Source organism: Erwinia aphidicola (genome assembly GCF_014773485.1).
Classification (GTDB): Bacteria; Pseudomonadota; Gammaproteobacteria; order Enterobacterales; family Enterobacteriaceae; genus Erwinia; species Erwinia aphidicola.
The window spans coordinates 115344-172239 of record NZ_JACXBP010000007.1; the positions used below are offsets into that span (position 1 = coordinate 115344).

Genomic DNA, 56896 nt, shown 5'->3' on the forward strand with positions numbered 1-56896 from the left:
GCGCCTGCACACCCGGGGTTTGCAGCATCTCGCGGGCAATAGCAATGGCCTGAAACTCCAGATGGCCGCCGCCAATGGTCAGCCAGGAGTTATGCTGGCTGACGATCATCTTGCTGCCGCGATCGCGCGGCACTGAGCCTTTATCATCGAGCACCGTCAGCAGCACGCAGGCCTCAGCGCGCGCGCGCAGATTCGCCAGAATAGTGATCCAGTCATCGCTACGCATTATCCCCTCCCGCACGCATTTTTTCCGCCCCCCAGAACACTCGCTCCGGGGTAGCCGGGGCATCCAGCAGCGGATGCTGGCGATAGCCGCCTACGCTGGCAACCGCGTCCTGCAGCGCGCACCACACCGCAATACCCAGCATAAACGGCGGCTCGCCGACCGCTTTGGAATGGAACACGGTCTCTTTTGGATTTTTGCGATTTTCGACCAGCGTCACGCGCAGGTCGTGCGGCACATCGCCAATCGCCGGGATTTTGTAACTGGCCGGGCCATCGGTCATCAGCCGCCCTTCGGCATTCCACACCAGTTCCTCGGTGGTCAGCCAGCCCATGCCCTGCACAAAACCGCCTTCAACCTGGCCGATATCAATCGCCGGGTTAAGCGAAGCGCCCACATCGTGCAGGATATCGGCACGCAGCAGGCGGTATTCGCCGGTCAGGGTATCCACCATCACTTCCGCGCAGGCCGCGCCGTAAGCGTAGTAATAGAATGGTTGCCCGCGTCCCGCCAGGCGATCGTAGTGGATGCCCGGCACGCGGTAATAGCCGGCGGCGGAGAGCGGCACCTGATTGAGCCACGCCTGCTGCGCCACTTCGGCGAAGGTAAAATGCTTGTCGCCAACTTTGACGATGCCGTTGCTGAAGCGCACCTGCTCCTCAGAGCAGTGATGTACTTTGCACAGCATGGCGATCAGCCGGTCGCGCAGGATCTCCGCCGCATTCTGCGCCGCCTTACCGTTGAGATCGGTGCCGCTGGAGGCCGCCGTCGGTGAAGTATTGGGTACTTTGCCGGTATCGGTCGCAGTGATCTGGATGCGATCGACGTCGATCTGCAGCACTTCAGCGACGATCTGCGCCACTTTGGTGTTTAGCCCCTGGCCCATCTCGGTGCCGCCGTGATTCAGCTGGACCGTGCCGTCGGTGTAGATCAGGATCAGCGCCCCGGCCTGGTTCAGGAAGCTGGAGGTAAACGAGATGCCGAACTTAACCGGCGTCAGCGCCAGGCCGCGCTTCATTACGCTGTTAGCGGCATTAAACGCCGAGATTTCGGCACGGCGGGCGGCGTAGCCTGCACTCTCTTCCAGCTGGGCGGTCATCTCCTCCAGCAGGTTATCTTCCACCGTCTGATAATAGTGGGTGACGTTGCGCGTCTCTTTGCCGTAGTAGTTACGCTTGCGCACTTCCAGCGGGTCGAGGCCCAGCTCGCGGGCGATATGGTCCATAATCTGCTCAATGGCGACCATGCCCTGCGGCCCGCCAAAGCCGCGATAGGCGGTATTGGACGCGGTATTGGTGCGACAGCGATAGCCGGTAATCAGAGCATCGCCAAGGTAATAGGCATTGTCAGCGTGGAACATCGCACGATCGACGATAGAACCCGAGAGATCGAGCGAATAGCCGCAGTTGCCCGCCAGATCAATTTTTACCCCGCAGAAGCGCCCTTCATCATCCACCCCGACGTCATAGCGCACAAAGAACGGATGGCGTTTGCCGGTGGTGCGCATATCGTCGCGGCGCGACAGGCGCATTTTTACCGGCCTGCCGCTTTTACCTGCCGCTACCGCGCACAGGCAGGCAACGCCCGCGGCCTGCGTCTCTTTACCGCCGAAGCCGCCGCCCATACGGCGCATGTCGATGGTCACTTTATTCATCGTCACGCCCATTACCGAGGCCACCAGCTTCTGCACTTCGGTCGGGTTCTGGGTTGATGAGTAAACCTGCAGCGCACGATCTTCGCCGGGCACCACCAGCGCCACCTGAGTTTCCAGATAGAAGTGCTCCTGACCGCCGATGTGAAATTCGCCCTGCAGGCGGTGGGCCGCACGCGCCAGCGCCGCTTGCGCATCGCCGCGCTGGTGGATGTGCGGCTGCTGGACAAAGCTTTGCTGCTCCAGCGCCTGCTTCACGTCCAGCAGCGGGGTGAGCGGCTGGTACTCTATTTTTGCCAGCATCGCCGCCTGACGCGCCGCCTGCTCGCTTTCGGCCGCCACCACCAGCACCATCTGCCCGGCATACTCCACCACGTCCTGCGCCAGCAGCGGGTCGCCAGGCTCCAGCGGCCCGATATCCACATCACCCGGCACGTCGCGCCAGGTCAGCACGCTCACTACCCCGGGCACCGCGTAGCAGGCTGCGACATCAATGCTGATAATGCGCGCATGGGCATGTTCGCTGAGGCGTGGGCAGAGATGCAGCATCCCAGGCAGCTCGAGGCGATCGTCAATATATTGCGCTGCGCCGCTAACGTGCAGCGCCGCGCTCTCATGCTTGTTGCTCTTGCCAACGCCGTTCTGAATGCCCTGCTTAAACTGGTGGGCAATCACCTCTTCACTGACCTGCGGGCGATTATGAGACATAGCGGGCAACCTCCGTAATGGTCAGTTCACCGTTGAGATCGGCGTAGTAGCGGCGCAGCAGATTTTTCGCCAGCTGCAGGCGATAAGCCGCGCTGGCGCGGAAGTCGCTCAGCGGCTGGAACTCCTGCTCCAGGGCTTTGCAGGCTTGTTCGATGGCGCAGAGCGTCAGCGGCTGGCCAAGCAGCAGCTGTTCACAGCGCAAAGCGCGCTGCGGGATCGCCGCCATGCCGCCAAAGGCAATGCGCACGTGCGACACGCAGTTTTGCGCATCGGTTTGCAGCGTGAAAGCGGCAAATACGGCGGAGATATCATCCTCCAGCCGTTTGGAGACCTTCCAGGCGCGGAAATTTCGTCCTGTCGCCGTTTTGGCTATCACGATAGCGCGGATAAACTCGCCAGCGCGCAGCGCGGTTTTACGGTAGCCGAGGAAGAACTCACTGATTGCCAGGCGGCGCACTTCATCACCGCGCTGCAGCAGCAGCTCCGCGTCCAGCGCCAGCAGCATCGGCGGCGTATCGCCAATCGGCGAAGCGTTAGCGATGTTGCCGCCCAGCGTGCCCTGATGGCGGATCTGCAGTGAGGCAAAGCGCTCCAGCAGCTGGCTGAACGCCGGGATTTCCGCGCTCAGTAGCTGCCAGCAGTGATGTAAAGAGGCCCCGGCCCCCAGCACAATCTCCTCGCTGCCAATTTCACACTGTTTCAGTTCATCGACGTGGCCGAGAGCAATCATCAGCGGTAGCGCCTGATGCTGCTGCGTCACCTGCAACGCCAGGTCGGTGCCGCCCGCCAGCAGCCGCGCCTGCGGATTGGCCAACAGCGCCGCGCTGAGCTGACCGAGAGTTTTTGGCAGCAGGCAATGGTTGCCCTGCCGCGCGATCTCCTGCATCTCGCTGTTTTGCAGCGCCAGCAGACGTTCTACCGTCGCGGCTTCCTGCTGCTGAAAACTGTCGCTGACCGGCGTGGCACAGGCCTGCTGCGCCGCCGCAACAATTGGCCGATAGCCGGTACAGCGGCACAGGTTGCCCGCCAGCGCCTGCTCAATCTGCTGATGGTTTGCGCTGCCCTGCTTTTGCAGCGTGAACAGCGACATCACAAAGCCCGGCGTACAGAAGCCGCACTGCGACGCGTGGCAGTCAACCATCGCCTGCTGCACCGGGTGTAACCCCTCCGGCTGGCGCAGATCTTCAACGCTAATCAGCTGTTTGCCCTGCAGGCTGCTGACAAACGTCAGGCAGCTGTTGACCGTTTCATAGTGCATTTTCCCGTTTTCTACGCGGCCAAGCGTGACGGTGCAGGCGCCGCAATCGCCGGAGGCGCAGCCCTCTTTCGTGCCGCAGCGCCGCTGGTTCTGGCGCAGATAGTTGAGCACCGTCAGATTCGGGTCGATCTCCTGCTCGCTTACCAGGCGCTGATTGAGTAAGAACTGGATCATGCTGCACGCTCCATTTTATCGCTCTGCCAGACGCAGCGCCCGTTGACCCAGGTGGCGGCGATATTGCGGTCGTCACCCAGCGTCATCAGCACGAACAGTTTTTCCCAGATATCGCGGCTGTTGGCGTGGCGCATCTGCTGCAGCGGGGAAACAGCCGGATCGAGCACCACAAAATCGGCCTCTTTGCCCGGCATGAAATTGCCAATCTTCTGGTCGAGATCCAGCGCTTTCGCGCCGCCCAGCGTGGCGTGGTAAAAAGCTTCACAGGCTGAGAGCCTGTAGCGCTGCAGCTGGCCAACCTTGTAAGCCTCGCCCAGCGTTTGCAGCATATTAAAGGTGGTGCCCGCGCCGACGTCGGTGCCAATACCCATCTTTACCCCTTTATGCCAGCAGGTTTGCAGATTAAACAGCCCGCTGCCGAGGAACAGATTAGAGGTCGGGCAGAATGCCACCGCGGAATCCGTGGCGTGCAGGCAGTCCCACTCGCCATCGTCAAGATGCAGGCAGTGGGCAAACAGGCTGCGCTTGCCGGTTAGCTGGTACTGGTGATAAACGTCAAGATAGCCGTTGTGATGCGGGAACAGCGCCTTCACCCATTCGACCTCCTGCGGGTTCTCGCTCAGGTGAGTATGCAGCCAAATATCCGGATATTCGGCGCGCAGCTGCTGTACCTTGCTCAGTAACTGCGGGGAGGAGGTCGGGGCAAAGCGCGGGGTCAGCGCGTAGCTCAGGCGGCCGTGATTGTGCCAGCGTTCGATCAGCGCTTTGGTCTGCTGGTAGCTCTGCTGCGGGGTTTCGGTCAGGCTCTCCGGCGCGTTGCGGTCCATCATCACCTTGCCGGCAATCAGCCGCATCTCCAGCGCCGCAGCCGCGGTAAACAGTGCATCGACCGATTCAGGATGCACGGTGCCAAATACCAGCGCGGTGGTGGTGCCGTTGCTCAGCAGCTGCTGGAGAAAAAATGCCGACATGCGCGCCGAGTGCTGCGGGCAGTGATATTGGCTTTCCACCGGGAAGGTGTACTGATTGAGCCACTCCAGCAGCTGCTCACCAAACGCGCCGATCATTTCGGTTTGCGGGTAGTGAATATGGGTGTCGACAAAGCCAGGCACGATCAGGCGGCCGCGATAGTCGAGTGCCCCATTCCCCGGCTGCAGCAGGTGCTGCCCCTGCTGCCACTCATACAGGCCGACGATTTCGCCCGCGTTCAGCAGCAGCAGTCCATCTTCAATATGGCGTGCGGCGTCTGGCAGCTGCTGAGGGTTTTCCACCGTGCGGGTGATATCAAAAAAGCTGGCGCGTATCGCCTGGGTATAGGTCACTGACATAACATTTCCTTTATTGAGGCGGCCTCACCCTGTTCAGTATTTACCAGCAGTGAGGTTTTTACCCGTAATCAAATAACTTTCTTATCAGTGTAGTTTTGCAATTGTTGTGCCAGCCGGGAAAAATAAATTCCCCTTAAATTACAGGCAGTTAAAATTATCCTTAATAAACTCTGTTATTCAGGCTTAATAAACGATTGCGCAATCGGTTGCTAATAATGCAACCGATTGCTAATGGGCAACAGTGCGCTTAATGATTGGGATGACATTTTATTTGGCCGGGCCTGCGCCCTTTTTTGGCGCATTTCTGCCTTGAGGTGCACCAGCAGTGTGCAGCTTTTGGTATTAACCCATAACAAAACGCTCCTTTATCGGCGGCGCGGCATAATGTTAAGGTAAGAAAAATCCAAAATGTGTTGAGGAACAGTGAGATGATCGTATTTGTTACCGGTGCGACCGCCGGTTTTGGTCAGAGTATTACCCGCCGCTTTGTCGCTCAGGGACATAAAGTCATTGCCACCGGCCGCCGCCAGGAGCGCCTGGATGCGTTACAGCAGGAGCTGGGCGACAGCGTCTATACGCTGGTTCTCGACGTGCGCGACCGCGCCGGCATTGACGCGGCGGTGAATAGCCTGCCGGCGGAATGGCGCAACATTGACGTGCTGGTGAATAATGCCGGCCTGGCGCTGGGCATTGAACCGGCACAGCGTGCCAGCCTGGAAGACTGGGAAGATATGATCGACACCAATAACAAGGGCCTGGTGTATATGACGCGCGCCATTCTGCCCGCCATGGTGGAGCGCAACGTCGGCCATATCATTAATATCGGTTCGATTGCCGGCAGCTGGCCGTACCCGGGCGGTAACGTCTACGGCGCGACCAAAGCGTTTGTACGTCAGTTCAGCTTTAACCTGCGTACCGACCTGCACGGCACCGCGCTGCGCGTTACCGATATCGAACCGGGCCTGGTCGGCGGCACCGAGTTCTCCAATGTGCGCTTTAAGGGCGATGATGCCAAAGCGGGTAGCGTGTATGACGGCACCGAACCGTTGACGCCGGAAGATGTGACCGAAGCGGTCTGGTGGGTGGCTACCCTGCCGAAACACGTCAATATCAACGCGCTGGAGATGATGCCAGTCGGCCAAAGTCAGGCTGGCCTGCGCGTGCACAAAGGGTAATTAACCTGCGGCGGGCGACTCAGGCCCGCCCCCATCCGGCAACGATAATCAACACTCCGCAGAACGCCACCAGCGCCCCAACCCAGTCGAAAGTGCTAAGCCGAACACCCTCAATAAAGCGCAACCACAGCAGCGCCGTGACCACATACACGCCCCCATAGGCGGCGTAGACGCGCCCACTGGCGGCCGGGTGCAGCGTCAACAGCCAGACAAACAGCATCAGGCTGACTGCTGCCGGCAGCAGCAGCCATGGCGAACCGTTCTTTTTCAGCCACAGATACGGCAGGAAACAGCCGACGATTTCGGCCAGTGCGGTGGCAAAGAAAAGTAAAATGGTGGTCAGCAAAGGTAAATTCTCACTCAAAGTTCAACGGCGCAACCGCGTGACTGGTCGCTGCCTGAAAGCTGGTGATATACTAACAAACATCGTCCGCGCAGTCGCGACAGCGGGCTGCCCACTGAAAGGAAACTATGATGAAAACAGTACAACACCGTCTGAAGCAGGCGACACTGCCGCTATTAATGCTGGCAGCCCTGTTCTCCGTCCAGCACAGCGCGCAGGCACGCACCGACCGCCTGGTGATTGAGGATGGCGATAACTCACTGACTAAAGAAGAAGCGCGCCAGCAGAAAGAGCAGTGGGATGACACCCGCAATCTGCGCCATAAGGTTAATTCCCGCACCGAGAAAGAGTTCGACCGCGTTGACCGCGCTTTTGATACCAGCGAAGCCTGTGAAAAAAGCCTCAATCTGAATGCCTACTGGGAGCCGAAAACCCTGCGCTGCCTCGACCGTCGCACCGGTCGTCCGGTCACGCCTTAACCACTCCGGCACTGTTATTACTGCTAATTTAAGGATGATAAGATGAAGAGTTTCAAGTGGATATTAACCGCCCTCGTCGTTGCCACTCCTCTGGCCGTTCAGGCATCTTGCGAAACGGTCAAGGCCGATATTAACCAGAAAATCATCAACAACGGGGTTCCGGCCTCCGGCTTTACGCTGGATATCGTGCCGAATGACCAGGCCGATCAGGCGGGTGGTCAGGTCGTAGGTCATTGCGAAAACGACACGCAGAAGATTGTTTACAAGCGCAGTGGCAATAACGATGACAGCAGCGTCCCTACTGCTGCCGGTACCTCGCAGGATACTTCCGCGCAGTAACATTCCGCTGGCCAGGCATGCCTGGCCCCTACCAAACGTTATAATATTTACCCCATCTGCAGGGTCAGGCATGCCTGGCCCGCCTCAACAATTATAAAGTTATAATATATTCGTCATTTGTAGGGGTCAGGCATGCCTGACCCGCCTCAAAAAATTAATGCGGTTTCAGCGCCGGGATCATCCGTGACACCAGCAGGCTCATCACCGCCACCCCCAGCGATACTGCAAATACCCAATGCAGCGACAGCGCGATTTCACTCAGCATATGCTGCAGGCTGTCCGCCTCGATCGCCGCGCGCTGGCTATGGGACATCACCTGCTGTACCGGGTCGTTGCTATGCGGCAGGCGCAGCAGCAGATTATAATTCAGCACCGCTCCCATCACCGCCGTTCCCAGCGCCGAGCCGAGCATGCGGCTAAACATGATTGACGCGGTACAGATGCCGCGAATGGCGAAGTCGGCGGTATTTTGCACCGCAATCAGGAAGGTGGTGCTGGTCATGCCCATCCCGGTGCCAATCACAAAGGCGAAAAAGCCGGCGTGCCACACCGGGCTTTCACGATGCAGGGTGAGCAGCAGCGCGGTGCCGGCAATTAACAGCAGCGAGCCGAGCAGCGCGGTAAAGCGGTACGAGGTGCGCTGCATCAGGCGCCCGCTCAGCGTACTGGCAAGCGGCCAGCCGATTGACATCATCGCCAGCGCACTGCCCGCCTGCAGCGGCGTGCCGCCGTTAACCCCCTGGATCCAGGTGGGCAGAAAGGCGCTGATGCCCATCATCGCCGCACCGATCAGCAGATTTCCGGCATTACCTGCCAGCAGCGTGCGGCTACGCCAGATGGCCATCGGGAACAGCGGTTGGTTGGCGTTACGCTCGTGGTGCAGCAAGGCGTAGCCGGCGATGCATGCCACAATGACCAGCCCGGCGACCAATGGCAGCCCCAGTGATTCCGCCTGCAGTAACGCCACCAGCAGCGCGCTGACCGTCAGCATCAGCAAGGCGCTGCCCGTCAGGTTCAGGCGGTGCGGACTTTTCTCCTTCGATTCCGGGAAGAAGCGCGCCAGCAGCAGCATCGAAATAATGCCGATCGGCACATTGACCCAGAAAATCAGCGCCCAGTTAAAGTGCTGCACCAGCCACGCCCCGGTTAACGGACCAACGATCGCCGCCACGCCCCAGACGCTGGACAGCCAGCCCTGGATCCCCGCCCGCTCTTTCGGCGGATAGACATCGGCAATAATCGTGGAGGTGAGCGGCATAATGGCCCCGGCCCCCAGCCCCTGTAGTGCGCGGAACAGGATCAGCCAGCCCATATTGGTGGCGAAGCCGCACAGCACCGAACCGCATAAAAACAGGCCTGTACCAATAAAGAACATGCGCTTTCTGCCCCATAAATCTGCCAGCCGCCCGTAAATCGGCACGCTGACTGCCTGGGTGAGCAGATAGATAGAGAACACCCAGCCAAACTGTGAGAAACCTCCCAGCTCGGCGATAATCGTGGGCATAGCTGTAGCAACAATGGTGACCTCGATCGCCGCCATAAACATCGCCAGCATCGAGGCGATCAGGATCCAGTGGCGCTGCGCCACTGGATTAGCAATATTTTCCGACATAGTTTCCCCGTCCTTCGTTCATCCCTTTAGTGTGGAGCATTTTAGAGCAAACAGTTTCCGAAATGTGCTTATCTGTATAAGTGACATTGTCACCTGTTGACGATAAATTTTTTTCATTGATGGCTTTTCCAGCGCTGGCAAAGGCTTAAGCGTGTTTAGCTTAAAACTATCCCCCTGATTTTCGGCCTAAAATTTGGCACTTCTCCCGCTTCGCTGCTATAGATTTTTAGGCGAACTTACCGGGTAAAACGCTAGTAACACATTTAATCATCACTTTTAGTGCTTATCTGCATCCAGGGAGAACCATGATATGCAAAATTCCACGCTGTTGCAGCGTGCCTTACTGGCGGTGCTGTTTATCGCCGCTATCGTTGGCCTGCTGGTCTGGGGGCTTGGCGTAGAGACTATTCAGGCTCGCCGCGTTGATCTGATTTACCTCGGTCAGCAACATATGAAGCTGGTGTTCTGGTCACTGCTGTTTGCGCTGCTGATTGGTATTCCGAGCGGCATTCTTCTTAGCCGCCCTTTTGCCCGCCGCTGGGCGGAATACGTGATGCAGATCTTTAACGTCGGCAATACCCTGCCGCCGCTGGCGGTACTGGCGCTGGCGATGGTGGTGATCGGCATTGGCGATCGCCCGGCGATTATCGCACTGTTTCTGGCGTCGCTGCTGCCGATTGTGCGCAACACCTACGCCGGCCTGTGCTCGGTGCCCGCTTCACTGCTGGAGGCCGCTGACGGCATTGGCATGACGAAAGGCCAGCGCCTGTACCAGGTTGAGCTGCCCAATGCGTGGCCGGTGATGCTGTCCGGCATTCGCGTGGCGACGGCAATTAACGTCGGCACCGCCCCGCTGGCGTTTCTGATTGGTGCCAGCAGCTACGGCGAGCTGATTTTCCCGGGGATTTACCTGAATGATTTCCCTACGCTGATCCTTGGCGCTGCCGCCACGGCACTGTTTGCGTTGATCCTGGATATGCTGCTGGCCGGTCTTGGCCGCCTGCTCAGCCCGCATACTGCGGCATAACAATAATAAGGAGCTGATAATGGCTGATTTCCTGTTTACCCGCTGGCTGCGCCACGGCGCACTGGCGCTGACCGCCTCGCTGGCGCTGAGCGGCGCGGCTGCGGCGGCACCGCTGGTGATGACCACTAAGAGCTTTACCGAACAGCATATTCTGTCGGCGCTGACCACCCAGTACCTGCGCAAGCAGGGCTTTGAAGTGGAACCCAAAACCAACATTGCCACCACCATCGCCCGTAACGCAATGATCAACAAGCAGGTCGATATGACCTGGGAATATACCGGTACCTCGCTGATTATTTTTAACCATATTTCAAAACCTATGCCGCCTGATGAAGCGTATCAGACGGTGAAAAAGCTGGACGCCAGGCTGGGTCTGGTGTGGCTCAACCCCGCGCCGATGAACAACACCTACGCCTTCGCCATGAAGCGCGAACGCGCCGACGCCGAGCATATTGATACGATGTCACAAATGGTGGCAAAGCTGGAGCAGGTGCGCAAAAACGACCCCGACCATAACTGGATGCTGGGCCTTGATCTTGAGTTTGCCGGGCGCTCCGATGGCCTGAAGCCGTTACAGAAAGCCTACAGCATGGAGCTGGACCGCCCGCAGATCCGCCAGATGGACCCGGGGCTGGTTTACAACGCCATTCGTGATGGCTTTGTTGATGCCGGTCTGGTGTACACCACTGACGGGCGCGTAAAAGGCTTCGATTTGAAAGTGCTGAAGGATGATAAAGGCTTCTTCCCAAGCTATGCGGTAACGCCGGTGGTGACCGAGCAGGCGCTGAAAGATCATCCGGGGCTGGATACGGCGTTGAATAAGCTGTCGCCGCTGATCACCGATGAGGCAATAACCGAAATGAATAAACGCGTGGATATTGACCATCAATCGCCGCAGCAGGTGGCCCGCGATTTCCTGAAATCTCACGGCATGCTCTGAGGAGACAGTTATGGATACCCTTCACTACATTATTGATAACTGGGGCTACCTCGCTTCCCTCACCTTCCAGCATTTATGGCTGGTGGCGCTGGCGGTGGGCTTCGCCATTGTGATTGGCGTGCCGCTCGGCATTCTGATTGTGCGTTTTAAGTGGCTGGCAACGCCGATATTAGGGCTGGCAACTATCGTGCTGACCATTCCGTCGATTGCGCTGTTTGGCCTGATGATCCCGCTGTTTTCGATGATCGGTCAGGGCATCGGCGTACTGCCCGCCGTGACTGCGGTGTTCCTTTACTCGCTGCTGCCGATTGTGCGCAACACGCACACCGCGCTGGAAAACCTGCCGGATGGGCTGCGTGAAGCCGGGCGCGGTATCGGCATGACGTTCTGGCAGCGCCTGCGCTGGGTGGAGATCCCGATGGCGCTGCCGGTCATCTTCGGCGGTATCCGCACGGCGGTGGTGATGAACGTTGGCGTGATGGCGATTGCCGCGATTATCGGCGCGGGCGGCCTTGGCCTGCTGTTGCTGGACGGCATCAGCGGCAGTGATATCCGTATGCTGATTGCTGGCGCATTAATGATCTGTTTACTGGCTATTATTCTTGACTGGCTGCTGCACCGCCTGCAGCTGGCGCTGACACCTAAGGGGATTCGATAATGATAAAACTGGAAAACCTCACCAAAACCTTTAAGCAGAAAAACGGTAACAGCTTTAACGCCGTTGATAATGTCAGCCTGAACGTGCCGGAAGGCGAAATGTGCGTCCTGCTCGGCCCTTCCGGCTGCGGCAAAACCACCACGCTGAAGATGATTAACCGCCTGATCCCTTCCAGCAGCGGCAAAATTCTGATTAACGGCGAGGATACCAGCGGCTTAGACACCGTGACGCTGCGCCGCAATATTGGCTATGTGATCCAGCAGATCGGGCTGTTCCCGAATATGACTATCGAAGAGAACATTACCGTGGTGCCGCGTATGCTGGGCTGGGAAAAGCAGCGCTGCAAAGAGCGCGCTCGCGAGCTGATGAGCATGATGGCGCTGGATGCCAACAAGTTTCTTCACCGCTATCCGCGCGAGATGTCCGGCGGCCAGCAGCAGCGCATTGGGGTAATCCGCGCGCTGGCGGCGGACCCACCGGTGCTGCTGATGGATGAGCCGTTCGGTGCGGTCGACCCGATTAACCGCGAAGTGATCCAGAATGAGTTCCTCGAGATGCAGCGCCAGCTGAAGAAAACCGTGATGTTGGTCAGCCACGATATCGATGAGGCGCTGAAGCTCGGTGACCGTATTGCCGTGTTCGGCCAGGGAAAAATCGTGCAGTGCGCCAGCCCGGATGAGCTGCTGGCAAAACCGGCTAACGAGTTTATCGGGTCGTTTGTTGGCCAGGACCGCACGCTGAAGCGGCTGCTGCTGGTGCAGGCGGGCGATGTTACCGATCGGCAGCCTACGCTTACCGTGCAAAAATCCACGCCGCTGGCAGAAGCGTTCGGCATGATGGATGACAACGATTTACGTTCAATCACCGTGGTGGATAACGACGGCAAACCGCTGGGCTTTGTGAAACGTCGCGAGGCGCGCGCTGCCAGCGGCGTCTGTGCCGATATGCTGCACAAGTTTACCGTCACCGGCAAGGCGGAAGAGAACCTGCGCGTGGTGCTGTCAAAGCTGTACGAGCACAATCTGGTCTGGATGCCGATCGTCGATGAAGACGGCCGCTACAGCGGGGAGATTTCGCAGGATTATATTGCGGATTACCTCAGTTCAGGCCGTACCCGCCGCGTACTGAACGTTAGCTAATCATCTGGGTAGGGGTCAGGCATGCCTGACCCCAAAAGATTCGGAGCCGATCAGGCATGCCCGCCCCCCAGGATTCGGAATGGGGCAGGCATGCCTGCCCCCTACGATGTTGCTGCCTAATCTTCTACAGCTTTAGCGCGCTTAAATCGAGATAGTGCGCCAGCTCGCGCGTTTCGGCTCGCGGCAGATACGGCAGCTCCCCCAGCAGCGGCGCCGGGATCTTATCCCTCAGCACGTCGATAATTTGCGCATAGTGCGCCAGCCCCGGATTTATCCGGTTGGCAACCCAGCCCAGCAGCGGCAATCCATCATTCACTACCGCCTGCGCCGTCAGCAGCGCATGGCTGATGCAGCCCAGCTTGATCCCCACCACCAGTACCACCGGCAGCTGTTCCTGCACCGCCCATTCCGATAACGGACGCAAATCGTTCATCAGGCTGCGCCAGCCGCCCGTCCCTTCCACCACGGTGTAATCCGCCTGCCCGTCCAGTGCCCTCAGCCCATGGCTGAGCGTGGCGTAATCAATCGGCGTGCGGCTGGTGCTGATTTCATCTTCCAGCAAGGTGACCGGGTTAATCGCCTGGTACGGCAGTAGAATCGATGATGAAGCCTGCAGAACCAGCGCATCTTTATTGCGCGGCCCCTCTTCCGTCTGCTGGCTGCTTTTAGCCACAGGTTTATAGCCTACGGCCTGTTTACCCTGCGCTGCCAGCTTCTGTAGCAGCGCGCGGGACACCACCGTTTTGCCGACTTCTGTATCGGTTCCGGTAACAAATAGACGTTTCAACATGAATGGCTCCGGCAGGCCCTGTCTGTCCAGGGTAATCATTTTCGTACTTTACAAGTGAGCGAAAATTGTAGGGCAGTACAGCCCGCCGGAGATTGCGTTAGCGCAAGATTTAGTGGATTTATCAGCCCTGTAGCAGCTTGATTAATAACGAACCGTTATACAGCGCATCTTTGACCAGCGCGGCGCCCGGCATGGTGCCGAGATTAACAAACTCGGTTGGCTCAACCTGTAAGTCAGCGCTGTAGCGGGGTAGCGCCTGCTGGCGAATGCAGGTGGCGATAGCGGGGAACAGCACGCTCTGGGCACGATTAAGCGGGGAACCGATAAGAATTTTTTGAGGATGGAACAGATTAACCATAATGGCCACAATGCGCCCCACGCTGCTACCGACCCCGGCGATGACATCGCAGGCCAGCTGATCGCCAGCCAGCGCCGCGTCGCACAGCGCATCAATCGTCAGAGGCTGATTATGCAGCGTTGAGCTCATCGACGCCTGCATGCGCTGCGCGGCCAGCTCCAGCATGCTGTCGATACTGGCCACGGTTTCCAGGCAGCCGTGATTGCCGCAGTAGCAGCGCTTGCCCCACGGATCGACCTGCGTGTGGCCAATTTCCACCAGCGTACTGCTGCCACCGTGCAGCAACCGGCCACCGGTAATCACACCGGCGCCAACATGATGGTCAATCACCACCTGCAGGACATCGCTGGCATCGCGCGAGGCGCCAAACAGCGACTCCGCCATGGTCCAGGCGCAGATGTCGTGCTGGATATAGACCGGCAGCCCGGTGCGCTTCGCCAGTTCTGGCCCCAGCGGCATATCATCAACCTGATAAAACGGCATGCGGTGCACAATGCCGGACTGGCTGTTCATAATTCCGGGCAGCGTAATGGCGATAGCGGTAAGGCGTTCCAGCTTGTGCTGGTGATCGATAAAGAACCGATCGATGAGCTGGATGATGCGCATCAGCAGCGGCTGGTCAGCCTCGGCAGGCAGCGGAAACTGCTGCTCCACCACCATTTTGCTGCTGAGATCGCGCAGCGCGAGCGTGATTTCGCCGTTGCCAATGCGGGCAGAGAGATAGTGCCAGGCCTGGGTGTCCAGCACCAGGCCAACCGCCGGACGGCCACGGCTGCCCGGCTCCTGAAACTCGGTTTCCTGTACCAGATGAGCTTCCAGCATTTCGCGCACAATTTTGGTAATACTGGCCGGGGCCAGCTGAGCTTTTTTGGACAGCTCAATCCGCGAGATGGGCCCAAACCTGTCGATCAGTCGGTACACCGCTCCGGCATTAGTCTGTTTTATCTGATCGATATGACCAGGCTGACTATCCGCAATCACACCCCACTCCTGATTATTACCTGCCCGTCACAGCCGAAATGCGACCGAAAGAAGCACTTATTTTCACGCTTCAAAATAAAGCCATCTGTGCATGGTGAAACACTTATCAGATGGCGTCAAATATTTGATTCGATATGTGATTTACAGCACATAAACCAGCGCCATGCGCTCATGTTTTCTGCGAAAAAGAGCCTTCCTGGCGCAGGAGCAGTGACATCATCGCTGCCGTCACCGCCGGAATTTCCCGCTGTTTCGACCACACCAACCACACTTCAGACTGCGCGTCCTGCTCCTCCAGTGGGATCCACACCACATCGCTTAGCCGCACGCGGTGAAACGAGGCGGGTAAAATAGAGACGCCCAGCCCGCTAGAGACCAGTCCGATGATCGTCATGGCTTCCCCCACCTCCTGGGCAATGTTTGGCTGGATCTGATAGCGGCGCAGCAGCTCCAGCACCTCGCTATAGAGTGCCGTGCCGACGCTGGGGTCAAAAAAGACAAACGCTTCCTGCGCCAGATCGCTAAGCGCAATTTTCTGCCGTGTTGCCAGACGGTGAGCGCGGTGAACCAGCGCGTACATCGGCTCACGCAGCAACAGCTGATGGTTGAGATTGTCCGGCAGATCGGTATTGCGCATCACGCCCAGATCCAGCCGTCCGTCGCTGAGCGGCGCCAGCTGCTGGCGGGTGTTGATCTCCTGCATCTGCACGTGCACGGCGGGAAAGCGCTGGCGGAAGTTGAACAGCGCATCGGAAACGGCGGTAATAAACGGCGCGGAGGAGGTAAAACCAATGCGTAGTTCGCCTTCATCCCCGCGATGCAGCCTGGCGGCTTTTTCCGCGGCCTTGGTCACGTTGAGCATAATCTGGCGCGCATCGAGCAGAAACTGCTGCCCGGCGGCGGTCAGCTGCACGCTGCGATTGGTGCGCGCCAACAGGCGCGCACCAATCTCCTGCTCCAGCAGTTGGATCTGCTGGCTCAGCGGCGGCTGCGAGATATTCAGGCGCGTGGCTGCGCGGCCAAAGTGCAGCTCTTCAGCAACGGCAATAAAGTAGCGCAGATGACGGAGTTCGATATTCATACTTTAAACATATCATTTTATATTATTAATATATTAGACATCATAATCCGCATTTCTTACCCTTGACAACGTGATACCTCAAATTGACTACTCAAAATAAAAAAAAGGAATAGAAGTGAACCGCTCATCCTCTGCCGTTGCGGCGCCAGACCGCGCTGAACGAGCCTCCTCCCCCGCTGATGTCCAGGGCAAAGCCAGCAAAGAGCTGTATATCAAACGCGGTACGCCGCAGTTTATGCGCGTGACGCTGGCGCTGTTCTCTGCCGGTTTGGCAACTTTTGCTCTGCTGTACTGCGTGCAGCCAATCCTGCCCGTTCTGTCGCAGGAGTTTGGTGTTTCTCCTGCGGCCAGCAGTATCTCCCTGTCGATCTCCACCGGGCTGCTGGCGCTCGGCCTGCTGATTACCGGCCCGCTGTCTGATGCGATTGGCCGCAAGCCGGTGATGGTTACCGCCCTGATGCTGGCGGCGATCTGTACGCTGCTTTCCGCCACCATGACCAGCTGGCACGGTATTTTGCTGATGCGGGCGCTAATTGGCCTGTCGCTGAGCGGTGTGGCAGCGGTCGGAATGACCTACCTCAGCGAGGAGATCCATCCGAGCATGGTGGCGTTCTCCATGGGGTTGTATATCAGCGGTAACTCCATCGGTGGGATGAGCGGTCGCCTGCTGAGCGGGGTGATTACCGACTTCAGCAGCTGGCGTGTGGCGGTAATGGTTATCGGCTGTTTTGCCCTGGCTTCGGCGCTGATGTTCTGGAAGATCCTGCCGGCCTCGCGCCATTTCCGCCCGGCCTCGCTTAAGCCGCGCAGCCTGCTGATCAACTTCCGCCTGCACTGGCGAGATAGCGGCCTGCCGCTGCTGTTCGCCGAAGGTTTCCTGCTGATGGGGGCGTTCGTTACTCTGTTTAACTATATTGGCTACCGCCTGCTCTCTGCACCTTTTTCGCTCAGTCAGGCGGTTGTCGGGCTGCTGTCGGTGGTCTACCTGACCGGGTCGTGGAGTTCGCCGAAGGCGGGTGCAATGACGGCAAAGTATGGTCGCGCCCCGGTGCTGCTCTTCTCCACCGCCATTATGCTGATCGGGTTACTGATTACCCTGACCAACAATATCTGGCTGATTCTGGCCGGGATGATGCTCTTCACCGCCGGATTCTTTGCTGCACACTCGGTAGCCAGCGGCTGGATTGGACCACGCGCCCGCCGCGCTAAGGGTCAGGCTTCTTCGCTGTATTTGTTCAGTTATTACCTTGGCTCCAGCGTAGCGGGTACGCTCGGCGGCGTGTTCTGGCATAACTTCGGCTGGCACGGGATTACCGCATTTATCGCTGCGCTGCTGGTGATGGCGCTACTGGTAGGAACACGGCTGCACGGTAAGCGGCTGTAGCGGTTTGATGGCGGGCGAGGCATGCCATCGCCCCTACGACAACATCTGACGGGCGAGGCACGCCATCGCCCCTAATCGCCATGACCGTAGGGGTCGGGCATGCCCGACCCTACAGACGACATTGGCACCTTTGCCGATGTTCATCTCCGTTATTGTCTGTTATATTCCAAAGGTATGTTGTAACTAATAGAGAGAGTTATGAGCCGTTATGATGCCGTTGATAGGCTACACCGCTGTGTCGCGCAGCTGGAGCAGGAGCTGGATACCTTGCAGCATCAACTGCTGGATTTGCGCCTGCTGGCGGCCAGGGTTTTTGAACTGCCCGCCGTGGAAAAAGGCAAGGAGCACGATCCGCTGACTGAGATTGCGGTGGAGCAGCTGGTCGGTCAGCCCGCCCTGCAGCGGGCCCTCAGCCACTTCTGCCGCCTGTTTATGCAGCATCAGTCAGAAAAAATAAGCACCAAGGCCGCGGTACGCCTGCCGGGCGCAATCTGCGTGGAAACGGACGCTGAGCAGAGTGCCCTGTTACAACAGCAGGTCGCCACTATCAATCAGCTCAAACAGCAGCTGGAGCAGATTATCACCGTAGAGTCGGGCCTGCCGCCCGAGGAGCGCTTCGAGTTTGTGCATACCCACCTGCGCGGCCTGATCACGCTGAATGCCTACCGTTCGATCGCCCTGCTCGACGCGCCGGATTCAGTGCGCTTTGGCTGGGCAAATAAGCACATTATCAAGAACGTCAGCCGTGAAGAGATGCTTGAGAAGCTGAATAAAAGCCTGCAGGCCGGGCGCGCGGTGGCCCCGTGGACGCGTGAGCAGTGGGCAGAACGCGTGGCGGATGAGATTGAAGCGATTAAGTCGCTGCCGGCTCATGCCGCGCTGAAGATTAAACGCCCGGTGAAAGTGCAGCCCATTGCGCGCGTGTGGGATAGCCAACAGCAGAAGCAGACGCAGCTGGCCTGCCCTTCGCCGCTGCTGGTGATGTGCCCGGATGCGAACAGCGTGCCGAAGCTGGGTGAGCTGCTGAATTATGATGCCGGGAAAGTCACGCATCGCTATAAGCCGGAGGCGCAACCGCTGTATCTGCTGATCCCGCGGCTGCATTTGTACAGCGATCGGTTAGTTTGAATGACGATTGCTGCGGGCCGACCGGAAAAAAGGTCGGCCCCTACAAAACCGGATTCTTACTGGCGAGCATGAGTCTGCTGCGGGCCGACCGGAAAAAAAGGTCGGCCCCTACAAAAACCTGATTCCTACTGGCGAGCATGAGTCTGCTGCGGGCCGACCGGAAAAAAGGTCGGCTCCTACAAATACCTGATTCTTATTGGCGTGCATGAATTTGCTGCGGGCGTTACACCTTCATGCTGCCGACCATCTCTTCCGGGCGCACCCAGGCGTCGAACTCCTCTTCGGTCAGGTAACCCAGCTTCAGCGCTGAGCCTTTCAGCGTCAGCCCCTGTTTATGCGCTTTTTTCGCAATTTCTGCCGCTTTATCGTAGCCGATATGGGTATTGAGCGCGGTCACCAGCATCAGCGACTCGTTCAGCAGCTGGGTGATGCGGTCACGATTTGGCTCGATGCCCACGGCGCAGTGGTGGTTAAAGCTGTCCATTCCGTCGGCCAGCAGGCGCACCGACTGCAGGAAGTTGTGGATCACCATCGGGCGATAAACGTTCAGCTCGAAGTTACCGGACGCGCCGCCCATATTCACCGCCACATCATTGCCCATCACCTGGCAGCACAGCATGGTCATCGCTTCACACTGCGTCGGGTTGACCTTACCCGGCATGATTGAACTGCCCGGCTCGTTTTCCGGGATGGAAAGTTCGCCGATGCCGCAGCGCGGGCCGGACGACAGCCAGCGCACGTCGTTGGCAATTTTCATCAGCGAAGCCGCCAGCCCCTTTAGCGAACCGTGCGCGTGCACCAGCGCATCGCAGGTCGCCAGCGCTTCAAATTTATTCGGTGCGGTGACAAACGGCTGCTGAGTCAACTCCGCCAGCTCTTTGGCCACGCGTACCGCGTATTCCGGGTGGGTGTTCAGCCCGGTGCCCACCGCCGTGCCGCCCAGCGCCAGCTCCGCCACATGCGGAATGCTCTGTTCAATATGCTTGAGGTTGTGGCTCAGCATCGCCACCCAGCCGGAGATCTCTTGGCCGAGCGTCAGCGGCGTCGCATCCTGTAAATGGGTACGGCCAATTTTGACGATGTCTTTAAACGCTTCTGCCTTCTCGCTCAGCGTTTTCTGCAACACTTTCAGCTGGGGGATCAGGTGCTGCTGCACCGCCACCACCGCCGCGACGTGCATGGCAGTTGGGAACACGTCGTTAGAGCTCTGGCTCTTATTAACATCATCATTGGGGTGAACCAGGCGCGACATGCCGCGCTCGCCGCCGAGGATCTCGCTGGCGCGGTTTGCCAGCACCTCGTTCATATTCATATTGGTTTGCGTGCCGGAGCCGGTTTGCCAGATAGCCAGCGGGAACTCCCCGTGATGCTTGTCCGCCAGCACTTCGTCCGCCGCTTTGATGATCGCCTCGGCACGCTCATCCGGTAACAGCTTCAGGTCGCTGTTCACTTTGGCCGCAGCGCGCTTGGTCAGCGCCAGCGCATACACCAGCTCGGTCGGCATTTTTTCCGTCGAAATGCGGAAGTGCTCCAGCGAGCGCTGTGTTTGCGCGCCCCAGAGTTTATCGGCAGGGACATCGATCGGTCCCATTGAGTCTTTTTCAACGCGGTTGGCAGCCATTCCTCTCTCCTTTAGCACAACTTTTTTGGCGCTTTTAACTTTGCGATAGGTCAAAAACGCGCACATGAGTGATAAGTCTGACACAGTATAGTTTACGAGTATGCGACTCATTCGCGTTTATCGCACGTTGATTATCTCTCTACGCCATTTTTCTGCTTTAATAGCGCCAGTAACCAGTGAATGACCAGGGAGAAATGATGCAAAAGTTAATCAATTCGCTGCAAAATTATGCATGGGGCAGCAAGCACGCCCTCACTGATTTATATGGTATTGCCAACCCTTCCCAGCAGCCGATGGCGGAATTGTGGATGGGCGCGCATCCGAAAAGCCCGTCAAAAGTGCTGATCAACGGCGAGCCGCAGTCGCTGCGCGCGCTAATTGATGCCGATAAAGCTTCCCTGCTTGGCCCCGCCGTCGCGCAGCGTTTTGGCGAGCTGCCGTTCCTGTTTAAAGTGCTGTGCGCAGAACAGCCGCTGTCGATTCAGGTTCACCCGAGCAAACCGGCTGCCGAAGCGGGCTATGCGCGTGAAAATGCCGCTGGCGTGCCGGTCGACGCCGCCGAGCGTAACTATAAAGATGCTAACCACAAGCCAGAGCTGGTCTATGCGCTGACGCCGTTCAAGGCGATTAACGGCTTCCGCCCGCTGCGCGAAATCCAGTCCTTGCTGCAGCCGGTGGCGGGCGCGCACCCGGCCATTGCCCATTTCCTCAATGCCGCCGATGAAACCCGCCTGGCCCAGCTGTTTGCCAGCCTGCTGTCGATGAAAGAAGAGGAGAAGTCGCTGGCGCTGGACATTCTGCGCACGGCGCTGCCTGGCCAGCACGGTGAGCCGTGGCAGACCATTGCTGAAATTGCCGAGGTTTACCCGGACGACTGCGGCCTGTTCTCCCCCCTGCTGCTGAACGTGGTTACCCTGCAGCCGGGCGAAGCGATGTTCCTGTTTGCGGAAACCCCGCACGCCTACCTCCACGGCGTGGCGCTGGAGGTCATGGCGAACTCCGATAACGTGCTGCGCGCCGGGTTGACGCCCAAATACATTGATGTTCCTGAGCTGCTGGCCAACCTGAAATTCACCTCGCGCGCGGCCGATACCCTGCTGACCACACCGCAACAGCATGGCGCAACGCTCGATTTCCCCATCCCGGTGGATGACTTTGCCTTTGCCATACACGCGCTGAACAGCCAGCCGCTCGCGGTGGATCAGGAGAGCGCCGCGATTGTTTTCTGCATTGAAGGCCACGCCGAACTGAACTGTGGCGGTCAGTCATTGTCACTTAATGCAGGTGAATCTGCTTTTATTGCCGCCAGCGAGCCGACGCTGTCGCTCTCCGGCAATGGCCGCGTAGCCAGGGTTTTTAATCAACATCTTAAATGCGGCTGACGCCAGCGGTCATAATTGCTAAGCTATTTAGTGTATTAAACAAAAACGCCGCATTGGCGTTTTTTATCGCCAGAGGGTTACCCGCAGGATCTGCACGGGCTAACCGGCATTCGCGAACGGAAAAAGGACGACACAACTGATGAATAAAACCAAGATTGCTGTGGGTGTAGTGGTTGCCCTTGGCGTAGTCTGGACTGCTGGTGCCTGGTTTACCGGCAAGCAGCTGGAAAAAAATATGGATCAGCTGGTACAGCAGGCTAACGCCCAGATCCAGAACAGCGCTCCGGAAAGCCGTCTGCAGCTGAGCTATCAGGATTACCAGCGCGGCGTATTTAGCAGCAGCGCACGTTTCGTGCTGCAGAGCAGCTCGCAGACGGAAGATAACGCCATGCTGAAGCCAGGCCAGAGCATCGTGTTTAAAGAGACTATCGATCATGGTCCTTTCCCGCTGGCACAGCTGAAAAAATTCAACCTGATCCCAAGCATGGCTTCGGTACACAGCGAGCTGGAAAACACCGACGCGGTGAAAAAGCTGTTTGAAATCACCAAAGGCAAGTCGATTGTGCAGGCGGAAACCCGCGTGGGCTACGGCGGCAGCACCGATTCAGACATCAAACTGTTACCTGCCGACTACAGCAATGCCCAGACCGGTGAACGTTTTGCCTTCAACGGCGGCACGCTGAAAGTCAGTGCGGATGATAAAGGCGATAAAGTGGCGTTTAATGGCGATATCGACAGCCTGGTGCTGACCAGCAAAAACGAGCTGGGGATGCCGGTGCTGTTCACCGTTAACGGCCTGAAGCTGGATGCTAATACCAAACTTAGCCCGGAAGGGATGCGCATTGGCGACCAGACTATCGCGCTAAAAAAACTGAGTGCGGCAGTGGATGGCAAAGAGGCGCTGATCGCCGAAGGCCTGAACGGTAAATCGACCTTCGATTCCGACAAGGGCAGCGTGTCCGGCCAGATCGACTACACCCTTGACAGCCTGAAGCTTCAGGGCCAGAACTTCGGCCAGGGCAAGCTGGCAGTTAAGCTGGCTGGCTTTGATGGCAAGGCGATGAAAGCCTTCTCCGAAAGCTACAACCGCCAGATGCAAGCGTTGAACAGCGATCCGGCTGTGCAGGCTAACCCTGAGCTATATCAGCAGCGCACCAGTGAAATCCTCACCAGTAACCTGCCGCTGCTGCTGAAAGGCGATCCGTCAGTTAGCATCGCGCCATTTAGCTGGAAAAATGATAAGGGCGAGAGCAGCTTTAACCTTAACGCCCAGTTCAAGGACCCGGCCACCGCCACCGCTGCGGCGCAGAATCTGGGCCAGCAGGTAGATAACGTACTGAAAACTCTGGATACCAAACTGACTATCTCGATGGATATGGCGACCGAGATGATGACGCATGTGGCGATGGCAGAAGGCTACAGCCAGGAAGAAGCGGTAAAACTGGCGGACCAGCAGGTGAAAGGCGTGGCCGCGATGGGCCAGATGTTCAAGCTGACCACGCAGAAAGATAACAACATTACCACCAGCCTGCAGTACGGCACCGGTCAGATCACCATGAACGGTGAGAAGATGCCGCTGGAGCAGTTCCTGTCCCGCTATATGCTGGGTGGCGCTGGCATGGTCGCACCGGAAGGCATGCCGCAGTAATGTTCTGAAATTAAACAGCCACCTTTCTGAAGGTGGCTTTTTTTTTGCCTGACTAGCTATGCTGGATCCTGATATCGGTGGTTTCTCCCAGCAGCTGCTGCCCGCTGGTCAGGGGGATCCTGAACGCTGTCGCGTCGCGCTCAAGGCAGACGGTGCGTAAGTGGCGGTTACAAATAAACCAGATCTCATCGCGATTGTTCGACAGCAGATAGTAGGCATCAGAAGTTTCAGAGGGGTTGTAACAGCCTAATGCGCGATAAGCGGTATCCGGAGTGAAACCGCTTTGCAGGGGCAGTGGGCGCGGACCATTATCCAATTCCTTTACTCTCAGATATAAACCTTGTTCCAGCCAGAGCATAAACCACCATCCTTTTTATCCCAGATAATGTGATTATAACCAGCATTCCTCTGCGCACCCCGCCGCCCCCTTTATTTGCAAAGCCCGTCACAGCGCTGCAGGAAATTTAAGCCGATCCACGCTCAATCAGCAGCGGCGGCAGGATGATATGCTGGACTGCACTGGTTGGGTCGGCCATCTTTTGCAGCAGGCGCTGTGCCGCGCTGCGGCCGATTTCCCGTGCCGAGCTGGAGACAAAGCTCAGCGGAGGATCGGTCAGCTGCGCTTCCGGCACGTCACCAAAACCTACCAGCGCCATCTGCTGGCCGTAAAAGCTGTTGACCCCGCCGCTGCCAATGGTGCGCCCGCTGCGCTGGATGCCGAAATAGCAGCCGAGCGCCACCGAGGCGTTATGGCAGAGAATTGCGCTAATGGTGGGATACTGCTGGATCAGCTGTTGCGTCAGCGCGGCGACATCACGCTGCTGCGCGCCGCACTCGATAATCCATTCGCTACGAAACGGCAGGCCGTACTGCATCAGCGTCGAGCAGTAGCCGCCGATACGTTCGGCGCGCGTTAAGGAGGAGCCGGAACCGCCAAGCCAGGCAATGCAGCGGTGGCCGCGCTTGATAAGATAGTCGGTGGCGATTTTGGCCGCCTGCTGATTATCCGGGCGCACGGAGTCGATGTGATCAAGATTGCTGGCGCGCGAGGCGCAGATCAGCGTGATATTCAGCTCCTGCGCTTTTTGCAGCAGCCCGGCTGCATTCTCAATGCCGCCGCCTAAGACAATCCCCTCCACGCCCTGCTCCACCAGCGAGTCGAAGCAGCGCTCTACGTGCTGCCCCTGCGCGCCGCTCTGGGTGAGAAACAACACTTTGCCCTGCTGCTCCAGCGCTTCGCTCAGTCCGCCGGTCATCTCGGCGTAAAACGGCTGGCAGATGTCGCGCACGATCAGCCCGACCACCCCACTGCTGCCGCCGCGCAGCATTGTCGCAGAGCGGTTACGCACAAAGCCCAGCGCTTCCGAAGCCTGGTTGACTCGCTCAATCGTCGCGGACGAAATGCGACCTTTCCCTGACAGTACCAGCGAAACCGTGGTGACCGACACCCCAGCCTCGGCGGCGACATCATGAATGGTAATTTTTTTCTGCGACATAGCGTTCCTGACTGCCGGGTTTGCACCCCGTTGAAAAATCACGATAAAGCATAGGTTAAACGTTACACCCTGATTGTGGCAGAGAAAACCACACCGAGCGAGAACTGTGTGATCGGCAACGCATTAATATTAGGTAAAACGTTTTATCTTATTTTACCTCAGCAGCGGCTGAGTTCGAATTCGCCAGGAGAGCGCATGTCGTCCGTTAAACAAAAAATTACTCTGTGGGAGTTTTTCCAGAGTCTGGGAAAAACCTTTATGCTGCCCGTCGCCCTGCTGTCATTCTGCGGGATCATGCTGGGTATAGGTAGCTCATTAAGCAGTCACGACGTGATCACCCTGATCCCGTTCCTCGGTAATCCCCTGCTGCAGCTGGTGTTTACCTGGATGAGCAAGGTGGGATCGTTCGCCTTCAGCTTCCTGCCGGTGATGTTCGCCATCGCCATCCCGCTGGGCATGGCGCGTGAGAATAAAGGCGTTGCGGCTTTCTCCGGCTTTGTCGGCTTCGCGGTCATGAACCTGGCGGTTAACTTCTGGCTGACCGCCAAAGGTATTCTACCCACCAGCGATGCTGCCGTGCTGAAAGCCAATAATATCCAGAGCATTCTCGGCATTCAGTCGATCGATACCGGTATCCTCGGGGCGGTGATCGTCGGGATTATCGTGTTTTATCTGCATGAACGCTTCCACACCATCCGCCTGCCGGATGCGCTGGCATTCTTCGGCGGCACGCGCTTTGTACCGATTATCACCACTCTGGTGATGGGGCTGGCCGGTCTGGCGATCCCGCTGATCTGGCCGTGGTTCGCGAAAGCGATTGCCGGGCTGGGCTGGGTGATCAACAGCGCCGGTGACTTTGGACCGATGATATTTGGTACCGGGGAGCGCCTGCTGCTGCCGTTCGGCCTGCAGCACATCCTGGTGGCGATTATTCGCTTTACCGATGCGGGCGGCACCATGGACGTCTGCGGTCACAGCGTCAGCGGCGCGCTGACCATCTTCCAGGCGCAGCTCTCCTGCCCGACTTCCGGCGGCTTCTCCGAAAGCGCAACCCGCTTCCTGTCGCAGGGTAAAATGCCGGCATTCCTCGGCGGCCTGCCTGGCGCGGCGCTGGCGATGTACCACTGCGCCCGTCCGGAAAATCGGCATAAAATTAAAGGGCTGTTGATCTCCGGCGTGGTGGCCTGCGTGGTGGGCGGGACCACCGAACCGTTGGAGTTCCTGTTCCTGTTCGTTGCCCCTTTCCTCTATCTGATCCACGCCGTACTGACCGGGCTGGGCTTCACCGTAATGGCGGTACTGGGCGTCACCATCGGTAATACCGACGGCAACGTGATCGACTTTGTGGTGTTCGGCATTCTGCACGGGCTGTCGACCAAATGGTACTGGGTGCCGGTGGTGGCAGCGGTTTGGTTTGCGGGTTACTATCTGATCTTCCGCTTCGCCATTACCCGCTTCAATATCAAGACCCCGGGCCGTGAGCTCGACACCCCCCTCGGCGAGAAAATGTCCCGCGGCCCGGTGGGCAAATCGGGCTACAACACCCCGGCAATCCTTGCCGCGCTGGGGGGCATCGACAACATCACCTCGCTGGACAACTGCCTGACGCGCCTGCGCCTGTCGGTAAAGGATATGAGCCTGGTGGATGACGCGGCCCTGAAGGCCAACCGGGTCATTGGCGTGGTGCACCTCAATCAGCATAATTTGCAGGTGGTGATAGGCCCGCAGGTACAGTCGGTAAAAGATGAGATCGCCACGCTGATGCCGCAAATTTCAGCCTGACTTTATAACGGGGTGCCTGGCACCCCTCTCTTCTGCACCTGCGTTATTGAGGCCGCTATGTCAGACACTCAACAGTTCAATTTTGACCGGCTAGTCGATCGCCACGGCAGCTGGTGTACGCAGTGGGATTTTGTCGCCGACCGCTTCGGCCAGGACGATTTACTGCCCTTTACCATCTCCGATATGGATATCCCCACCGCTCCGGCGGTGATCGAGGCGTTGCAGCAGCGCGTGTCGCACGGCGTGCTCGGCTACAGCCGCTGGCAGCATGACGATTTCCTCGGTGCCATCAGCCGCTGGTATCAGCAGCGTTTTGAGGTCAGCGTGGATCGCCAGCAGATTGTTTACGGGCCCTCGGTGATTTATATGGTGGCGCAGATGCTGCGCCGCTGGTCACAGCCCGGTGACGGCGTGGTGATCCACACGCCCGCCTACGATGCCTTTTATAAAGTGATCGAAGGCAATCAGCGCCGGGTGATGACGCTGCCGCTCAGCCAGCGTGACGGTGAATGGCAGTGCGATATGGCGGCGCTGGAGGCGTTGCTGGCCAGTCCGCAGTGCAAAATCCTGCTGCTGTGCAGCCCGCATAATCCCACCGGTAAAGTGTGGCGCCGTGCGGAGCTGCAGCAGATGGCCGCGCTGTGTGCCCGCTATCAGGTGCGCGTTATCAGCGACGAGATCCATATGGATATGGTCATGGACCAAAGCCGCCATATCCCCTGGAGCTGCGTCGGCCGCGGGCAGTGGGCGCTGTTTACCTCGGCGTCCAAAAGCTTCAATATTCCGGCGTTAACCGGTGCCTATGGCTTTATCAGCGATGAAGAAGATCGCGCAGCGTGGTTCCAGGCATTAAAAAATGCCGACGGCCTCTCTTCCCCCGCTATCCTGGCAGTGGCCGCCCATATCGCCGCCTATCAGCACGGCGCGGCGTGGCTGGATGCGCTGCGCGACTATCTGCGCGCCAACCTGCAGCATGTTGCCCAGCGCCTCAACGCGGCGTTTCCCACGCTTCACTGGCAGCCACCGCAGGCGACCTACCTGGCGTGGATTGACCTCAATCCGCTGGGCATTGACGATGGCGAACTGCAGCGCGAGCTGATTGAGCAGCAGAAGGTGGCGATCATGCCGGGCAGTACCTACGGTGAATGCGGGCGCGGCTGGCTGCGCTTTAACGTGGGCTGCCCACGCAGCAAGGTGGATGACGGGCTGGATCGCCTGATCGCCGCCCTGCACAACTGCCTGAAAACGCGCGCTTAGCCGCCCTCTTTGCGCAGATAAGCAACGACCAGCAGCGCCGTTGCGCATTTTGCTGGCGTTGTTGCGCAAAGAGTTTTTATAATGCTCTGCACTTTACGATAACAACAGAGAGTGCCGACATGATCGATTCCCAGCTTCCCCTCACCGATATCCATCGCCATCTTGACGGCAATATTCGCGCCCAAACCATTCTCGACTTAGGCCGCGAGTTTAATCTTACTCTCCCTGCCACTACTCTGGAGCTTCTGCGCCCGCACGTGCAGGTGATTGAAGCGGAGCCGGACCTGGTGAGCTTCCTCAACAAGCTCGACTGGGGAGTAAAAGTGCTGGGCTCGCTCGATGCCTGCCGCCGCGTGGCGCTGGAAAACGTCGAGGACGCGGCACGCGCCGGGATCCACTATGCTGAGCTGCGCTTCTCGCCGGGCTATATGGCGATGACCCACAACCTGCCGGTGGCGGGCGTGGTGGAAGCGGTGATCGACGGCATTAAGGCGGGCTGCGGCAAGCACAATATTGACGTGCGCCTGATTGGCATTATGAGCCGCACCTTCGGTGAGGAAGCCTGCCTGCGCGAGCTCGACGGCCTGCTGGCGCACCGCGACAGCATTACCGCACTCGACCTGGCGGGTGATGAGCTGGGCTTCCCGGGCAGCCAGTTCCTCAGCCACTTTAACCGCGCGCGTGACGCCGGGCTGCGCATTACCGTGCATGCCGGTGAGGCCGCCGGGCCGGAAAGCATCTGGCAGGCGATCCGCGAGCTGGGCGCGGAGCGTATTGGTCACGGAGTAAAAGCGGTGCAGGATCCGGCGCTGATGGAGTTCCTCGCGCAGCACGGGATTGGCATTGAGTCGTGCCTGACCTCCAATATCCAGACCAGCACCGTGGCCTCGCTGGCACAGCATCCGCTGAAGGCCTTCCTTGACCACGGTATCCTCGCCACCATCAATACCGACGATCCGGCGGTTCAGGGGATTGAGATCGGTCACGAATACGAAATTGCCGCCCCGGCAGCAGGTTTGAGCAGGGAGCAGATGCGCGTGGCGCAGGAGAATGGCCTGAAGATTGCGTTCCTCAGCGATGCCGAGAAAGCCGCAGTGCGGGCGCGTGCCGCAGCGTAATTAATGACGCGGGTCGACCGGAAAAAATGGTCTCCATCACGGCCTATGCCAATCCTTAACACGGGTCGACCGGAAAAAATGGTCGACCCCTACGGTAGGGGCCGACCTTCTTTTTCGGTCGGCCCTTTTCACGGCGTAATCCTATTTCAACGACAGGGTCTGGCGCTTCTCGGCGGACTGTAAGCCCAGCTCGATCAGCTCCATCACCTGAATCGCCTCTTCCGCCTGCACCGGGTTTTCACCCACGCCGTTAATCGCATCGCGAATGCCCGCATAGTAAGCCGGATAGTTGCCAGGAATAGTCAGCAGGCTCTTCTCGACCATTGCATCACCTTCGGCCAGCGTCAGCACGCCGTCGCGCATATCGTAGCCCCAGTCTTCCTGCGGCGGGCGCGCCCCGGCTTTCAGCGCATCCTCCTGCGGATCAAGGCCAAACTTCACAAAGCTGCCTTTGGTACCGTGCACCTGATAGCGCGCCGATTGGGCGGCAACCAGCATGCTGGCGTGCAGCACCACGCGGCGCTGAGGATAGGTCAGCGTGCAGTGGAAGTAGTCGGTGGTTTGCGCCCCCGGGCGCAACTCGGCGGCATCGAGAGTAATCGCCACCGGGGAGCCAAACAGCTGCAGCGCCTGGTCAATCACGTGTGGCCCCAGATCGTACCAGATGCCGCTGCCCGCGCCTTTCTGCTCGCGCCAGCGCTGCTGCACGGTTGGGCGGAAGCGGTCAAAGTGCGACTCAAAGTAGCGTACATCGCCCAGCGTGCCGTCAGCCAGCAGCGCTTTAAGGGTGAGGAAATCACTGTCCCAGCGGCGGTTATGGAACACCGACAGCAGCAGCCCTTTGGCTTTTGCCAGCGCGTCCAGCTCGCGCGCCTGTGACAGCGTCACGGTAAACGGTTTGTCGACAACCACATGTTTTCCGGCATTTAGCGCGGCTTTGGCCAGCGGGAAGTGGGTATCGTTTGGGGTGGGAATGACAATCAGCTGCAGGGTTGGGTCGTCGAACAGTGCCTGAGGGTCGGACACCACCTGCACCGAAGGCCAGTCCGCATGAACTTTGCCGGCATCGCTGCTGGAAACGGCGGCCAGCTCCATCTCAGCAGTGCCTGAGATTAGGGGTGCATGGAAGGTTTTGCTGGCGAAGCCGTAGCCCACCAGACCAACACGAATTTTATCACTCATTAGAATCCCTCTCGTAGTTACCCCGTTGATTTAAGTCGATCGACGGGGCAACCACAAGAAGGATTTACCCTAAAAGCTATTCATTGGCACGGCGCGGTAAGTGCCAGGTCTCCTGGGCGACCAGCGCATCGTGTGCATCCAGGCTGCGACGGCGGAAATCGCTGGGGCTGACGCCCGCGCGCTTGCGGAATACGCGGGAAAAGTAGAGTTGATCGTCATAGCCCACTTCGCGCCCGATGCTGGCGATCGGTTCCTGGGTAGTTTGCAGCAGCAGCTTGGCGCGGATCACCCGCTGATCCTCTCGCCAGCGCAGCAGGTTGACCCCCATCTGCTCGCGGAACAGGTGCGCCAGCCGCGACGGTGACAGGCAGACATGCTTCGCCACCTCTTCAATTTTCACCTCCGCCGCCAGATTGTTGGTGACGTACTGGCAGGCTTCGACCACGCGCGCATCGCGGATCTGCTGATGGCTGCGCGGATCTTCCTGCACCGCCCGCAGCAGCAGGCGCTCCAGCAGATTCATCGCCAGCTCCTCGGCAAAGCGCCGCCCGGAGTTGTGGGTGTGTTCGATATTGGCGAACAGGCGGTCAAACTCGCCGCGCAGCGACTCCGGCAGGCGCAGGCGCCCCACGCCCTGCGCTTCATCCTGCCACTCCAGCCAGTCGCTCCAGTAGGCGCGCGGGCGGAAATAGACCCAGCGGTGATACCAGCTGTCGCTGTCAGGCGAACGGCCGTAATAGTGCGGAGTTTTCGGCTGAAACAGCAGCAGGTCGCCCGGTTCGCAGTCAAACGCCGCCTCGCCGTCACACACCCGGCCACGCCCTTTAATCGTCAGGTTGAGAATGTAGCCCTTCATGCCGTGCGGGCGATCGATAAAGAAATCGAGCGGCCCGTCAGCGTTGATGGGGGTCAGCCCGGCCACCAGCCAGGCGCTAAACGGATACCCCGGAAGCAGCGGGTTGGATTGCGCCACCGGCGCCAGACGATGATACATAACCCCTCCTGTCAGGCCGCTTTGGCTTTTTGTTTGTAACGGTCAAAAATCACCGCCGCTAACAATATCAGACCGCGCACCACGTACTGTGAGAAAGGCGAGATATTGAGTAAATTCATCGCATTCTCAACCGTTCCGAGGATTAACACCCCGGCAACCACATAGGAAATCTTACCAATCCCCCCCTTCAGCGACACGCCACCGAGCACGCAGGCAGAAATCACAATCAGCTCATAGCCGAGCGAGGTCATTGGCTGGCCGCTGGTCATGCGCGAGGCGAGGATAATGCCCGCCGCCGCCGACACCAGCCCGGAGAGGATAAAGATGATAATGCGCGTGCGCACCACCGGCACCCCGGCCAGCCTTGCCGCCTCTTCATTACCGCCAATCGCCAGCGTATTGCGGCCAAAGGTGGTTTTGTTCAGCAGGAAACCGAACAGCACCAGAGTGACTATCGTCAGCCACACCGGCGCAGGAATGCCCAGCCAGCTGGCGTAGCCGAGCGCGAAGAAGCGCTCGTCTTCGATACCGACCGCCTTACCGTCGGAGAAGATATACGCCAGCCCGCGCACAATCTGCATGGTCGCCAGCGTGGTGATCAGGGCGTTAATTTTCAGTTTAGCAATGACAAAGCCGTTGATCAGGCCGCAGGCGACGCCGAGCAGTAGCCCCGCCGCCACGCCGATCCACAGGCTTTCGGTCATGTTGATCACCACCGCGCACACCACCCCGGCACAGGCAATCACCGAGGCGACCGACAGGTCAAAATCACCGGACGCGAGGCAGAACAGCATGCCGCAGGCCACCATACCGGACATCGACATTGCCAGGCCGAGGCCTTTCATATTGATCAGGCTGCCGAAGTTCGGCACAAACACCGTGCAGGCGATAAACAGCGCGGCAAACACCACCAGCATGCCGAAGTTGTCCCAGATGCGCCAAAGGCTGAAGCGTGATGGGGCGGCTGGCGTCCCGGTTGAAGTTGTCGTAGACATCGGTTTCTCCTGCATGTCAGGCCACCTGGGTGGCAGGTTTAGCGGTTTTTGGCATCGCCAGACTTAAGGTCAGCGCTTCCGTTGCGTCGTTGTGGTCCAGCTCCCCGGCGATTTCGCCTTCGCGCATCACCAGGATCCGGTCGGCCAGCCCCATCACTTCCGGCAGATCGCTGGAGGCAAACAGCACCGCAATCCCCTGTTCGGCCAGCGCGTAAATCAGCTGATAGATCTCATTTTTTGCTCCGACATCAATGCCGCGCGTTGGCTCGTCGAGCAGGATCACTTTCATCTCTTCCGACAGCCAGCGGCCAAGGATGGCCTTCTGCTGATTGCCACCCGACAGGTTCATAATCAGCTGGTCAGCCGACGGGGTTTTGATATTCAGTGAGCGAATATGCGCCCCGGCGTTTTTCGCTTCCCAACCTTTGTTGATCAGACAGCCGGCGGTAAGGTTGTTGCGCCGGGCGCTGATGTTGATGTTGTCGCGCACCGAATGCACCGGGATGATGCCGTCGGCCTTGCGGTCTTCCGGGCAGAGCATGATCCCGGCACGAATGGCCTCAATCGGCTCACGCAGATTGAGCACCTCGCCATCGAGGCGCAGCTCGCCGCTGATGAGACGCGTGGCGCCGAACAGCCCTTTCATCAGTTCGCTGCGCCCGGCGCCGACCAGGCCGAACAGCCCGACGATCTCCCCGGCTCGCACGCTGAACGACACCGCGCTGCGCACGCCTTTGGCCTGGACATTGTCGAGCTGCAGGCGCACTGCACCGTGCGCACGCGGGCGGTAGCCGTAGATATCGCCGATTTCACGCCCGACCATTGCCTGCACCAGCAGGTCGTTGGTGGTGGTTTGCATATCGGTGAAGGTGCGCACGTAGCGGCCATCTTTAAATACGGTGATTGCATCGCTAAGGGCGAAAATCTCCTCCATGCGGTGCGAGACGTACAGCACCACTTTGCCATCGGCGCGCAGCTGGCGGATAACACGGAACAGCTGGTCGATTTCCCGCGCAGACAGTGAGCTGGTCGGTTCGTCAAAGGCGATCACTTTGGCGTTGCGCGCCAGCGCTTTGGCAATTTCCACCATCTGCCACTGGCCGAGCGACAGGTATTTCAGCGGCAGATCCGGGTCGATATCCATGCCGAGCGTTTTTAGCTGGCGCGCGGCTTCGGCACGCAGCTTCGCCCGGTTAACCAGCCCGCCGCGCTGCGGCAGCTGGCCTAAGAAGATGTTTTCTGCCACCGACATTTCCGGCACCAGATGCAGTTCCTGATAGATAATCGCTACCCCGGCATTCAGCGCATCGGTGGTGTGCTGGAAGTTAGCCGGCTGGCCTTGAATGCGGATCTCTCCACTGCTGGCCTGATAGCTGCCGCTGAGGATCTTCAACAGCGTCGATTTGCCCGCGCCGTTCTCGCCCATCAGGGCATGCACTTCCCCGGCATAGCAGTCAAAACTGATATCCTGCAGCGCTTTTACGCCGGGAAAGGTTTTGCCTATGCCGTGAAAGCTCAGATAAGCGGGTTGCGTGGTCATAGTGTCTCCTCCTGCACGTTGAGCGTTTGCAGCGGGCGGACCGAAAAAGAGGGTCCGCCCCTACCGCATTCTTTAACCGTAGGGGCCGATCCTTTGTTTCGATCGGCCCGCAGTCCGCCTCATCACCATGGTCGAACCGTAGGGGTCGGGCATGCCCGACCCGTTGTCACTGATTACATCAGCCCTTTCTTCGCCAGTTCGGCTTTGAAGTTATCGCGGGTAATCAGTACCACGTCGGTCACTTCGGTGAACTTGGCAGGCTCGGTGCCGTTGGTCACCCAGTCATGCAGCATCTTGATACTGCGGTAGCCGTGCACGTCCGGGCTTGGCAGCAGAGAGCCGTAGAAGCCGGTCGCGGCACCTTTCGACAGTTCGCTTACCGCATCCACTCCATTAATCCCGATGCCAATGACGTCGGCCGCCTTAAAGCCCTGGCCTTCGGTGGCGCGCACGCCGCCCAGCACGGTGTTGTCGTTCATACCCACGATCAGCCAGTGCTTCACCTCCGGATGCTGCACCAGCAGGGAGTTACCGGCATCAAACGCGCCGGGAATATCGTTGGATTTGGTTGGGATCTGATAAATCTGTTTTTCCGGGAATCCAGCAGCCTTCAGCGCATCCATCGACCCGCCGGTGCGGCGACGGGCGGTATCCAGCTCGTTGGCGGTGATCGCCATTACCGCCGTCTCTTTCGCATCCCAGCCGCGTTTCTGCATCTCTTTGTACAGCTCCTGCCCCTGGCGCTCGCCGATTTTGGTTGCGGCCATCATCACCAGCGGCACGCTATCCATCGGTTTACCTTTGGCGGTGACGAACTGGTCATCAACGGCGATCACCTTCAGGTCATAGCTGCGCGCTTTCGCGACAATGGCGGAGCCCAGTTTTGGGTCCGGCGTACAGATAACGAACCCCTTCGCGCCGCTGGCGGCCAGGCTGTCGATGGCGTTCAGGGTTTTCTCACCGTCCGGCACGGCGATTTTAATCACCTCAAAGCCCATCTCTTTACCGGCCTTATCGGCGAACTTCCATTCGGTCTGGAACCACGGCTCTTCCGGCTGCTTCACCAGAAAACCGAGTTTCATGGTCTCCGCCATAGCGGATTGTGACATAACGGCGGCGAGGCCAATCGCGGCCAACGCTTGAGTGAATTTGTGCATGAGGCTCTCCGGCTCAGTGCCCGCTTTACGCGGGTTTGTGTAAACGGTAACAATCGGATGTTCATAAATTTAAAAGCTGCTATTCAATACCTTACCTGAGCACTGACGGCGTTACAGTGACGGTAGTGCGCTAGTTTTACCCGCATGCAAGGGAAAATTTGTAGAGCGCTATCACACCCTGAAATTACAGTCGTTTTGTCCATCTATTCAGCCAGTTTAACCGTCACGCAACATTTGAAGCCCATCACATAACCCCCGCTGATGGCAGAAAAGTGCATATTTGCAGCCAGCCGCACCTAACGTGATTGCCGCGAGCTTTCCAGGATAGAGGGACATGAAAAAAGCCTGTTCTGAAAATAACGGAGAACAACTATGCATAAGGGTGCGATTACCCTCGGTCTGGATTTTGGCAGCGATTCGGTGCGGGCACTGGCAGTGGAGTGCGCCAGCGGGCGCGAGCTGTTTAAGCAGGTCGTGGCCTACCCACGCTGGAAGGCCGGGCACTACTGTATGCCGGCGCGCAACCAGTTCCGCCATCACCCACAGGACTACATTGACGCGCTGGAGCAGGCCATACGTGACGTTGTCACGAAGATGACGCCCGAGCAGCGCCAGAATGTGGTGGGCATCGGCGTCGATTCTACCGGCTCCACCCCCGCGCCAATCGATCGCGAAGGCCGGGTGCTGGCGCTGCGCCCGGAGTTTGCTGATAACCCTAATGCAATGTTCGTGCTGTGGAAGGACCACACCGCCATTGAAGAGGCCGAGGCGATTACCCGGCTGTGCCACAGCGGCGAATATCAGGACTATTCACGCTTTATCGGCGGCATTTACTCCTCTGAATGGTTCTGGGCCAAAATCCTGCACGTCAGCCGCAGCGATGCGGCGGTGCGTGAGGCGGCAGTCTCCTGGGTGGAGCTGTGCGACTGGGTACCGGCGCTGCTGAGCGGCACCACTGCCCCGGCAGAGCTGAAGCGCGGGCGCTGCGCCGCCGGGCATAAATCGCTGTGGCACCCGCTATGGCAGGGTTTACCGGACGCGCAGTTTCTTAACGCGCTCGACCCGCTGCTGACCCGCGACCTCGATCACCCGCTGTTTCACGATACCTTCACTGCCGAGCTCCCCGTGGGCGTGCTGAGCGCTGAATGGGCCGAACGGCTCGGCCTGCCTGGCAGTGTCACTATTTCCGGCGGTGCGTTTGACTGCCATATGGGCGCGGTTGGGGCCGGGGCGCAGCCCTACACGCTGGTGAAAGTGATCGGCACCTCGACCTGCGACATCCTGATCGCCGATGCTGAGCGCGTCGCCGATCGGGCAATCAAAGGTATCTGCGGCCAGGTCGACGGCAGCGTGATGCCGGGAATGATCGGGCTGGAGGCCGGGCAGTCGGCGTTTGGCGATATGTATGCCTGGTTCAGCCGCCTGTTGAGCTGGCCGCTGGTGCAGGCCGCTCAGCAACAGCCTGAACTCAGACCGCAGCTGGAAGCGATGCAAAACGATCTGCTGCAGCAGCTTACCGCCGCCTGGGCCGCCGACCCGCAGCTTGACCATCTGCCGGTGGTGCTTGACTGGTTTAACGGCCGCCGCACGCCGTTCGCCAACCAGCGCCTGAAAGGGGTGATTACCGACCTGAATCTCGGCACCGATGCGCCCACGCTGTTCGGCGGTTTTATCGCCGCCACCGCCTTTGGCGCCCGCGCCATTATGGAGTGCTTCGAACAGCAGGATATCCCGGTGCAGCAGGTGCTGGCACTGGGCGGCATTGCGCGCAAATCGCCGGTCATCATGCAGGTGTGCTGCGATGTGATGAACCGCCCGCTGGATATCGTCGCCTCCGACGAGTGCTGTGCGCTCGGCGCGGCGATTTTTGCCGCCGTCGCCGCCGGCGTTTATCCCGATATTCCGAGCGCGCAGGCCCAGATGGCCAGCCCGCTGGCGCAGACCCTGCAGCCCGATCCGCAGCGCGTGGCCCGTTTCCAGCAGCTTTATCAGCGTTACCTTCAGTGGTGTGAATGCGCTGAGCCGCAGTTTGCCCCATCAACCTCTTCGTCAGCTAGTTAAGGAACCGTTTTATGACACAGTTAAACGCCCAGAGCGTATGGTTTGTGATTGGTACGCAGCATCTGTACGGTGCGGAAACCCTGCGCCAGGTGGAGCAGCACGGCCAGCAGGTGGTCGAGGGCCTGAATCGTGCCGGGATTCTGCCCTTTACACTCCAGCTTAAGCCGCTGGTAAAAACCCCCGATGAAGCGCTGGCCCTGTGCCGCGAGGCCAATCACGATCTTGGCTGCTTAGGGATCGTTACCTGGCTGCACACCTTCTCCCCGGCCAAGATGTGGATTGGCGGGCTGAGCGTGCTGAACAAGCCACTGCTGCAGCTGCATACCCAGTTCAACGCGGAAATCCCGTGGGACAGCATGGATATGGACTTTATGAACCTGAACCAGACCGCGCACGGCGGCCGCGAGTTCGGTTTTATCGGCGCGCGCATGCGCCTGCCGCATCAGGTGGTGACCGGCCACTGGCAGGATCGAACCACCCAGCAGCGTATCGGCCAGTGGATGCGCGGTGCCGCCGCGCTGCAGGCCAGCCAGCAGCTGAAGGTGGCGCGCTTTGGCGACAATATGCGCGAAGTGGCGGTAACCGAGGGTGATAAAGTCGCGGCGCAGATCCAGTTTGGCTACGCAGTGAATGGCTGGGGCGTTGGCGATTTGGTCGAGGTGATCAACCAGGTGAGCGACGGCGACGTCAGCACGCTGATTGACGAATACGAGAGCCAGTATGAATTTTCCGCTGCGGCGGCGATCGGCGGCGATAAGCGGCAAAACGTGCTGGATGCGGCGCGGATTGAGCTGGGGATCAAGCGCTTCCTCGACGCCGAGGGCTGCCGCGCCTTCACCACTAACTTCCAGACGCTGCACGGCATGACGCAGCTGCCGGGGCTGGCGGTGCAGCGCCTGATGCAGCAGGGCTACGGCTTCGCCGGAGAAGGCGACTGGAAAACCGCCGCCCTGCTGCACATCTTCAAAGTCATGGCGGGCAGCCAGCCGGGCGGGACGTCCTTTATGGAGGATTACACCTACCACTTCGCGCCGGGTAACGACCTGGTGCTCGGTTCACATATGCTGGAAGTGTGCCCGACCATCGCGCGTGAAGCTAAACCACTGCTCGACGTCCAGCCGCTGGGCATCGGCGGCAAGGCTGACCCGGCGCGCCTGATCTTCTCGGCACCTGCCGGGCGAGCGGTAAATGCCAGCGTGATTGATATGGGCGACCGCTTCCGCCTGCTGGTCAACGTGGTGGATACCATTGAACAGCCGCAGGCGCTGCCTAAGCTGCCGGTGGCGCGTGCGCTGTGGCGTGCGCAGCCGTCGCTGGCCACCGCGTCAGAGGCGTGGATCCTCGGCGGCGGCGCGCACCACACGGTGTTCAGCCAGGCGCTGACGGTGGAGGATATGCGCCTGTATGCCGAGCTGAATGGCATCGAGGCGCTGGTGATTGACGAAGAGACCACGCTGCACGGCTTCCGCGATGCACTGCGCTGGAACGAGGCGTATTACCGTCTGAATCAGCGGTAATCCTGCAGGCAGGAAACAACAAGGGCGGCCCCATAAACAGGTGCCGCCCTTTTATTTTGCACCTTCCGGCTGACCGGAAAAGAGGGTCAGCCGCTACAGGGGCCGGGTAGGTCAGCCGCTACAGGGTCTGTAGGGGTCGACTATTTTTTCCGGTCGACCCATTTTCCCACCGTTTCAGGATATCAACCGTTTCACTGGCGCATTCTGCTGGCGATCCCACATCACGGTCAGCAGGCGTTGCAGGGCAATAAAGGCGAACAGCAGGATGCCGATGGCGATCTTGGTCCACCACGAGCTGAGCGTACCGTCGAAGTTAATCCATGTCTGGATCAGCCCCTGAATCAGCACGCCGAACAGCGTCCCCAGCACGGTGCCAACGCCGCCGGAGAGCAGCGTGCCGCCAATCACCACCGAGGCAATGGCATCCAGCTCCACGCCCATCCCCGCCAGCGCATAGCCCGCCGAGGTGTAGATTGAAAAGACGATGCCCGCCAGCGTCGCCAAGCCGGATGAGAGCATATAAATGCGCACCGTGGTGCTGCGCGTCGAAATGCCCATCAGCTGCGCCGAGGTGGCGTTGCCGCCAATGGCATATACCTGATTACCGAAGCGGCTGCGGTGCGCCAGCAGGATGCCAAAGGCCACCACCACCAGCATGATCACCGCCAGCAGGCTGAGCCGCCCGCCGCCGGGAATTTTCCACGCCATCGACGACAGCGTGGCATACAGCGGATGGTCGATCGGCAGCGAGCTTTCCGCCACCAGATAGCTGCTGCCGCGCAGGAAGAACATCCCCGCCAGGGTGATAATAAACGCCGGGATTTTCAGCGCGTCGATCAGCCAGCCCATAAAGGCGCCAAACGCCGAGCCCATCACCATCACCAGCGCAAACGCCAGCCACGGATCGAGGTGGAAATCACCAATCGCGCGGGCGAGAAACACCCCGGTAAAGGCGATCACCGCGCCGACCGACAGATCGATACCGCCGGAAAGGATCACAAAAGTCATCCCAACCGCAATAATGCCGAGGAAGGCGTTATCGGTAAGGATATTGGCGATCACCCGCGTTGAGGCGAAGCCGGGAAACTGACTGAGGCAGAACAGGTAGCCCGCTACAAATACCAGCAGGGTAATCATTAACGGCAGATGACGTTTAATCACGGCGGCGCCCTCGTTTAAACAGTTGAATAAAGCGCGGCGACTGCAGCAGCAGCACCACCATTACCACCACCGCTTTGACCACCTGGTTCAGCTCCGGCGGGAAGCCGGAGAGCAAAATCCCGGTGTTCATCGCCTGTATAATCAGTGCGCCAATCAGCGACAGCAGCAGGTTAAAGCGGCCGCCCATCAGCGACGCCCCGCCAATCACCACCGCCAGAATCGCATCCAGCTCCAGCCACAGCCCGGCGTTGTTGGCATCGGCACCGCGAATATCCGCCGCGACGATCAGCCCGGCCACAGCCGCGCACAGGCCGCTCAGCAGATAGGTACTCATCACGACCAGCCAGCCGTTCACCCCGGCATTGCGCGCGGCGCGCAGGTTGATGCCGACGGCCTCGATAAACATCCCCAGCGCGGTTTTGCGCGTCAGCAGCCAGACCAGCAGCGCCAGCGCCAGGGTGATCCACATCGGCACCGGGAACAGCAGCAGCGTGCCGCTGCCAAGCTGCGCCAGCGAGTCGCTGTTAAAAGTGACTATCTGCCCCTGGGTGATCAGCTGCGCGATGCCGCGTCCCGCCACCATCAGGATCAGCGTGGCGACAAACGGCTGGATCTTCAGCAGCGCCACCAGCACGCCGTTCCACAGGCCGCACAGCAGGCCGCTGCCCAGCGTCACCAGAATAATCACCGGCAGGCTGTGCCCGGCCACGGTCAGCGTCGCCGCCGTGGCTCCGGCTATCGCCATCACCGCCCCGACCGACAGATCTATCCCGCCGGTGGCGATCACCAGCGTCATCCCTATCGCCAGAATCGCCACCGGCGCAGCGCGGTTAAGGATATCTATCGGGCTGCCGAACAGCCGACCATCCTGCACATGAATAGCAAAGAAGTTATTGGCCACCAGGCTGTCGATCAGCAGCACCAGCAGCAGCGCGCCAATCTGCGGCAGGCCCGGCGGCAGTTTACGTTTCTGCATCGGCGGTTTCCCCGTCAATAAGTGGGAATCAGGCATGTTGCTCCCCTCCCGCCGCAATGGCGTTAACAATGGAGGCAACGGAGAGCTGCTCCAGCGGAATCTCCGCCACCTGCTGGCGATCGCGCAGGATCAGCACGCGGTCGGCGTAGCCCACCAGCTCTTCCAGCTCGGAGGAGATCACCAGCAGCGCCAGGCCATCGGCACACAGGGTCTCAATCAGGCGGATGATTTCGGCGTGGGCGCCAACATCAATGCCGCGCGTCGGTTCATCAAGGATCAGAAACTGCGGTTTGGTCACCAGCCAGCGCGACAGCAGTACTTTCTGCTGATTGCCGCCGGAGAGCAGCTCAACCGGCTGATCGGCGTCCGGAGTGCGAATGCCAAGGCTCTTGATATAGCGGTCGGCCACCTGCTGCTGTTCGCGGCGTGGGATGGGCCGCAGCCAGCCGCGCTGCGCCTGCAGAGCCAGAATGATATTTTCCCGCACCGAAGCGGCACCGATAATACCGTCGGTTTTGCGGTCTTCCGGGCAGAAGCCCATGCCGAGGCGAGACGCCTGCGCCGGGGAGCGAATGGTTTTGGCTTTACCCTTGATAAAGGCGCTGCCGCTGTCGGCACGCTTAATGCCGAACAGCAGCTCGGCGGTTTCGGTACGCCCGGATCCCAGCAGGCCAGCCAGCCCGACCGCTTCGCCCGGGCGCACGCTCAGGCTGAACGGCTCGATGGTGCCTTTCTTGCCGTAATTTTTAAATTCCACCACCGGCTGATGACTTTTCAGCGTGCTGCCCGCGCGCTGCAGCGCGGTTTCCAGCAGCTCACGGCCGAGCATCAGTTTGATCAGCTCAATCTGCGGCAGGGAATGGGTATCGCGCGTGGCAATAAACTGCCCGTTGCGCAGCACCGTAATACGGTCGGTGACGCGGTAAACCTGGTCGAGAAAGTGGGTGACAAACACCAGGCTCATCCCCTTTGTCTTCAGCTGTCTCATCAGCGTGAACAGCATCTCGACTTCGCTGGCGTCCAGGCTGGCGGTGGGTTCATCGAGGATCAGCACCTGAGCGGAGAGATCCACGGCGCGGCAGATAGCAATGATCTGCTGCATTGCCACCGAGTACTGGCCCAGCGGGCGGGTGACATCCAGCTCGAAACCGTAGTCGTTGAGTAATTTCACCGCGCGCTGGTTTAGCGTTTTACGGTCTATCAGGCCAAAACGTTTCGGTTCACGCCCGATAAACAGATTATCGGCAACCGACATATTCGGCAGCAGGTTCACTTCCTGATACACCGTGCCGATGCCCAGCTGCTGTGCCTCGGCGGTATTGCGCGGATTGATCGGGTTTCCGGAGAGGGTAATGGTGCCAGCATCGCGCTGATAAACGCCGGTCAGCACTTTAATCAGGGTCGATTTCCCGGCCCCGTTTTCCCCCAGCAGCGCCATGATTTCACCGGGACGCAGGTCGAAAGAGACATTATCCAGCGCCCGCACGCCGGGAAAGGACTTACTGACGCCGCTAATGGCAAGCAGCGGCGGTGGAGAGGAGTCGATGGTCATACGCGTGCCTCACGCCATGAAAAAAGCCGCCCTCAGGGCGGCCCGGGGATCAGTAACCCATACCTTTTTTCTTATCCAGCTGGGCCTGGGCATCAGCAGGAAGGAAAAGTTTCGATTCGGTTTTGATGATCTTCGGCGGCATGGTGCCGTCTTTTTTAAGTTTTTCCAGCGCGTCGAAAGCCGGGCCGGCCATATTTGGCGTCAGCTCGACGTTGGCATTGGCTTCACCTGCCAGCATCGCTTTATAAATATCCGGCACGCCGTCAATGGAGCCGGTGAGAATATCTTTACCCGGTTTCAGACCGGCCTCTTTAATCGCCTGAATGGCACCGATAGCCATATCATCGTTATGGGCGTAAACCATGCAGATGTTTTTACCGTTGTTCTCTGCCTTGATGAAACTCTCCATCACCTCTTTACCCTTGCTGCGGGTAAAATCGCCGGACTGCGAACGGATCACTTTAATATTTGGCGTGTTGGCAATCGCTTCAGCGAAGCCCTTCTTACGGTCAATCGCCACGCTGGCGCCGACGGTACCCTGTAGCTCAACCACGTTACACGGCTTGCCCGCCTGCTGTTTCACCAGCCAGTCACCGATTAGCTTACCTTCATAGACGTTGTCGGCGGTGACGACCGCCTGATACAGCGATTTATCTTTGACCACGATAGCGCGGTCCAGCAGGAATACCGGGATTTTGGCGTCTTTCGCTTCTTCAAGCACCGGCTCCCAGCCGGTCTGGACTACCGGAGCAATGAAGATGGCATCCACGCCTTGGGCAATAAACGAACGCACTGCCTTGATCTGGTTCTCCTGTTTTTGCTGCCCGTCGGCGATTTTCAGCGTGATACCGCGCTTTTGCGCTTCACTTTTCGCCACGCTGGTCTCTGCGGCTCGCCAGCCCGATTCCGAGCCAACCTGAGAGAAACCAACAGTCATGGATTCAGCCAGCGCCGGAGCCGCCAGGCTGGCACTGATGAGGGTGGATAAGAGTAAACGCTTCCACATGATCATTTTTCCTCTGATGGGATTTTATCGAATAGGGTTAAGAGCCACTTAAGCCTGTACTATTCACCAAAAAACATTTTCGACAATGCTCACAAAACGCAACAAAACAAATGGCTTACGCCAACCCCGCGCCCCAGGCCTTAGCGGGTCGATATGGAAAAATCACGCAGTGGGTGCCAAATTGAGGTTAAATAACTGTAATAAACAGAAGCGTTTGCGCCGCAATCATTTGGAAGCGATTACAATACCGCGTGCAGTTCTGTCGCCGCCGTGCGGCGCGGTTGCGACGTCGGGTAAAGTGTGGATTTGTGAGCTGTTACACAGTTTGCTAAATTCCGGCAAAACGCTGGCCTGCAGCCGGGCGATGTGAGTCGGTGACAGGAAGTGGATAGCGGCGCGCAATAAAATGAACCTAAATACCACTAAATCAATAAGCGGTATAAAAATTCCTAGAAAACTCTTAAAAAATCTATTTCAGCCCCGAATATCTTCATCATTAGTCTGAATTTACCTATTTCATCGCGAACTTTCTGGACTCTTTTTTGCCAAATAATATACTTATCACTCACTATTCCGTTCGCAAATGGCCAATATGACCGCTCAAGACTATTTGTTAAAATTTCGCAAAGTTAATTCCCTGGAAACTCTGGAAAAACTCTTCGACCATCTCAACTATTCCCTTAACGATGATGGTGAAATTATTCAGATGTACCGCGCTGCCGATCACCGTCGCGCAGAACTGGTTTCCGGCGGTCGCCTGTTTGACCTTGGACGCGTGCCAAAAACTGTCTGGCGCTACGTCGTTTAAGGTTCCAGTTCGCTCTGGTTAATGACCTGGCGCATGAAGTTCCGTATAATCCTTTTCTGATATGAGGTGTATCCTGACGGTGCACCTTTTGCCTTGATGGCAGAGTTTGCTGACTGGATAAGGATGAATAAGTGGCTGTTGATACTAAACCGCGCCTGGCAGGCTGGCTGCTGGTGCCGCTGGCATGGCTGATCATGACCTTGCTGACCAGCGCGCTGGTGATGGCAATGTATTTAAGCGCCCTGCTCGACCCGGCGATGCGTAACGCGCTGTTCAGCCATGAAAGCAACGCATTATGGCAGTGGGGAGCCTCGCTGCTGACCTCTACCGTAGTCTGGTGCTACAGTGCCTGGGTGACGTGGATCTTCTGTCAACGCTCGCGTCGGCTGCCGCGCCACTACATTTTGTGGCTGCTACTCACCGTGCTGCTGGCGGTGAAGACTTTTGCCTTCTCTCCGGTGGCCGATGGTGCGGCAATTCGGACTTTACTGATCGCCCTGCTGGCGGCAGCGGTACTGGTGCCTTATTTCAAGCGTTCTCAACGCGTTAAGAACACTTTCATCGAACCGTGATGGCGAAATAAACGTCAAGAATTTAATCCTGAGTGCGCTGGCGTCGGACACCCGCCGCGCAACGGTTGTGATGGCGTAGCCAATATCCGATAATGTGCTGCTTTTGACTTTTCTTCAGGCGTAATAATGACCGAATACCTGCTTCTCTTTATTGGCACAGTGCTGGTGAATAACTTCGTCCTGGTGAAGTTTCTCGGCCTTTGTCCCTTCATGGGCGTTTCCAAAAAACTGGAAACGGCAATTGGCATGGGACTCGCCACCACCTTTGTTATTACCCTGGCCTCTATCTGTGCATGGCTGGTCAATCACCTGATCCTGCTGCCGCTCGATCTGGTCTACCTGCGCACCATGGCCTATATCCTGGTGATTGCCGTGGTCGTGCAGTTCACCGAAATGGTGGTGCGTAAAACCAGCCCTGACCTCTACCGCCTGCTGGGTATCTTCCTGCCGCTGATCACCACCAACTGTGCGGTGCTTGGCGTGCCGCTGCTTAGCGTCAACCTCAATCACACTTTCCTGCAGGCCGCGCTGTTCGGCTTTAGCGCCTCTATCGGCTTCTCGCTGGTGATGGTGCTGTTCGCCGGCATCCGCGAGCGCCTGGTGCTCGCCGATGTGCCCGCGCCGTTTAAGGGTTCATCGATTGCACTGGTCACCGCCGGCCTGATGGCGCTGGCGTTTATGGGCTTTACCGGACTGGTGAAGTTCTGATGAGTGCGATTTGGATTGCTGTGCTGGTTCTTAGCGCACTTAGCCTGGTGTTGGGGGGGCTGCTGGGCTACGCCTCGCGCCGCTTCGAAGTGGAAGAAGACCCGATTGTCGAACAGATTGACGCTATTTTGCCGCAGAGCCAGTGCGGGCAGTGCGGTTATCCCGGCTGCCGCCCCTATGCCGACGCGGTGGGTAATAACGGCGAACTGATCAACAAATGCGCGCCCGGCGGCGAGCAGACCATGCTGAAACTGGCGGCGCTGCTTAACGTCGACCCGCAGCCGCTGGGTGAAGAGGCCGCTTTGGAGCCAGAGCGTAAAGTGGCGTGGATTGACGAAGCCAACTGCATCGGCTGCACCAAGTGCATTCAGGCCTGCCCGGTGGATGCAATTGTCGGCGCCACCCGCGCGATGCACACCGTGCTGAGCGATGTCTGTACCGGCTGCGACCTGTGCGTTGCTCCCTGCCCGACCGACTGCATTGAAATGCGTCCGGTTGCTACCACTACTGCCAACTGGAAATGGGACCTGCAAACCATTCCGGTGCGGGTGATCACTGTAGAAAGTCATGCTTAATCTGCTCAACTACTTTAAAAAAGATCGGCTTTGGGACTTCGAAGGTGGCATTCATCCACCGGAGATGAAGACCCAGTCAAACGGCACGCCGCTGCGCCAGCTGCCGCTGCCCGCCCAGTTTATACTGCCGCTGAAACAGCATATCGGTAACGAAGGCGAGATCTGCGTGCGCCCCGGCGACGCTGTCCTGCGCGGCCAGGCGCTGACCTTTGGCAATGGCCGTATGCTGCCGATCCACGCGCCAAGCTCCGGTACCGTGAGCAAAATCGCCCCGCATATGACTGCGCATCCCTCCGCGCTGGCGGAGATGTGCATCTTTATCACTCCGGACGGCGAAGACCGCTGGATTGATAAGCAGACGCTGAGCGACTATCGCAGCCTGGACCGCCAGGAGGTGGTGCGCCGCGTGCATCAGGCTGGCGTTGCCGGGCTGGGCGGCGCGGGCTTCCCTACCGCCACCAAGCTGAAGGGCGGGCTGCGCGGGGTCAATACCCTGATTATCAATGCCGCCGAGTGCGAGCCTTATATCACCGCCGACGATCGCCTGATGCAGGACTGCGCCGCAGAAGTGCTGGAAGGCTGCCGCATTCTGGCGTGGACGCTGCAGGCGGAGCGCACCCTGATCGGCATTGAAGATAACAAACCGGAAGCGATTGCCGCGCTGAAAGCCGCCCTGGGCAACGCGCGCGATATGGAGATCCGCGTCATCCCCACCAAATATCCTTCCGGTGGCGCCAAACAGCTGACGAAAATTCTCACCGGTAAAGAGGTGCCGCACGGCGGGCGCTCTACCGATATCGGCGTGCTGATGCAGAACGTCGGCACCGCCTATGCCGTTAAGCGCGCGATTATTGACGGCGAGCCGCTTACTGAACGCGTTATTACCCTGACCGGTGAGTCGGTGCGCCAGCCTGGCAACGTCTGGGGCCGCCTCGGCACGCCGATCAGCCATCTGCTGCATCACGCCGATTTCGCACCGGGTGCCGAACAGATGGTGGTCATGGGTGGCCCGCTGATGGGCTTCACCCTGCCGACGCTGGATGTGCCGGTGGTGAAAATCACCAACTGTATTCTCGCACCCGCCGCCTCTGAGATGGGCCACAACGAGCCGGAGCAGGGCTGCATCCGCTGCAGCGCCTGCGCCGACGCCTGCCCGGCCGCCCTGCTGCCGCAGCAGCTTTACTGGTACAGCCGCGGCGGCGATCACGACAAAGCGCGCGAGCATAATATTGCAGACTGCATTGAGTGCGGCGCCTGTGCTTATGTCTGCCCGAGTAATATCCCGCTGGTGCAGTATTACCGCCAGGAGAAGGCCGAGATTCAGGCTATCGATCTGGAAGCCGAGCGTACTGCCCTGGCCAAGGCGCGTTTTGAAGCGCGTCAACAGCGCCTGGAGCGGGAAAAAGCGGCGCGTGAAGCGAAGCACCAGCAGGCCAAACGCAGCGTGGCTATCACCGACGCCGATGCGCTTAACGCCGCGCGCGAACGCGTGAAGGCGAAGCAGGCCGCCGCTGCCGCACCGCTCGATGACGACGCGGCGGCAGCTCAGCGTGCAGCCCGCCAGGCGGAAGCCCGCGCGCGCCAGGCTGAGCAACAGGCCAGCAGCGAACCGGTGACGCGCCAGGCAGACGATCCGCGCAAAGCCGCCGTTGAAGCCGCGATTGCCCGCGCCAAAGCGAAGAAAGCCGAAGCCAGCGCGGCCATCGCTGAGCCGCCGGCAACCGCCGATACGCCGCCAGCCGCTGACCCGCGTAAAACGGCGGTGGAAGCGGCTATCGCCCGTGCCAAAGCGAAGAAAGCCGCGCAGGCCGCCGTTGCTGAACCGCAACCGGCTGCGGCAGAACAACCGGCACCTGCCGCCGACCCTCGCAAGGCGGCCATCGAAGCCGCTATTGCCCGCGCCAAAGCGAAAAAAGCCGCGCAGGCCGCCGAAGCTCTGCCAGAAGTCACCCCTGAACAACCCGAACCCCGTCAGGAAGAGGCGCCCGCCGCCTCCCCTGAGGATGCACGTAAAGCGGCGGTGGCAGCGGCCATTGCACGCGTGAAAGCGCGTAAATCGCAGCAGCCGTCGACGCAAGAGGATTAAATGGCATTTCGTATTGCAAGCTCGCCCTATACTCATAACCGCCGTAGCACCAGCACCATTATGCTGCTGGTGCTGCTGGCAGCCGTACCCGGCATGGCCGTGCAGTGCTGGTACTTTGGCTGGGGTAACCTGATCCAGGTGCTGATCGCGGCGGCTGCCGCTATCGCGGCTGAAGCGGCTATCCTGCGGTTGCGCAAGCTGCCGCTGGCGGAGACGCTGAAGGATAACTCCGCGCTGCTGACCGCCCTGCTGCTCGGCATCAGCATCCCGCCGCTGGCGCCGTGGTGGCTGATTGTTATCGGCACGCTGTTTGCGGTGATTATCTCCAAGCATCTTTACGGCGGCCTCGGTCAGAACCCGTTCAACCCGGCGATGGTCGGCTACGTGGTGCTGCTGATCTCCTTCCCGGTGCAGATGACCAGCTGGCTACCGCCGGACGTGCTGCAGGGCATCAGCCCGACCTTTGGCGACACCCTGAGTATGATCTTCCATTTCCATACGCTTGACGGCCACAGCATGCAGCAGCTGCAGGTGGGGATCGACGGCATCAGCCAGGCTACGCCGCTCGACACCTTCAAAACCGGGCTGCGCGCCGGCCATTCGGCTGAAGAAGTGCGCGCCATGCCGATTTACGGCGGCGTGCTGGCCGGCCTGGGCTGGCAGTGGGTCAACGTGGCGTTCCTGGCCGGGGGCATTTTCCTGCTGTGGACGCGCAGCATCCGCTGGCATATCCCGGTGAGCTTTATCGCCTCGCTGGCGTTCTGCGCCACGCTCGGCTGGCTGCTGTCACCGGACAGCCTGGTATCTCCGCTGGTGCATCTGTTCTCCGGGGCCACCATGCTGGGCGCATTCTTTATCGCCACCGACCCGGTGACCGCCTCCACCACCAATAAAGGCCGCCTGCTGTACGGCGTGCTGATTGGCCTGCTGGTGTGGCTGATCCGCAGCTTTGGCGGCTATCCGGACGGCGTGGCATTTGCCGTGCTGCTGGCGAATATCTGCGTGCCGCTGATTGACTACTACACGCAGCCGCGCGTATACGGACACCGTAAGGGTAAATGATGCTGGACGCGATTCGTAAAAACGGCGTAACGCTGGCGGTGTTTGCCGCTATCACCACCGGCCTGACGGCGGTGATTAATGCGGTAACCAAGCCGACTATTGAACATCAGACCGCCGTACAGCAGAAGATCCTGCTGGACCAGGTGGTGCCGCCCGAGCTGTATGATAATAAAATTCAGCAGGAGTGTTACGTTGTCACTAATCCGGCACTGGGCAACGGCAGCCCGCACCACCTCTATCTGGCGCGCAAGGGTGATAAACCCGTGGCAGCGGCGGTGGAAACTACCGCGCCTGACGGCTACTCTGGCAATATTCAGCTGATTGTCGGCGCCAGCTTTGACGGCACGGTGTACGGCACCCGCGTGGTGGAACATCATGAAACACCGGGTCTTGGCGATAAAATCGAGCTGCGAATCTCTGACTGGATCATGAGCTTTAACGGCAAAAAAGTGACCGGCGCGGATGACAGCCATTTCGCGGTGAAGAAAGACGGTGGCGACTTCGACCAGTTTACTGGCGCAACGATTACGCCGCGTGCGGTGGTCAATGCGGTGAAGCGCACAACGTTGTATATTGAAACCTTACCGGGGCAACTGTCCTCGTTGCCATCCTGTGGAGACGCCAATGAGTGAAGCAAAAACCCTGCTGGTCGGCGGGCTGTGGAAGAATAACTCCGCGCTGGTGCAGCTGCTGGGCCTCTGCCCGCTGCTGGCCGTGACTTCGACCGCTACCAACGCCCTCGGCCTTGGTCTGGCCACTACCCTGGTGCTGACCTGCACCAACAGCGGCATCTCCCTGTCGCGCCGCTGGGTGCCATCTGAAATCCGTATTCCGATTTACGTGATGATTATCGCGGCCGTGGTCAGCTGCGTGCAGATGCTGATCAATGCCTATGCCTACGGCCTGTATCAGTCCCTGGGGATCTTCATCCCGCTGATCGTCACCAACTGTATCGTGGTGGGCCGCGCCGAAGCGGTGGCGTCCAAAAGCCATGTCGGGCTGGCGGCGCTGGACGGTATGGCGATTGGCCTCGGCGCCACCAGCGTGATGGTGGTGCTGGGCTCTATCCGTGAAATTATCGGCAACGGCACCATCTTTAACGGCGCAGACCAGCTGCTTGGCCCGTGGGCAAAGGCGATGCGCATTGAAGTGGTGCATTTCGACTCGCCAATGCTGCTGGCGATGCTGCCGCCGGGCGCGTTTATCGGCCTCGGCATGCTGCTGGCGGCAAAATATCTCATCGACAATAAGATGAAACAGCGCGCCGCGCTGAAAGCAGAACAGGAGAGTGCTGCTATGCCGGAAGGAAAAACTGCGCAGTGAACAAGGATAAGCGTCACGAGATTCTGGTGCGGCTGCGGGACAATAACCCGCACCCCACCACCGAACTGAACTTCACTTCCCCGTTTGAACTACTGATTGCGGTGCTGCTCTCCGCGCAGGCCACCGACGTCAGCGTAAACAAAGCGATGGCCAAACTCTACCCGGTAGCTAATACGCCTGCGGCGATTCTGGCACTTGGCGTAGACGGGGTGAAGGAGTACATCAAAACCATCGGCCTGTTTAACAGCAAGGCCGAGAACGTGATCAAAACCTGCCGCATTCTGGTCGAGCAGCACGGCGGAGAAGTGCCGGAGAGCCGCGAGGCGCTGGAAGCGCTGCCGGGCGTGGGGCGAAAAACCGCTAACGTGGTGCTGAACACCGCCTTTGGCTGGCCGACCATCGCCGTCGATACCCATATTTTCCGCGTCTGCAACCGCACGCGCTTTGCGCCGGGTAACAACGTGGAACAGGTGGAAGAGAAGCTGCTGAAGGTGGTACCGAAGGAGTTTAAGGTCGACTGCCACCACTGGTTTATCCTGCACGGTCGCTACACCTGCATTGCGCGTAAACCGCGCTGCGGCTCCTGCCTGATTGAAGATTTATGCGAGTTCCGCGAGAAAACGGAAGTATAAAAAAACCCGCCAACTGGCGGGTTTTTTGTTTCTGCTTCACTCCTGCTGCTGCTTTAGCAAAAAATAGCGCTTCTCTAACTGCTCCAGCGCCATCTCGGCCTGGCGGCGCTGAATATCCGACGGGTTAACCGAATAAAGACGCAGCTGCTCTTCTGCCGGGGTTGAACGGCTAAACGCCTGGGTGGCGTTGTACACCACCGATTTCAGCTCGCTGACGGTGATATATTTACCGCGCTGCCCGTCAAGGGCATTCAGCCTGTCCGTCAGCTGCTGCAGCTGCTCCATCCCCTGCTGCCAGCCGCCCATTGCCTCCTCAGGAAGCGCCGTGGCTTTAAGCTGCTGCTGCCACTCGGCGGCCATTCTGCCGACCGCAGCATCCTGCGGTTTAAACGCCTGGGCCTGGCGCACCAGCCGCTGCCCATAATCAAGCGCCCAGCAGGGTGACAGCGCCGCCAGCCACCCCAGCTGCTGTTCGGTGTGCTCGCGGATTTTTTCCGGCTGATAGTTTTGCCGCTTCAGGCTGTCGACCTGCTCCCCGGTAAGCGGCATTGCCAGGGGTGAAAGCGTGGCGGCAAGATGATCTATCAGCGGATCGGGGCGTTGCACAAGCTGCCATCCCCCTATTCCCGCAGCGCCCACCACCAGCATGGTCACAACCCCTGCGGCAAACGGCTTCCAGCGGCTGGTCGGCGGCGGCGGCGTCATGACCTCAATGTTCGCCTCGGGCTGGGGCTGGGCGATATAGACCCATTTTACGGCTGAAGGCGTCATCTCCACAGCCGGGTCGGCTGCACGCTGGGCGCTGGCGGGCAGCACCGCTCCTGAAGGGGTGGCTGTCGCGCTGCCTGCCGCCGCATCGCTGTTCTCCAGCCGCAGCGCGCTGCTGTGCATCAGCGCCGCCAGCGCGTCAAACTGGCTGAGATGGCGCAGCTCCAGCCGCTGCAACACCTCGTTCAGCCGGGTGAGCTGCTGCTCGGCGCGGTAAAGCTGGCTGAGATCGCTGTAGCCGATCGGCAGCGTGCGCATCATCTGCTGCACGCGGCGGCTGAGGCCGCTGAGGATCTCCACGCGCGCATGCACCTGCTGCGGCCACAGGTTGCCCCACTGGTGGCTGATTAACGCTTCGAGGATGGCCAGACCTTCGTTCAGGCCAGCCAGCCCGCCCAGCTGGGTGCGCGCCAGGGTATACCAGGCCGCCGTTTGCAGCTCGACGCCGTTATGTTCAAACAGCGCGAGGCTGAGTTTTTCCACACAGTGCCAGTTCACGTCCGGGCGCGCCGGGTGGGACAGCTTGCCCAGCTCGTCGCGCAGCGCCGCGTAGTCCGGCAGCGTGCGTGGGTCGCCGCCGGTTTTCAGGTAACGTTCAGATAGATTCATAAAAAGTTTCGATGATTATCAGAGAGGGGTGCCGCTGACTACAGCGAGGCGCGGGCGTCGAGGTACTGCTGCTGTTTCATGTGGCGGATCAGCACTTTGCCTTCCGGCATAAATTCGGTGCCGTAGCGCACCAGGCCGATGCCCTTCAGCTCGGCATCAATGGCGTAGCGCAGCTCGCCGGGAATGCTTTGCGGCAGCATATCGACCTTAATACTGCTGAGGCGCGGCTCGTAGCGCAGCAGCACGCCGGACAGCGTGGTCATCAGCTGGTGCGCGGTGCCGGGCATGCCCTGCAATATTTTGGTCATATCCGGCAGGCCGTAATCGGGCAGATGCGCCAGGGTTCCGGCGCGGCAGTTGAGGATGCGCTGCATATTGTCGAGCACCGAGAGGATCACCTGGTTCTCTTCACTGACGTTGTGCAGATCCAGCCCGCCGGCAAAGTTGCCGTACAGCATTTCATACAGTGAGGGGGAGTTGTGTGAGTGCGGCATTGTTATTCCTTTATATTCAAACAACATTCTAAAATTTTTTGCTAATTAGCTGAAAGAAGAATATATACAGGTAAAATCAATATAGTTACTAACACATACAAAGGTGCCATAACGACATTTTTAGCAATTTTCACCGGATAGGCTTCTTGCTTAAATGAAGGCGACCCTTCGGTATAAAAGTTGACATTAAATGCATGATTAAACTTAAAAGCATCAGTAGGCACAATGCTCTTCTGATGTATTGTACCGCGTAATTCCGTCAGACTGATATTACACACTCCTGACTTATCATAATTCCAGTGGCAATTTTCATTCGGGTTTCTTGTGACAGACCAAATTAGCTTTCTTTCTTCTTCATTATAATAATGATAAGTAAAATCAACTACACCGGCAAAGCTCTTTTTATTTCTTGACAGAATAAAAACCCCTGAATTATTCATTTCAATATGCGTTTTATCAAGCTTTCCGCTTACTATAAGACGAAGAAACTCATCAACACCGGAGGATAGAGAGTAATCAAAATGGATACCATTAAACACCCAACCATATTTCCCACCCCCCACTGGAGTCATTGAAACAGTTTTAATACTATCACTACTGTATAAATCACCTCCCTTAGCCTCATCGCGAATCTCTTTTGATAGCTTATTACTTTCGCAGCCTAATAAGAAAAATAAAGTGATGATTACTACGGCCCGACGGGCAAAAAAAATAAACCTTCCCACATAATATCCTTATGTTAATAATATTCCGCGATATATTTTCAATCCATGCGCGGCTAGCCAATATTTTTACTATTCCATTCACTCATTTTTTGCGCAATGGCGAGCTGGGCCTGCTGATGACGCTCCGCGCGGATGCGCGCGCTTTCACGAGCGGCGATCAGGCCCGGCTCATGACTGGCGGGCAGCATACTGCCGGGCGTGAGCACTTCAACCTGCCCGCTGGCCAGCTCGCGCACCTTTTGCACTTCCGTCACCCTCTCCTCACCGCTGCGCGACTCGACGATAAATAAGAGTGGCGGGTCCAGCTGCGGGGCGCCGACTGCTTTGCCTTCGACATAAATCAGCTGCACCTGCTTGTTGGCTTTGCTGCCGCAGTAGATCATGCGGTAGCGGAAATAGCCGCCCCAGGGTTCGCGCCCGCCCAGCGTGCTTTGCACAAACCAGGCACGTGAGTCGTGGATCTGTTGGTCAAACAGCGCCAGTAACTGCGCCTCCGGCTCTTTACGGGTGCCGGTGCCGAGCCTGTCGCTGAACAGGCGCGCATAGTGGTAATCGCCCTCTTTACGCATCTGCTCATACTCTTTGTTTTCATCATCGCCGTTGAGCCGATAGACCGGGTGCTTCAGCACGCCATCCAGTGCAACCTGAATAACTTTTTCTGCCGGGTTGCCATTGACATCGCGGAGCCAGTTGCGGTAGTCATGCTCAAACTCGCGTGCGGCTTCACGCAGCTGGTACTGGCCGTTGGTGGGATCATAATCGGGCGGCCCCTGCTCTATGGTGTCCTGCCAGCCGGGACGATCCTTGCGCGCCAAATCCAACTGGTTACGCCACGCATTGAATTTAATATCGTACTGGCGCTTTTCCTCTTCCAGCCCGGCGGTATCTTTTTGCGGCGCATTAAGATAGAACGGCTGGGCCAGCAGGCTATTGTGGGCATAGCGCCCGATGCGCCAGGCGGTCATCCATGCCATCTGCTGTATAACTACGCTCTCCAGCGAGCTGGAAAGCGCTTGCGGCTGATAACCGTTTTGCTCCGCCGCCGGGATATCGGCTTCAAGCGCCACGGCGTCGAGCAGGGTTAGTTTGCGCCAGGCATTGAAGCGACTGATCAAGATTTCAGAAGCGTTGAACTCATCAAATGTATCTGGAGACATAGCTCTCGACGGTCGAATATTTTTAATCAATGAAGTTATTAAATCTGCCCTTATCGCAAGCGGCGCACCCGCTGAAAACGCGGCAGCATACAGGTCGTGCAGGACGATCTGCGACAGCACTTCACCCACGCCCCCCGTTGATTTTCCCTGCTCGCCCGGCGAGTAACCACCGCCGATATCAGAGTGCATACCGGGGTAAACCACCTCCTGGGTTTGTGAGGGATAATGGCCTTCCGGGCGACGTATCGAGTCCAGCGGAAAGCTCAGGCGCTGCTCGTGGGCGGCAACAAAATGGCGGCAGCACTTAATCAGGCCAGGAAAGCGGCTGGCAGGCGGCAGCTGCTGGGTGCCGCTAGCCCAGCCCATATGGCCGTCAAAACCGGGGGCAATGTGCGCAATGCCCACCGAGGGCACGGTATCCAGTACGCCAAGAAACTCAATGCTGAGCGGTAGCCCGAGCAGCTCCAGCTCCACCGCATCGCTCTCCGGGTCGACCAGCAGCTCCGACAGCCAGCTGACAAAGGTGCGCGCTTCCGCCGCGCCGCGTGAAAAGCCATAGATAAACAGCTTGATGGCGATGGGCTGCGGCCGCGCCTGCGTAACTCTGGCACGCAGCGGTGTCAGCAGCCCGTTGATGGCGCGGCGGCGGTTGGCATCGCCACTCAGCGGCCAGTGGGCGCGCATCGCGGCAATCTGCTCGCGCGCCACGCTGTCGTCCAGCCCCTTTCGCGTGGGCGTAATGGCGATCATCAGGGCATCCACCAGCCGCAGCAGCGCCCAGTTAATGCGGTCTTCACCGCCCGAGGCAAACATCAGGCCAGCGCCGCTGTAACTAAACTCATTAATTTTCGGGAATGGGGTACCGACACCCGGCATATAGTAACGAAAGTAGCCCTGGCTCTCCGCATCCTGATAGGTGGCATGATAGAGCTTCGCGATATTAGTGGGATGGGGAGGATTGGCGAAATCCGTATCATTTTTCTCATTATTACCAGTGCCATCAAAAAACAGGCTGATATGCAGGCTTTGGCAGCAAGGAGGGAACATGCGCTTTCCCGTCAGCTTAATTAACTTTTCGTGGTACTGCCTCTCTTCCAGCGTCTGCTTGCGGTAGTTAGCGGTAATCTGTTCCGGGGTCAGGATCAGTCGCCCACCCTCGGGGAACTCAGGCGGGGCAAAGCACGGCAGCGCAAGGCTTATTTTGGACATTGCGCAGGCTCCTTCATCTCCAGAGGTTCTTTAATCGGGTAATTTGGCGTGCCGTAACCATCGCAAATAGTAGTGACTTTGACCTGATTACAGGGCAGAAAATGCACCGTGATACCACAGCGCTCTTCACCATATTGAGGGATATCCACTACCGCAGAGTGTTTTTGATAGTTCGCTTTGTGCCTGGCATAGGCTTCTTTTTCATATCCGAAGCCTTCTTTTTCCATTGGTATATGTTCTTTTGGATTAGGATCTACCTCCCACTCAACATGAGCTTTTAATCCCGGCCTCCATTTATCAGGCAGCATAATGCAGCAATAGCCACCACCCTCTCCATATGAGCCCATATTCGGACCTCCATAGCCATTCACATCCATGTGGTTGATGACGTAAGGCATATGATTAATCCCGCGAATATCGCCAGCGGTATAACCCCCACCTCCAGCCCGGGAACAGCCTGAAACCAGCAAAACCACATATACAAACAACATCCATTTACGCATAACTGAGTTCCTTATTTGTAGTGATGCGGAGCTTGCCGAAAAGCGAGGATTATTTTGGACATTGCGCGGGCTCCTTCATCTCCAGAGGTTCTTTAATCGGGTAATTTGGCGTGCCGTAGCCATCGCAGATAGCGGTGACTTTAACCTGATTACAGGGCAGAAAATGCACCGTGATACCACAGCGCTCTTTACCATATTGAGGGATATCCACTACCATAGAGTGTTTTTGGAAGTTTGCTTTGTGTCTGGCGTAAGCTTCTTCCTCATATCCAGAACCCTTCTTCTTAAAAGGAATGTATTCGTTTGGATTAGGATCTACCTCCCACTCCACATGAGCTTTTAATCCCGGGGTCCATTTTTCCGGCAGCATCACACAACAATATCCTCCCCCTAAACCCGGCGCGCGGTAGCCATTAACCTTAAACCAGTTGATGGTCTGGCCCG

Annotated in this window: 52 protein-coding genes (2 of these 52 only partly in view); 25 read left to right on the forward strand and 27 right to left on the reverse strand. The window is 58.6% G+C overall.

All coding sequences use genetic code 11. From position 1 onward, the window contains the following. The 4 genes in view from xdhC to guaD are tightly spaced (each overlapping or abutting the next) and all read right to left on the reverse strand, a layout consistent with a single transcriptional unit that may run on beyond the window. Positions 1-226: the 5' portion of a xanthine dehydrogenase accessory protein XdhC gene (gene xdhC, locus ID864_RS17325; RefSeq protein WP_191149452.1), read on the reverse strand. 548 nt of this gene lie to the left of the window's left edge; the window shows 226 of its 774 coding nt (coding positions 1-226); it begins with the start codon at positions 224-226; its stop codon lies off the left edge, out of view. Further along, positions 219-2582 carry a xanthine dehydrogenase molybdopterin binding subunit gene (xdhB, locus tag ID864_RS17330; RefSeq protein WP_187497862.1) on the reverse strand — a complete coding sequence of 788 codons (2364 nt, stop codon included), beginning with the start codon at positions 2580-2582 and terminating at the stop codon, positions 219-221. Before xdhB ends, xdhC begins: the two co-directional genes overlap by 8 nt. Beyond that, positions 2572-4014, reverse strand: a complete 1443-nt coding sequence (gene xdhA, locus ID864_RS17335) for a xanthine dehydrogenase small subunit (protein ID WP_191149453.1) — start codon at positions 4012-4014, stop codon at positions 2572-2574. The genes xdhB and xdhA overlap by 11 nt, the downstream gene beginning before the upstream one ends. Further along, positions 4011-5342, reverse strand: coding sequence for a guanine deaminase (gene guaD, locus ID864_RS17340; RefSeq protein WP_191149454.1), 1332 nt, complete (start codon positions 5340-5342; stop codon positions 4011-4013). Before guaD ends, xdhA begins: the two co-directional genes overlap by 4 nt. A 428-nt stretch (positions 5343-5770) precedes the next feature. Between guaD and ydfG the strand changes: the two genes are divergently transcribed. Continuing rightward, a complete protein-coding gene (gene ydfG, locus ID864_RS17345) occupies positions 5771-6517 on the forward strand; it encodes a bifunctional NADP-dependent 3-hydroxy acid dehydrogenase/3-hydroxypropionate dehydrogenase YdfG (protein ID WP_048916079.1) in 747 nt (248 codons plus the stop codon). A gap of 19 nt (positions 6518-6536) precedes the next feature. Here ydfG and ID864_RS17350 read toward each other — a convergent pair whose 3' ends face one another. Continuing rightward, complete coding sequence (locus tag ID864_RS17350; protein WP_187499217.1) at positions 6537-6863, reverse strand: YnfA family protein; 327 nt, start codon at positions 6861-6863, stop codon at positions 6537-6539. A 128-nt stretch (positions 6864-6991) separates the two neighbouring features. Between ID864_RS17350 and ID864_RS17355 the strand changes: the two genes are divergently transcribed. Then, on the forward strand, positions 6992-7339 hold the full coding sequence (locus tag ID864_RS17355; RefSeq protein ID WP_099755163.1) for a DUF1283 family protein: 348 nt from the start codon (positions 6992-6994) through the stop codon (positions 7337-7339). Positions 7340-7381: 42 nt separating this feature from the next. After that, positions 7382-7678 carry a DUF1161 domain-containing protein gene (locus ID864_RS17360; protein ID WP_048916082.1) on the forward strand — a complete coding sequence of 99 codons (297 nt, stop codon included), beginning with the start codon at positions 7382-7384 and terminating at the stop codon, positions 7676-7678. Between the two features lie 154 nt (positions 7679-7832). Here ID864_RS17360 and ID864_RS17365 read toward each other — a convergent pair whose 3' ends face one another. Beyond that, on the reverse strand, positions 7833-9290 hold the full coding sequence (locus ID864_RS17365; protein WP_191149455.1) for an MDR family MFS transporter: 1458 nt from the start codon (positions 9288-9290) through the stop codon (positions 7833-7835). Positions 9291-9600: 310 nt separating this feature from the next. Here ID864_RS17365 and osmY point away from each other — a divergent pair, with 310 nt between their 5' ends. From osmY to osmV, 4 genes are read left to right on the forward strand one after another with little or no spacing between them, the layout of a single operon-like run. Beyond that, a complete protein-coding gene (gene osmY, locus ID864_RS17370; protein WP_062818665.1) occupies positions 9601-10317 on the forward strand; it encodes an osmoprotectant ABC transporter permease OsmY in 717 nt (238 codons plus the stop codon). Positions 10318-10336: 19 nt separating this feature from the next. Further along, positions 10337-11257, forward strand: coding sequence for a glycine betaine ABC transporter substrate-binding protein (locus ID864_RS17375; protein WP_048918796.1), 921 nt, complete (start codon positions 10337-10339; stop codon positions 11255-11257). Positions 11258-11267: 10 nt separating this feature from the next. Further along, positions 11268-11915: an osmoprotectant ABC transporter permease OsmW gene (gene osmW, locus ID864_RS17380; protein WP_062818664.1), complete on the forward strand. Its 648-nt coding sequence runs from the start codon at positions 11268-11270 to the stop codon at positions 11913-11915. After that, positions 11915-13054, forward strand: a complete 1140-nt coding sequence (osmV, locus tag ID864_RS17385; RefSeq protein ID WP_048918755.1) for an osmoprotectant ABC transporter ATP-binding protein OsmV — start codon at positions 11915-11917, stop codon at positions 13052-13054. Before osmW ends, osmV begins: the two co-directional genes overlap by 1 nt. 124 nt (positions 13055-13178) lie before the next feature. Here osmV and bioD read toward each other — a convergent pair whose 3' ends face one another. From bioD to ID864_RS17400, 3 genes are all read right to left on the reverse strand, one after another. After that, complete coding sequence (gene bioD, locus ID864_RS17390; protein ID WP_048916084.1) at positions 13179-13844, reverse strand: dethiobiotin synthase; 666 nt, start codon at positions 13842-13844, stop codon at positions 13179-13181. A 121-nt stretch (positions 13845-13965) separates the two neighbouring features. Beyond that, positions 13966-15183: a sugar metabolism global transcriptional regulator Mlc gene (gene mlc / locus ID864_RS17395; protein WP_062818266.1), complete on the reverse strand. Its 1218-nt coding sequence runs from the start codon at positions 15181-15183 to the stop codon at positions 13966-13968. Between the two features lie 169 nt (positions 15184-15352). Beyond that, a complete protein-coding gene (locus tag ID864_RS17400; protein ID WP_191149456.1) occupies positions 15353-16264 on the reverse strand; it encodes a LysR family transcriptional regulator in 912 nt (303 codons plus the stop codon). 115 nt (positions 16265-16379) lie between these two features. Between ID864_RS17400 and ID864_RS17405 the strand changes: the two genes are divergently transcribed. Together ID864_RS17405 and tus are read left to right on the forward strand one after the other, a co-directional pair. Then, the gene (locus ID864_RS17405) at positions 16380-17648 is read left to right on the forward strand and encodes an MFS transporter (protein WP_288497601.1); all 1269 of its coding nucleotides are present in this window, start codon (positions 16380-16382) and stop codon (positions 17646-17648) included. Positions 17649-17846: 198 nt separating this feature from the next. After that, positions 17847-18776 carry a DNA replication terminus site-binding protein gene (gene tus / locus ID864_RS17410; protein ID WP_133623572.1) on the forward strand — a complete coding sequence of 310 codons (930 nt, stop codon included), beginning with the start codon at positions 17847-17849 and terminating at the stop codon, positions 18774-18776. Positions 18777-18999: 223 nt separating this feature from the next. Here the strand turns inward: tus and fumC are convergent, their stop codons facing one another. Beyond that, the gene (gene fumC, locus ID864_RS17415) at positions 19000-20397 is read right to left on the reverse strand and encodes a class II fumarate hydratase (RefSeq protein WP_191149457.1); all 1398 of its coding nucleotides are present in this window, start codon (positions 20395-20397) and stop codon (positions 19000-19002) included. A gap of 197 nt (positions 20398-20594) precedes the next feature. On the opposite strand from fumC, the gene manA reads away from it, so the two are divergent. After that, the gene (gene manA / locus ID864_RS17420; protein WP_099753657.1) at positions 20595-21779 is read left to right on the forward strand and encodes a mannose-6-phosphate isomerase; all 1185 of its coding nucleotides are present in this window, start codon (positions 20595-20597) and stop codon (positions 21777-21779) included. A gap of 139 nt (positions 21780-21918) precedes the next feature. Continuing rightward, positions 21919-23427, forward strand: coding sequence for a YdgA family protein (locus ID864_RS17425; RefSeq protein ID WP_191149458.1), 1509 nt, complete (start codon positions 21919-21921; stop codon positions 23425-23427). A gap of 52 nt (positions 23428-23479) precedes the next feature. On the opposite strand, the gene ID864_RS17430 is transcribed toward ID864_RS17425, so the two are convergent. Further along, positions 23480-23785, reverse strand: coding sequence for a hypothetical protein (locus tag ID864_RS17430; RefSeq protein WP_191149459.1), 306 nt, complete (start codon positions 23783-23785; stop codon positions 23480-23482). Between the two features lie 106 nt (positions 23786-23891). After that, positions 23892-24923, reverse strand: coding sequence for a Mal regulon transcriptional regulator MalI (gene malI, locus ID864_RS17435; protein ID WP_062818268.1), 1032 nt, complete (start codon positions 24921-24923; stop codon positions 23892-23894). A gap of 195 nt (positions 24924-25118) precedes the next feature. Here malI and malX point away from each other — a divergent pair, with 195 nt between their 5' ends. The 3 genes from malX to add all read left to right on the forward strand — a co-directional run bounded on the left by malX (position 25119) and on the right by add (position 29080). Continuing rightward, entirely contained in the window at positions 25119-26705 is a 1587-nt protein-coding gene (gene malX / locus ID864_RS17440) for a maltose/glucose-specific PTS transporter subunit IIBC (protein ID WP_191149460.1), read from the forward strand. A 57-nt stretch (positions 26706-26762) separates the two neighbouring features. Continuing rightward, the gene (locus ID864_RS17445) at positions 26763-27962 is read left to right on the forward strand and encodes a MalY/PatB family protein (RefSeq protein ID WP_191149461.1); all 1200 of its coding nucleotides are present in this window, start codon (positions 26763-26765) and stop codon (positions 27960-27962) included. A 119-nt stretch (positions 27963-28081) separates the two neighbouring features. Beyond that, the gene (add, locus tag ID864_RS17450; protein ID WP_048916097.1) at positions 28082-29080 is read left to right on the forward strand and encodes an adenosine deaminase; all 999 of its coding nucleotides are present in this window, start codon (positions 28082-28084) and stop codon (positions 29078-29080) included. Positions 29081-29221: 141 nt separating this feature from the next. Here the strand turns inward: add and ID864_RS17455 are convergent, their stop codons facing one another. The 5 genes from ID864_RS17455 to ID864_RS17475 all read right to left on the reverse strand — a co-directional run bounded on the left by ID864_RS17455 (position 29222) and on the right by ID864_RS17475 (position 34948). Then, on the reverse strand, positions 29222-30262 hold the full coding sequence (locus tag ID864_RS17455) for an oxidoreductase (protein ID WP_048916098.1): 1041 nt from the start codon (positions 30260-30262) through the stop codon (positions 29222-29224). A 76-nt stretch (positions 30263-30338) separates the two neighbouring features. Continuing rightward, the gene (gene araC, locus ID864_RS17460; RefSeq protein ID WP_048916099.1) at positions 30339-31256 is read right to left on the reverse strand and encodes an arabinose operon transcriptional regulator AraC; all 918 of its coding nucleotides are present in this window, start codon (positions 31254-31256) and stop codon (positions 30339-30341) included. A gap of 11 nt (positions 31257-31267) precedes the next feature. Then, positions 31268-32251, reverse strand: a complete 984-nt coding sequence (gene araH / locus ID864_RS17465; RefSeq protein ID WP_048916112.1) for an L-arabinose ABC transporter permease AraH — start codon at positions 32249-32251, stop codon at positions 31268-31270. 16 nt (positions 32252-32267) lie between these two features. Continuing rightward, the gene (araG, locus tag ID864_RS17470; protein ID WP_048916100.1) at positions 32268-33791 is read right to left on the reverse strand and encodes an L-arabinose ABC transporter ATP-binding protein AraG; all 1524 of its coding nucleotides are present in this window, start codon (positions 33789-33791) and stop codon (positions 32268-32270) included. Between the two features lie 173 nt (positions 33792-33964). Continuing rightward, positions 33965-34948, reverse strand: a complete 984-nt coding sequence (locus ID864_RS17475) for an arabinose ABC transporter substrate-binding protein (protein WP_048916101.1) — start codon at positions 34946-34948, stop codon at positions 33965-33967. 372 nt (positions 34949-35320) lie between these two features. Between ID864_RS17475 and ID864_RS17480 the strand changes: the two genes are divergently transcribed. Next, the gene (locus ID864_RS17480; RefSeq protein ID WP_191149462.1) at positions 35321-37009 is read left to right on the forward strand and encodes a ribulokinase; all 1689 of its coding nucleotides are present in this window, start codon (positions 35321-35323) and stop codon (positions 37007-37009) included. A gap of 11 nt (positions 37010-37020) precedes the next feature. After that, positions 37021-38526, forward strand: coding sequence for an L-arabinose isomerase (gene araA / locus ID864_RS17485; protein ID WP_048916103.1), 1506 nt, complete (start codon positions 37021-37023; stop codon positions 38524-38526). A gap of 174 nt (positions 38527-38700) precedes the next feature. Here the strand turns inward: araA and yjfF are convergent, their stop codons facing one another. The 4 genes from yjfF to ytfQ are packed head-to-tail and all read right to left on the reverse strand — an operon-like array spanning position 38701 to position 43221. Continuing rightward, on the reverse strand, positions 38701-39687 hold the full coding sequence (gene yjfF, locus ID864_RS17490) for a galactofuranose ABC transporter, permease protein YjfF (protein WP_048916104.1): 987 nt from the start codon (positions 39685-39687) through the stop codon (positions 38701-38703). Continuing rightward, the gene (ytfT, locus tag ID864_RS17495) at positions 39680-40699 is read right to left on the reverse strand and encodes a galactofuranose ABC transporter, ATP-binding protein YtfT (protein ID WP_099753664.1); all 1020 of its coding nucleotides are present in this window, start codon (positions 40697-40699) and stop codon (positions 39680-39682) included. Before ytfT ends, yjfF begins: the two co-directional genes overlap by 8 nt. Then, a complete protein-coding gene (gene ytfR, locus ID864_RS17500) occupies positions 40692-42215 on the reverse strand; it encodes a galactofuranose ABC transporter, ATP-binding protein YtfR (protein WP_048916106.1) in 1524 nt (507 codons plus the stop codon). Before ytfR ends, ytfT begins: the two co-directional genes overlap by 8 nt. 49 nt (positions 42216-42264) lie before the next feature. Beyond that, positions 42265-43221, reverse strand: coding sequence for a galactofuranose ABC transporter, galactofuranose-binding protein YtfQ (gene ytfQ / locus ID864_RS17505; RefSeq protein WP_048916107.1), 957 nt, complete (start codon positions 43219-43221; stop codon positions 42265-42267). Between the two features lie 592 nt (positions 43222-43813). Here ytfQ and ydgT point away from each other — a divergent pair. From ydgT to nth, 9 genes are all read left to right on the forward strand, one after another. After that, positions 43814-44029, forward strand: coding sequence for a transcription modulator YdgT (gene ydgT / locus ID864_RS17510; RefSeq protein ID WP_048916113.1), 216 nt, complete (start codon positions 43814-43816; stop codon positions 44027-44029). Positions 44030-44160: 131 nt separating this feature from the next. Beyond that, the gene (locus ID864_RS17515; RefSeq protein ID WP_048916108.1) at positions 44161-44601 is read left to right on the forward strand and encodes a DUF2569 domain-containing protein; all 441 of its coding nucleotides are present in this window, start codon (positions 44161-44163) and stop codon (positions 44599-44601) included. Between the two features lie 126 nt (positions 44602-44727). After that, positions 44728-45309, forward strand: a complete 582-nt coding sequence (gene rsxA / locus ID864_RS17520; protein ID WP_048916109.1) for an electron transport complex subunit RsxA — start codon at positions 44728-44730, stop codon at positions 45307-45309. After that, positions 45309-45884: an electron transport complex subunit RsxB gene (gene rsxB / locus ID864_RS17525; RefSeq protein ID WP_048916110.1), complete on the forward strand. Its 576-nt coding sequence runs from the start codon at positions 45309-45311 to the stop codon at positions 45882-45884. Before rsxA ends, rsxB begins: the two co-directional genes overlap by 1 nt. After that, positions 45877-47970 (forward strand): electron transport complex subunit RsxC, encoded by a 2094-nt coding sequence (gene rsxC / locus ID864_RS17530; protein WP_191149463.1) that lies wholly within the window; start codon positions 45877-45879, stop codon positions 47968-47970. The genes rsxB and rsxC overlap by 8 nt, the downstream gene beginning before the upstream one ends. Further along, the gene (gene rsxD / locus ID864_RS17535; protein ID WP_048916114.1) at positions 47971-49032 is read left to right on the forward strand and encodes an electron transport complex subunit RsxD; all 1062 of its coding nucleotides are present in this window, start codon (positions 47971-47973) and stop codon (positions 49030-49032) included. Then, on the forward strand, positions 49032-49664 hold the full coding sequence (rsxG, locus tag ID864_RS17540) for an electron transport complex subunit RsxG (protein ID WP_048916115.1): 633 nt from the start codon (positions 49032-49034) through the stop codon (positions 49662-49664). The genes rsxD and rsxG overlap by 1 nt, the downstream gene beginning before the upstream one ends. Next, on the forward strand, positions 49657-50355 hold the full coding sequence (locus ID864_RS17545; protein ID WP_048916116.1) for an electron transport complex subunit E: 699 nt from the start codon (positions 49657-49659) through the stop codon (positions 50353-50355). Before rsxG ends, ID864_RS17545 begins: the two co-directional genes overlap by 8 nt. Beyond that, positions 50352-50987, forward strand: coding sequence for an endonuclease III (gene nth / locus ID864_RS17550; RefSeq protein WP_048916117.1), 636 nt, complete (start codon positions 50352-50354; stop codon positions 50985-50987). Before ID864_RS17545 ends, nth begins: the two co-directional genes overlap by 4 nt. Before the next feature lie 36 nt (positions 50988-51023). On the opposite strand, the gene ID864_RS17555 is transcribed toward nth, so the two are convergent. The 6 genes in view from ID864_RS17555 to ID864_RS17580 are tightly spaced (at most 53 nt apart) and all read right to left on the reverse strand, a layout consistent with a single transcriptional unit that may run on beyond the window. Then, a complete protein-coding gene (locus ID864_RS17555; protein ID WP_191149464.1) occupies positions 51024-52364 on the reverse strand; it encodes a VasL domain-containing protein in 1341 nt (446 codons plus the stop codon). Positions 52365-52402: 38 nt separating this feature from the next. Next, a complete protein-coding gene (tssE, locus tag ID864_RS17560; RefSeq protein ID WP_048916119.1) occupies positions 52403-52858 on the reverse strand; it encodes a type VI secretion system baseplate subunit TssE in 456 nt (151 codons plus the stop codon). Positions 52859-52899: 41 nt separating this feature from the next. Continuing rightward, complete coding sequence (locus tag ID864_RS17565) at positions 52900-53583, reverse strand: YidX family protein (RefSeq protein WP_048918827.1); 684 nt, start codon at positions 53581-53583, stop codon at positions 52900-52902. A 53-nt stretch (positions 53584-53636) separates the two neighbouring features. Continuing rightward, on the reverse strand, positions 53637-55949 hold the full coding sequence (locus ID864_RS17570; protein WP_191149465.1) for a T6SS phospholipase effector Tle1-like catalytic domain-containing protein: 2313 nt from the start codon (positions 55947-55949) through the stop codon (positions 53637-53639). Further along, complete coding sequence (locus ID864_RS17575; RefSeq protein WP_191149466.1) at positions 55937-56452, reverse strand: DUF3304 domain-containing protein; 516 nt, start codon at positions 56450-56452, stop codon at positions 55937-55939. Before ID864_RS17575 ends, ID864_RS17570 begins: the two co-directional genes overlap by 13 nt. A gap of 49 nt (positions 56453-56501) precedes the next feature. After that, on the reverse strand, positions 56502-56896 hold the 3' portion of the coding sequence (locus ID864_RS17580) for a DUF3304 domain-containing protein (RefSeq protein ID WP_062821009.1). Its footprint extends 109 nt past the window's final position; the window shows 395 of its 504 coding nt (coding positions 110-504); the start codon falls outside the window, past its right edge — the gene reads right to left on this strand; it ends in the stop codon at positions 56502-56504.

What these genes read in the sequence shown, in the direction of transcription:
- xdhB (WP_187497862.1), bottom strand. Translation starts at nt 2,582, where the DNA reads ATGTCTCATAATCGCCCGCAGGTCAGTGAAGAGGTGATTGCCCACCAG.
- xdhA (WP_191149453.1), bottom strand. Translation starts at nt 4,014, where the DNA reads ATGATCCAGTTCTTACTCAATCAGCGCCTGGTAAGCGAGCAGGAGATC.
- guaD (WP_191149454.1), bottom strand. Translation starts at nt 5,342, where the DNA reads ATGTCAGTGACCTATACCCAGGCGATACGCGCCAGCTTTTTTGATATC.
- ydfG (WP_048916079.1), top strand. Translation starts at nt 5,771, where the DNA reads ATGATCGTATTTGTTACCGGTGCGACCGCCGGTTTTGGTCAGAGTATT.
- ID864_RS17355 (WP_099755163.1), top strand. Translation starts at nt 6,992, where the DNA reads ATGAAAACAGTACAACACCGTCTGAAGCAGGCGACACTGCCGCTATTA.
- ID864_RS17360 (WP_048916082.1), top strand. Translation starts at nt 7,382, where the DNA reads ATGAAGAGTTTCAAGTGGATATTAACCGCCCTCGTCGTTGCCACTCCT.
- ID864_RS17365 (WP_191149455.1), bottom strand. Translation starts at nt 9,290, where the DNA reads ATGTCGGAAAATATTGCTAATCCAGTGGCGCAGCGCCACTGGATCCTG.
- osmY (WP_062818665.1), top strand. Translation starts at nt 9,601, where the DNA reads ATGCAAAATTCCACGCTGTTGCAGCGTGCCTTACTGGCGGTGCTGTTT.
- ID864_RS17375 (WP_048918796.1), top strand. Translation starts at nt 10,337, where the DNA reads ATGGCTGATTTCCTGTTTACCCGCTGGCTGCGCCACGGCGCACTGGCG.
- osmW (WP_062818664.1), top strand. Translation starts at nt 11,268, where the DNA reads ATGGATACCCTTCACTACATTATTGATAACTGGGGCTACCTCGCTTCC.
- osmV (WP_048918755.1), top strand. Translation starts at nt 11,915, where the DNA reads ATGATAAAACTGGAAAACCTCACCAAAACCTTTAAGCAGAAAAACGGT.
- bioD (WP_048916084.1), bottom strand. Translation starts at nt 13,844, where the DNA reads ATGTTGAAACGTCTATTTGTTACCGGAACCGATACAGAAGTCGGCAAA.
- ID864_RS17400 (WP_191149456.1), bottom strand. Translation starts at nt 16,264, where the DNA reads ATGAATATCGAACTCCGTCATCTGCGCTACTTTATTGCCGTTGCTGAA.
- tus (WP_133623572.1), top strand. Translation starts at nt 17,847, where the DNA reads ATGAGCCGTTATGATGCCGTTGATAGGCTACACCGCTGTGTCGCGCAG.
- fumC (WP_191149457.1), bottom strand. Translation starts at nt 20,397, where the DNA reads ATGGCTGCCAACCGCGTTGAAAAAGACTCAATGGGACCGATCGATGTC.
- manA (WP_099753657.1), top strand. Translation starts at nt 20,595, where the DNA reads ATGCAAAAGTTAATCAATTCGCTGCAAAATTATGCATGGGGCAGCAAG.
- ID864_RS17425 (WP_191149458.1), top strand. Translation starts at nt 21,919, where the DNA reads ATGAATAAAACCAAGATTGCTGTGGGTGTAGTGGTTGCCCTTGGCGTA.
- ID864_RS17430 (WP_191149459.1), bottom strand. Translation starts at nt 23,785, where the DNA reads ATGCTCTGGCTGGAACAAGGTTTATATCTGAGAGTAAAGGAATTGGAT.
- malI (WP_062818268.1), bottom strand. Translation starts at nt 24,923, where the DNA reads ATGTCGCAGAAAAAAATTACCATTCATGATGTCGCCGCCGAGGCTGGG.
- malX (WP_191149460.1), top strand. Translation starts at nt 25,119, where the DNA reads ATGTCGTCCGTTAAACAAAAAATTACTCTGTGGGAGTTTTTCCAGAGT.
- ID864_RS17445 (WP_191149461.1), top strand. Translation starts at nt 26,763, where the DNA reads ATGTCAGACACTCAACAGTTCAATTTTGACCGGCTAGTCGATCGCCAC.
- add (WP_048916097.1), top strand. Translation starts at nt 28,082, where the DNA reads ATGATCGATTCCCAGCTTCCCCTCACCGATATCCATCGCCATCTTGAC.
- ID864_RS17455 (WP_048916098.1), bottom strand. Translation starts at nt 30,262, where the DNA reads ATGAGTGATAAAATTCGTGTTGGTCTGGTGGGCTACGGCTTCGCCAGC.
- araC (WP_048916099.1), bottom strand. Translation starts at nt 31,256, where the DNA reads ATGTATCATCGTCTGGCGCCGGTGGCGCAATCCAACCCGCTGCTTCCG.
- araH (WP_048916112.1), bottom strand. Translation starts at nt 32,251, where the DNA reads ATGTCTACGACAACTTCAACCGGGACGCCAGCCGCCCCATCACGCTTC.
- araG (WP_048916100.1), bottom strand. Translation starts at nt 33,791, where the DNA reads ATGACCACGCAACCCGCTTATCTGAGCTTTCACGGCATAGGCAAAACC.
- ID864_RS17475 (WP_048916101.1), bottom strand. Translation starts at nt 34,948, where the DNA reads ATGCACAAATTCACTCAAGCGTTGGCCGCGATTGGCCTCGCCGCCGTT.
- ID864_RS17480 (WP_191149462.1), top strand. Translation starts at nt 35,321, where the DNA reads ATGCATAAGGGTGCGATTACCCTCGGTCTGGATTTTGGCAGCGATTCG.
- araA (WP_048916103.1), top strand. Translation starts at nt 37,021, where the DNA reads ATGACACAGTTAAACGCCCAGAGCGTATGGTTTGTGATTGGTACGCAG.
- ytfT (WP_099753664.1), bottom strand. Translation starts at nt 40,699, where the DNA reads ATGCCTGATTCCCACTTATTGACGGGGAAACCGCCGATGCAGAAACGT.
- ytfR (WP_048916106.1), bottom strand. Translation starts at nt 42,215, where the DNA reads ATGACCATCGACTCCTCTCCACCGCCGCTGCTTGCCATTAGCGGCGTC.
- ytfQ (WP_048916107.1), bottom strand. Translation starts at nt 43,221, where the DNA reads ATGTGGAAGCGTTTACTCTTATCCACCCTCATCAGTGCCAGCCTGGCG.
- ydgT (WP_048916113.1), top strand. Translation starts at nt 43,814, where the DNA reads ATGACCGCTCAAGACTATTTGTTAAAATTTCGCAAAGTTAATTCCCTG.
- rsxA (WP_048916109.1), top strand. Translation starts at nt 44,728, where the DNA reads ATGACCGAATACCTGCTTCTCTTTATTGGCACAGTGCTGGTGAATAAC.
- rsxB (WP_048916110.1), top strand. Translation starts at nt 45,309, where the DNA reads ATGAGTGCGATTTGGATTGCTGTGCTGGTTCTTAGCGCACTTAGCCTG.
- rsxC (WP_191149463.1), top strand. Translation starts at nt 45,877, where the DNA reads ATGCTTAATCTGCTCAACTACTTTAAAAAAGATCGGCTTTGGGACTTC.
- rsxD (WP_048916114.1), top strand. Translation starts at nt 47,971, where the DNA reads ATGGCATTTCGTATTGCAAGCTCGCCCTATACTCATAACCGCCGTAGC.
- rsxG (WP_048916115.1), top strand. Translation starts at nt 49,032, where the DNA reads ATGCTGGACGCGATTCGTAAAAACGGCGTAACGCTGGCGGTGTTTGCC.
- ID864_RS17545 (WP_048916116.1), top strand. Translation starts at nt 49,657, where the DNA reads ATGAGTGAAGCAAAAACCCTGCTGGTCGGCGGGCTGTGGAAGAATAAC.
- ID864_RS17555 (WP_191149464.1), bottom strand. Translation starts at nt 52,364, where the DNA reads ATGAATCTATCTGAACGTTACCTGAAAACCGGCGGCGACCCACGCACG.
- tssE (WP_048916119.1), bottom strand. Translation starts at nt 52,858, where the DNA reads ATGCCGCACTCACACAACTCCCCCTCACTGTATGAAATGCTGTACGGC.
- ID864_RS17570 (WP_191149465.1), bottom strand. Translation starts at nt 55,949, where the DNA reads ATGTCCAAAATAAGCCTTGCGCTGCCGTGCTTTGCCCCGCCTGAGTTC.
- ID864_RS17575 (WP_191149466.1), bottom strand. Translation starts at nt 56,452, where the DNA reads ATGCGTAAATGGATGTTGTTTGTATATGTGGTTTTGCTGGTTTCAGGC.